54 protein-coding genes and 1 rRNA gene (1 of these 55 running past the window's edge) are annotated in these 57,671 nt (G+C 52.5%); 16 read left to right on the top strand and 39 right to left on the bottom strand.

Annotated elements, in window-relative coordinates:
- The 4 genes in view from HP566_RS08095 to HP566_RS08080 are tightly spaced (at most 7 nt apart) and all read left to right on the top strand, a layout consistent with a single transcriptional unit that may run on beyond the window.
- Positions 1-676, top strand: the 3' portion of a protein-coding gene (locus HP566_RS08095; RefSeq protein ID WP_249976754.1) for an MlaE family ABC transporter permease. Its footprint begins 440 nt before the window's first position; only the last 676 of its 1,116 coding nucleotides appear in the window; its start codon lies off the left edge, out of view; its stop codon occupies positions 674-676.
- Positions 670-1,500 (top strand): ABC transporter ATP-binding protein, encoded by an 831-nt coding sequence (locus tag HP566_RS08090; RefSeq protein ID WP_249976753.1) that lies wholly within the window; start codon positions 670-672, stop codon positions 1,498-1,500. The genes HP566_RS08095 and HP566_RS08090 overlap by 7 nt, the downstream gene beginning before the upstream one ends.
- 7 nt (positions 1,501-1,507) lie before the next feature.
- Positions 1,508-2,449 carry an MlaD family protein gene (locus HP566_RS08085; RefSeq protein WP_249976752.1) on the top strand — a complete coding sequence of 314 codons (942 nt, stop codon included), beginning with the start codon at positions 1,508-1,510 and terminating at the stop codon, positions 2,447-2,449.
- Positions 2,446-3,060, top strand: coding sequence for an ABC-type transport auxiliary lipoprotein family protein (locus HP566_RS08080; RefSeq protein ID WP_249976751.1), 615 nt, complete (start codon positions 2,446-2,448; stop codon positions 3,058-3,060). The genes HP566_RS08085 and HP566_RS08080 overlap by 4 nt, the downstream gene beginning before the upstream one ends.
- Positions 3,061-3,082: 22 nt before the next feature.
- On the opposite strand, the gene HP566_RS08075 is transcribed toward HP566_RS08080, so the two are convergent.
- From HP566_RS08075 to HP566_RS08030, 10 genes are all read right to left on the bottom strand, one after another.
- Positions 3,083-4,942, bottom strand: a complete 1,860-nt coding sequence (locus HP566_RS08075) for a protein kinase domain-containing protein (protein WP_249976750.1) — start codon at positions 4,940-4,942, stop codon at positions 3,083-3,085.
- Between the two features lie 5 nt (positions 4,943-4,947).
- Positions 4,948-6,207 carry a 2-oxo acid dehydrogenase subunit E2 gene (locus tag HP566_RS08070; protein WP_249976749.1) on the bottom strand — a complete coding sequence of 420 codons (1,260 nt, stop codon included), beginning with the start codon at positions 6,205-6,207 and terminating at the stop codon, positions 4,948-4,950.
- A gap of 17 nt (positions 6,208-6,224) precedes the next feature.
- Complete coding sequence (locus tag HP566_RS08065; protein ID WP_249976748.1) at positions 6,225-7,202, bottom strand: alpha-ketoacid dehydrogenase subunit beta; 978 nt, start codon at positions 7,200-7,202, stop codon at positions 6,225-6,227.
- Positions 7,203-7,204: 2 nt separating this feature from the next.
- Positions 7,205-8,407: a thiamine pyrophosphate-dependent dehydrogenase E1 component subunit alpha gene (locus tag HP566_RS08060; RefSeq protein ID WP_249976747.1), complete on the bottom strand. Its 1,203-nt coding sequence runs from the start codon at positions 8,405-8,407 to the stop codon at positions 7,205-7,207.
- A gap of 164 nt (positions 8,408-8,571) precedes the next feature.
- Entirely contained in the window at positions 8,572-9,342 is a 771-nt protein-coding gene (locus tag HP566_RS08055) for an ABC transporter permease (RefSeq protein ID WP_249976746.1), read from the bottom strand.
- A 7-nt stretch (positions 9,343-9,349) separates the two neighbouring features.
- Positions 9,350-10,300: an ABC transporter ATP-binding protein gene (locus HP566_RS08050; RefSeq protein ID WP_249976745.1), complete on the bottom strand. Its 951-nt coding sequence runs from the start codon at positions 10,298-10,300 to the stop codon at positions 9,350-9,352.
- Positions 10,297-11,496: an ABC transporter permease gene (locus HP566_RS08045; RefSeq protein WP_249976744.1), complete on the bottom strand. Its 1,200-nt coding sequence runs from the start codon at positions 11,494-11,496 to the stop codon at positions 10,297-10,299. The genes HP566_RS08050 and HP566_RS08045 overlap by 4 nt, the downstream gene beginning before the upstream one ends.
- A 3-nt stretch (positions 11,497-11,499) precedes the next feature.
- Positions 11,500-12,411: a glycine betaine ABC transporter substrate-binding protein OsmF gene (osmF, locus tag HP566_RS08040; RefSeq protein ID WP_249976743.1), complete on the bottom strand. Its 912-nt coding sequence runs from the start codon at positions 12,409-12,411 to the stop codon at positions 11,500-11,502.
- A 101-nt stretch (positions 12,412-12,512) separates the two neighbouring features.
- Entirely contained in the window at positions 12,513-13,910 is a 1,398-nt protein-coding gene (gene cysS / locus HP566_RS08035; RefSeq protein WP_249976742.1) for a cysteine--tRNA ligase, read from the bottom strand.
- Between the two features lie 11 nt (positions 13,911-13,921).
- A complete protein-coding gene (locus HP566_RS08030) occupies positions 13,922-15,601 on the bottom strand; it encodes a glutamine--tRNA ligase/YqeY domain fusion protein (RefSeq protein ID WP_249976741.1) in 1,680 nt (559 codons plus the stop codon).
- On the opposite strand from HP566_RS08030, the gene HP566_RS08025 reads away from it, so the two are divergent.
- The 3 genes from HP566_RS08025 to HP566_RS08015 are packed head-to-tail and all read left to right on the top strand — an operon-like array spanning position 15,600 to position 17,055.
- On the top strand, positions 15,600-15,776 hold the full coding sequence (locus tag HP566_RS08025; protein WP_249976740.1) for a hypothetical protein: 177 nt from the start codon (positions 15,600-15,602) through the stop codon (positions 15,774-15,776). The genes HP566_RS08030 and HP566_RS08025 overlap by 2 nt on opposite strands.
- On the top strand, positions 15,757-16,257 hold the full coding sequence (locus HP566_RS08020; RefSeq protein WP_249976739.1) for a peptidylprolyl isomerase: 501 nt from the start codon (positions 15,757-15,759) through the stop codon (positions 16,255-16,257). Before HP566_RS08025 ends, HP566_RS08020 begins: the two co-directional genes overlap by 20 nt.
- Positions 16,258-16,272: 15 nt before the next feature.
- Entirely contained in the window at positions 16,273-17,055 is a 783-nt protein-coding gene (locus HP566_RS08015) for a UDP-2,3-diacylglucosamine diphosphatase (RefSeq protein ID WP_249976738.1), read from the top strand.
- Between the two features lie 74 nt (positions 17,056-17,129).
- Here the strand turns inward: HP566_RS08015 and HP566_RS08010 are convergent, their stop codons facing one another.
- The 8 genes from HP566_RS08010 to HP566_RS07975 all read right to left on the bottom strand — a co-directional run bounded on the left by HP566_RS08010 (position 17,130) and on the right by HP566_RS07975 (position 26,641).
- On the bottom strand, positions 17,130-18,947 hold the full coding sequence (locus HP566_RS08010) for a SurA N-terminal domain-containing protein (RefSeq protein WP_249976737.1): 1,818 nt from the start codon (positions 18,945-18,947) through the stop codon (positions 17,130-17,132).
- 113 nt (positions 18,948-19,060) lie between these two features.
- The gene (gene hupB, locus HP566_RS08005; RefSeq protein ID WP_249976736.1) at positions 19,061-19,333 is read right to left on the bottom strand and encodes a nucleoid-associated protein HU-beta; all 273 of its coding nucleotides are present in this window, start codon (positions 19,331-19,333) and stop codon (positions 19,061-19,063) included.
- A gap of 192 nt (positions 19,334-19,525) precedes the next feature.
- Positions 19,526-21,955, bottom strand: coding sequence for an endopeptidase La (gene lon / locus HP566_RS08000; RefSeq protein ID WP_249976735.1), 2,430 nt, complete (start codon positions 21,953-21,955; stop codon positions 19,526-19,528).
- A 212-nt stretch (positions 21,956-22,167) separates the two neighbouring features.
- Positions 22,168-23,448 carry an ATP-dependent Clp protease ATP-binding subunit ClpX gene (gene clpX / locus HP566_RS07995; RefSeq protein ID WP_249976734.1) on the bottom strand — a complete coding sequence of 427 codons (1,281 nt, stop codon included), beginning with the start codon at positions 23,446-23,448 and terminating at the stop codon, positions 22,168-22,170.
- A gap of 74 nt (positions 23,449-23,522) precedes the next feature.
- Positions 23,523-24,140 carry an ATP-dependent Clp endopeptidase proteolytic subunit ClpP gene (clpP, locus tag HP566_RS07990; protein ID WP_249976733.1) on the bottom strand — a complete coding sequence of 206 codons (618 nt, stop codon included), beginning with the start codon at positions 24,138-24,140 and terminating at the stop codon, positions 23,523-23,525.
- 71 nt (positions 24,141-24,211) lie between these two features.
- Positions 24,212-25,564 carry a trigger factor gene (gene tig, locus HP566_RS07985; protein ID WP_249976732.1) on the bottom strand — a complete coding sequence of 451 codons (1,353 nt, stop codon included), beginning with the start codon at positions 25,562-25,564 and terminating at the stop codon, positions 24,212-24,214.
- 241 nt (positions 25,565-25,805) lie between these two features.
- Positions 25,806-26,177, bottom strand: a complete 372-nt coding sequence (locus HP566_RS07980) for a hypothetical protein (protein WP_249976731.1) — start codon at positions 26,175-26,177, stop codon at positions 25,806-25,808.
- A 2-nt stretch (positions 26,178-26,179) separates the two neighbouring features.
- Positions 26,180-26,641 (bottom strand): flavodoxin, encoded by a 462-nt coding sequence (locus tag HP566_RS07975; RefSeq protein ID WP_249976730.1) that lies wholly within the window; start codon positions 26,639-26,641, stop codon positions 26,180-26,182.
- A gap of 143 nt (positions 26,642-26,784) precedes the next feature.
- On the opposite strand from HP566_RS07975, the gene HP566_RS07970 reads away from it, so the two are divergent.
- On the top strand, positions 26,785-26,991 hold the full coding sequence (locus HP566_RS07970) for a DUF2788 domain-containing protein (RefSeq protein WP_249976729.1): 207 nt from the start codon (positions 26,785-26,787) through the stop codon (positions 26,989-26,991).
- A gap of 115 nt (positions 26,992-27,106) precedes the next feature.
- Here HP566_RS07970 and HP566_RS07965 read toward each other — a convergent pair whose 3' ends face one another.
- From HP566_RS07965 to HP566_RS07905, 13 genes are all read right to left on the bottom strand, one after another.
- Positions 27,107-27,406, bottom strand: a complete 300-nt coding sequence (locus HP566_RS07965) for an integration host factor subunit alpha (RefSeq protein ID WP_249976728.1) — start codon at positions 27,404-27,406, stop codon at positions 27,107-27,109.
- A 69-nt stretch (positions 27,407-27,475) separates the two neighbouring features.
- Positions 27,476-29,857: a phenylalanine--tRNA ligase subunit beta gene (pheT, locus tag HP566_RS07960; protein WP_249976727.1), complete on the bottom strand. Its 2,382-nt coding sequence runs from the start codon at positions 29,855-29,857 to the stop codon at positions 27,476-27,478.
- Between the two features lie 26 nt (positions 29,858-29,883).
- Positions 29,884-30,903, bottom strand: coding sequence for a phenylalanine--tRNA ligase subunit alpha (gene pheS, locus HP566_RS07955; RefSeq protein WP_249976726.1), 1,020 nt, complete (start codon positions 30,901-30,903; stop codon positions 29,884-29,886).
- A gap of 154 nt (positions 30,904-31,057) precedes the next feature.
- The gene (rplT, locus tag HP566_RS07950) at positions 31,058-31,411 is read right to left on the bottom strand and encodes a 50S ribosomal protein L20 (RefSeq protein ID WP_009097607.1); all 354 of its coding nucleotides are present in this window, start codon (positions 31,409-31,411) and stop codon (positions 31,058-31,060) included.
- A gap of 57 nt (positions 31,412-31,468) precedes the next feature.
- Complete coding sequence (gene rpmI, locus HP566_RS07945) at positions 31,469-31,663, bottom strand: 50S ribosomal protein L35 (RefSeq protein WP_009724291.1); 195 nt, start codon at positions 31,661-31,663, stop codon at positions 31,469-31,471.
- Between the two features lie 82 nt (positions 31,664-31,745).
- A complete protein-coding gene (gene infC, locus HP566_RS07940; RefSeq protein WP_340163069.1) occupies positions 31,746-32,285 on the bottom strand; it encodes a translation initiation factor IF-3 in 540 nt (179 codons plus the stop codon).
- Between the two features lie 12 nt (positions 32,286-32,297).
- The gene (gene thrS / locus HP566_RS07935; protein ID WP_249976725.1) at positions 32,298-34,220 is read right to left on the bottom strand and encodes a threonine--tRNA ligase; all 1,923 of its coding nucleotides are present in this window, start codon (positions 34,218-34,220) and stop codon (positions 32,298-32,300) included.
- Between the two features lie 218 nt (positions 34,221-34,438).
- On the bottom strand, positions 34,439-35,308 hold the full coding sequence (locus HP566_RS07930; RefSeq protein ID WP_249976724.1) for an OmpA family protein: 870 nt from the start codon (positions 35,306-35,308) through the stop codon (positions 34,439-34,441).
- Positions 35,309-35,600: 292 nt separating this feature from the next.
- Entirely contained in the window at positions 35,601-36,068 is a 468-nt protein-coding gene (locus tag HP566_RS07925) for a DUF2489 domain-containing protein (protein WP_249976723.1), read from the bottom strand.
- 105 nt (positions 36,069-36,173) lie between these two features.
- Positions 36,174-37,100, bottom strand: a complete 927-nt coding sequence (gene cyoE, locus HP566_RS07920; protein WP_249976722.1) for a heme o synthase — start codon at positions 37,098-37,100, stop codon at positions 36,174-36,176.
- Between the two features lie 101 nt (positions 37,101-37,201).
- Positions 37,202-38,215, bottom strand: coding sequence for a COX15/CtaA family protein (locus HP566_RS07915; protein ID WP_249976721.1), 1,014 nt, complete (start codon positions 38,213-38,215; stop codon positions 37,202-37,204).
- 35 nt (positions 38,216-38,250) lie between these two features.
- Positions 38,251-38,760 carry a hypothetical protein gene (locus HP566_RS07910; RefSeq protein WP_249976720.1) on the bottom strand — a complete coding sequence of 170 codons (510 nt, stop codon included), beginning with the start codon at positions 38,758-38,760 and terminating at the stop codon, positions 38,251-38,253.
- A gap of 3 nt (positions 38,761-38,763) precedes the next feature.
- The gene (locus tag HP566_RS07905) at positions 38,764-39,462 is read right to left on the bottom strand and encodes an SURF1 family protein (RefSeq protein ID WP_249976719.1); all 699 of its coding nucleotides are present in this window, start codon (positions 39,460-39,462) and stop codon (positions 38,764-38,766) included.
- Between HP566_RS07905 and HP566_RS07900 the strand changes: the two genes are divergently transcribed.
- Positions 39,461-39,652 carry a DUF2909 family protein gene (locus tag HP566_RS07900; RefSeq protein WP_249976718.1) on the top strand — a complete coding sequence of 64 codons (192 nt, stop codon included), beginning with the start codon at positions 39,461-39,463 and terminating at the stop codon, positions 39,650-39,652. The genes HP566_RS07905 and HP566_RS07900 overlap by 2 nt on opposite strands.
- 6 nt (positions 39,653-39,658) lie before the next feature.
- Here HP566_RS07900 and HP566_RS07895 read toward each other — a convergent pair whose 3' ends face one another.
- The 5 genes from HP566_RS07895 to HP566_RS07875 form a co-directional block, all read right to left on the bottom strand.
- Positions 39,659-40,519: a cytochrome c oxidase subunit 3 gene (locus HP566_RS07895; RefSeq protein WP_249976717.1), complete on the bottom strand. Its 861-nt coding sequence runs from the start codon at positions 40,517-40,519 to the stop codon at positions 39,659-39,661.
- A complete protein-coding gene (locus HP566_RS07890; protein ID WP_249976716.1) occupies positions 40,516-41,106 on the bottom strand; it encodes a cytochrome c oxidase assembly protein in 591 nt (196 codons plus the stop codon). Before HP566_RS07890 ends, HP566_RS07895 begins: the two co-directional genes overlap by 4 nt.
- Before the next feature lie 36 nt (positions 41,107-41,142).
- Positions 41,143-42,786, bottom strand: coding sequence for a cytochrome c oxidase subunit I (ctaD, locus tag HP566_RS07885; protein WP_249976715.1), 1,644 nt, complete (start codon positions 42,784-42,786; stop codon positions 41,143-41,145).
- 53 nt (positions 42,787-42,839) lie between these two features.
- Complete coding sequence (gene coxB, locus HP566_RS07880) at positions 42,840-43,955, bottom strand: cytochrome c oxidase subunit II (RefSeq protein WP_249976714.1); 1,116 nt, start codon at positions 43,953-43,955, stop codon at positions 42,840-42,842.
- A 128-nt stretch (positions 43,956-44,083) separates the two neighbouring features.
- Entirely contained in the window at positions 44,084-44,257 is a 174-nt protein-coding gene (locus tag HP566_RS07875; RefSeq protein ID WP_249976713.1) for a DUF2970 domain-containing protein, read from the bottom strand.
- 137 nt (positions 44,258-44,394) lie between these two features.
- Here HP566_RS07875 and HP566_RS07870 point away from each other — a divergent pair, with 137 nt between their 5' ends.
- The 3 genes from HP566_RS07870 (at position 44,395) to HP566_RS07860 (ending at position 47,970) form a co-directional block, all read left to right on the top strand.
- Positions 44,395-44,751 carry a hypothetical protein gene (locus tag HP566_RS07870; protein WP_249976712.1) on the top strand — a complete coding sequence of 119 codons (357 nt, stop codon included), beginning with the start codon at positions 44,395-44,397 and terminating at the stop codon, positions 44,749-44,751.
- 107 nt (positions 44,752-44,858) lie between these two features.
- Entirely contained in the window at positions 44,859-45,101 is a 243-nt protein-coding gene (locus HP566_RS07865; RefSeq protein WP_249976762.1) for a hypothetical protein, read from the top strand.
- Between the two features lie 145 nt (positions 45,102-45,246).
- Positions 45,247-47,970 carry a cation-transporting P-type ATPase gene (locus HP566_RS07860; RefSeq protein WP_249976711.1) on the top strand — a complete coding sequence of 908 codons (2,724 nt, stop codon included), beginning with the start codon at positions 45,247-45,249 and terminating at the stop codon, positions 47,968-47,970.
- A gap of 7 nt (positions 47,971-47,977) precedes the next feature.
- Here the strand turns inward: HP566_RS07860 and hrpB are convergent, their stop codons facing one another.
- A complete protein-coding gene (gene hrpB / locus HP566_RS07855; protein ID WP_249976710.1) occupies positions 47,978-50,428 on the bottom strand; it encodes an ATP-dependent helicase HrpB in 2,451 nt (816 codons plus the stop codon).
- 6 nt (positions 50,429-50,434) lie between these two features.
- Positions 50,435-51,094 (bottom strand): TetR family transcriptional regulator C-terminal domain-containing protein, encoded by a 660-nt coding sequence (locus tag HP566_RS07850; RefSeq protein ID WP_249976709.1) that lies wholly within the window; start codon positions 51,092-51,094, stop codon positions 50,435-50,437.
- 201 nt (positions 51,095-51,295) lie between these two features.
- Between HP566_RS07850 and xdhA the strand changes: the two genes are divergently transcribed.
- Genes xdhA through guaD form a run of 4 tightly spaced genes read left to right on the top strand, consistent with a single transcriptional unit; the run spans position 51,296 to position 57,341 of the window.
- A complete protein-coding gene (gene xdhA / locus HP566_RS07845) occupies positions 51,296-52,753 on the top strand; it encodes a xanthine dehydrogenase small subunit (RefSeq protein WP_249976708.1) in 1,458 nt (485 codons plus the stop codon).
- Complete coding sequence (gene xdhB, locus HP566_RS07840) at positions 52,737-55,160, top strand: xanthine dehydrogenase molybdopterin binding subunit (protein ID WP_249976707.1); 2,424 nt, start codon at positions 52,737-52,739, stop codon at positions 55,158-55,160. Before xdhA ends, xdhB begins: the two co-directional genes overlap by 17 nt.
- On the top strand, positions 55,157-56,026 hold the full coding sequence (gene xdhC, locus HP566_RS07835) for a xanthine dehydrogenase accessory protein XdhC (protein WP_249976706.1): 870 nt from the start codon (positions 55,157-55,159) through the stop codon (positions 56,024-56,026). The genes xdhB and xdhC overlap by 4 nt, the downstream gene beginning before the upstream one ends.
- A gap of 1 nt (position 56,027) precedes the next feature.
- A complete protein-coding gene (guaD, locus tag HP566_RS07830; protein WP_249976705.1) occupies positions 56,028-57,341 on the top strand; it encodes a guanine deaminase in 1,314 nt (437 codons plus the stop codon).
- Positions 57,342-57,550: 209 nt separating this feature from the next.
- On the opposite strand, the gene rrf is transcribed toward guaD, so the two are convergent.
- A 5S ribosomal RNA gene (gene rrf, locus HP566_RS07825) occupies positions 57,551-57,666 on the bottom strand.
- Positions 57,667-57,671 lie beyond the last annotated feature (5 nt).

Below are 57,671 nucleotides of genomic sequence, written 5' to 3'. Positions count from 1 at the left end.
TCGCTGGCGCTTCACCGCCACGGTTGCGCATATTCAGCAAAGCGGCCTGAATGCTGTGCCTATCGTTGCGCTGCTGACCTTTATGGTGGGCGCTGTGGTTGCGTTTCTGGGGGCAACGGTGCTCGCGGACTTCGGTGCGACGGTCTACACCATCGACCTGGTAGCCTTCTCATTTCTGCGCGAGTTTGGTGTATTGCTGGCCGCCATTTTGCTGGCAGGACGAACCGCCAGTGCTTTTACTGCTCAACTGGGCGCGATGAAGTCCAACGAAGAGATAGACGCCCTTCAGGCTCAGGGACTTGACCCCATTGAGTTACTGGTGCTGCCCCGCGTGATCGCAATGCTTATCAGTCTACCCCTGCTCGCTTTTGTAGGTATGATCAGCGGACTAGTGGGTGGCGCCATGGTGTCAACGTTATCGCTGGATATCTCTCTTACCCAATTTATGACCACACTACAAAAAGACGTCTCCGTCACTCACTTTTTGGTGGGCCTTAGCAAAGCTCCGGTATTTGCTTTTGTGATTGCGGTTATCGGTTGTCTTGAAGGTTTCAAGGTTAGCGGCAGCGCCCAATCTGTTGGCTCTCACACCACCTCAAGCGTGGTTCAGTCAATTTTCATGGTTATCCTTATTGACGCCCTGGCAGCGCTGTTTTTTATGGAGATGGGGTGGTGACCAAAACTCACGATCAATCTCAGCATGATGAACAGCCGGTCATTAGCGTGAAAGGCCTGGTAAATCGCTTTGGCGCCCATGTCGTTCATGAGGGGTTGGATTTAACTCTGCGGCGAGGAGAAATACTGGGTATTGTGGGCGGCTCAGGCACAGGTAAATCGGTTTTGCTGCGTAGTATCGTTGGGCTCAAGCGACCTAACGAAGGCACGATCGAGGTGCTGGGCACGCGCCTGAATGATCTAAGTGAAGAGGAAAGAAGCCAGGTGGAGCGCCGTTTTGGGGTGTTGTTTCAGCGGGGGGCTCTGTTTAGTTCATTAAACCTACAGGAGAACATTGCACTTCCCCTCATTGAACATGCCAAGCTGTCTCGCGAAGATGCCGAGTACATAGCGCGTATCAAACTGTCGCTTGTGGGGCTTCCCGCCAAGGCCGCCCTGCAGTTTCCCGAATCACTCTCCGGCGGTATGGTGAAGCGTGCCGCGCTGGCACGGGCGCTGGCCCTTGACCCTGATATTCTGTTTCTCGACGAACCCACTGCGGGACTCGACCCCATTGGAGCCGCGGCCTTTGACCACCTGCTGGTCACGCTGCGCGATGCCCTGGGCTTTAGCGTGTTTCTTGTCACCCACGATTTGGATACGCTTTATGCCGCCTGCGACCGGGTAGCGGTATTGTCTCAAAAACGCGTCCTGGTGACGGACACCATTGAAAAGGTCGCCAAAACCGATGATCAGTGGGTTCAGGACTATTTCAACGGTCCCCGGGGGCGTGCTGCCCAAACGGCTGCAACCTCCTCATCGACCACTGCTGACCTCAAGGAGTAATTTGCCCATGGAAACGCGCGCGCATCATGTTCTGATAGGTTTATTTACTCTGTTGACTGCGGTCGCAGCCCTGCTATTTGCGTTGTGGATGAGCCACGCCGCCGGGGACCGTAACTATCAACCTTACCGTATTTTATTTGAACGCAGCGTCAGTGGTTTATCGGTAGGCGGTACCGTTCAGTACAACGGTATTGAAGTGGGGGAGGTAACCGAATTAACCCTTAACCCTGACGATCCTCGCCAGGTTGTTGTCGATATTCGTGTCTATGAGGACACGCCTATAAAGATCGATACCCGTGCCAAGCTGGCGTTTGCCAGTATCACCGGCAGCATGTCGGTGCAGTTGTATGGGGGCACACCTGAGAGCCCGCGCCTGATTGATCAAACGGATGATGACATGCCGTTCATCCGCGCAGACCCCTCGCCGATCGCTACGCTATTTGAAGAGGGGGAGAATATGATTGAAAACATCAACACAATTTTGAAAAACGTTAACGAACTGTTCGACGATAACAATCGCGAGCAGGCCGGTAACATCCTTAATAATATTGCACAAATCACCGATATGATTGCCTCTCAGCAGGCAGCACTGGACGAGAACATGGCACTATTCGGTGATGTATCCCGCCAGGCAACATCAACCCTTGAAAGTATTGATACGCTTAGCCAGGAAGCCACCCAGCTGCTACGCCAGGAAGGGCAAATGGTAATGGAGAGTGCGGCCAATGCCAGCCGGGATGTAGCCAGTGCCGCCCAACGCATTGAGCAATTGGTCAACGACAATGCTGGAGCCGTTGAGAATACCCTGCAAGGAACACAGGATATTGCCCCTGCTCTTGCGGCATTGCGTTCCACCCTTACGACGCTGGACCGGATCACCCGCCAGCTTGAAGAGAGCCCAACGGATTTTTTCCTGGGCCGTGATCAGGTAGAGGAGTTCCGTCCATGAGCTTGCGCCCCACCCTTAGTATCCCCCTGTTAGCAATCCTGCTGGTGAGTGCTGGCTGCACAATACTCCCTGAAAGCGAACGATCAACCCTCTACAGACTCCCCACGTCCGACTCGGCATCTATCCGCTCCCCTTCCTCGACCACGGTTCCACTGCGCCTGGGGGTAGCCACCCCAGAGGCGGGGCACTTGCTTAGCAGCAATCGCATCGTGGTGTACCCTGAGCGCAATGTCGTCAATGTCTATGCAGGCACCCGCTGGCATGAAGATGCACCAGATATGCTACAGGCACGCTTAATATCCGGCCTGCAACAACGCCAGCTGTTTGCCAGTGTGGGCAGCGACCGTCTACCTAACGATGTATTGCTGCTAAGCGAGTTGCGTCACTTTCAAAGCGAGTACGACGCTACCCCCCCAAGCGCCCATATTCAGCTCGACGTACAGTTGGTCGGTGGGCAAAACCGTCAGCCGATAACGGCCAAAAGCTTTACTACCCGTGCCCAGGCCAGCAGTGTCGATATTCCTGATGTAGTGGATGCGTTTGGACGCGCCAGCGACGAGTTAACAGAACAGCTGGCCACTTGGTTGGCCGAGCAAGCACGTTTGCTTTAAGCAGGGCTGGCAACAATAGCGTTCAGGACTTGGCTATTTTGCTTGCATGCTTTCTCAGGTAATCACGTGGGTCCCTGGGGTAGTAACGCTCTGGCTGGCGCTCAAGATGGGTAAAAAAGCGCGTGTCCTTATAGGGCATTTTCATAAAACCGGACACGCCCAGCCCTTCTATCTGGCTGACGGACTGCAGCATCTCTGCCAATAAGGCACGAAACTCATGCTCTCGGCCAGGGTCCAGCAGTCGATAGTAGCTGTGAATTTTGAGGTGCTTTGGCAACGCCTCAAAGATGATCATGCCGGTATGATGAATATCATTCAGCCGCTGTAGAATCCCTATAATGGTGCCGGGTAGTACCAGCAACTCTTCCGGGTCGGGACCATCTTCAAAATAGCTGTGCTGACGGGTACGATCCTCCATTTCCGGTACCGCGCTCAGCTCATAGGCAATCGCCATATTCGGCCCGCAATCAAACGGCTCATCCACCCCTTCACGTTCCAGGTGAAGGGTTTGCCGGGCATTAAACAAGCAGCTTTTAAAAATCCCCTGGCGGTGAATGGCTCTGGCCAAATGGACCATATTATTTACGGCCCCAATAAATGCCGGCTTTAACGTTGGGTCATGTAGGTTGAGCGAGGAGTCGATATACACCCCCTCCCGTTCCCAACGCACCGCCAAACCACCCACTACCGGGTATTTGCCCAGTCGGCTCACAGAGGCCAAAAAGGCTTTCTCAGTCTCGCCCATGCCCTGCATAAACTGTTTGTAGTAGCGATCCAACTGCACATCATTGACATCATTTAAGGTTTCTTCGGCATCGACTTCGCGTAGAAATGCTTTACGTGAGCTATACACCACCGTGTCTATCTCTTGATGTGCAGCGCGTGCCCATACAGGCACCAGCGGCGTCTGGGGTTCCACTGGCAGATCAACCATCACCACCCTGGCCATACGCGGCATCGCGGTTATGAAGTAGTCACCCGCCCGGCGGCGCACAAGAGGGTCCGGGTCCAGCATACCATCCAGTGTACGGGCGAACTCCATAGGAAGCCCCAGTGAGCTTGCAGGAATAGCGCGGTGACCAAACCGGCAAGACTGGGCTGAGGCAAGCGCATACAGGGTCCCCGCCGCCCCCTGTTCGTCAAAACGTGGTGATGACAAGGCGCCGTTAAGCTGTTCTTCACCGATAAAGTAGACATCCCCCAGACGCGCATTGGTTTGTTGAAGGTTGTCAGACATCAGCTCCATTACATTGGCACCCACAAATTGCAACTGCGCGTCCAGTTGGGCAAAAACGGAAGACCCCCAGTCAATAAGCGCAATGGACTCCTTTTCGGAGTCAAACACCAGATTCGATGGTTTGATATCACCATGTACAACAGGCCGGGCACCGGGGCCGGTTTCTCGGCGCAACACGGACAGAATATCTGCCAGCTGTGACGCTATATGTATGATCAGGCGTGGCGAGAGTCTGCCTTCCTTGAGCGACACCTGTTCCAGATTCCAGCCTGGGGCACGCTCCATCACCAGAATCGACTGGCCCCGTGAACGCTGATAAGCCACCAGTTTTGGAATACGTGGGTGAGCAACCTGATCCAGCATGAACGCCTCTTCTTCAAGGCGCTCCTGCAGGTGGGTGGGTAAGGTGATGCGTGAAAATTTAAATACAAAGTGGGCAGGTATGCCGTGTTGTAGCGCACTGCCTGCAAACACAAAGCCATAGGCACCTTTGCCAATCAGTTCAATCCCGGTATAGCCCAACTGAGTCAGCTGCGCCTGGCACAGCGCCACCCAGTCTTTAAGCTTGCGGGCATCATGGTGGCTTAACAGGTATACCGACTGCTCTTCCGGTATATAGAACTGCTGAAGCGATGCCTGACTCATCTGCTTTAGCCCAGATGGAGCAGCATGGTTTCCGGCGCTTCCAAAAAGCCTTTCCAGGCGTTACAGAAGCGAGCAATGGTTCCGCCATCAATAAAGCGGTGATCCCCTGCCCAGGTAATGGTCATGACTGCCCGCCGCTGTACCTCACCCTCTTCATCAAAGCGTGGCAGCCACTGGGTTTTACCGATGGCGACAATCGCCGCTTCCGGTGCGTTGATAATCGGTGCGGCATACGTGCCTCCCAGTGCGCCAATATTGGAGATACTGATCGTGCCTCCCTTAAGATCCGCCTGATCTACCCGCCCTTCCCGAGCAGAAGTGGTGAGGCGCGCGACTTCCCTGGCAATCTCTAACAGTGTTAGCCGTTCAACACCTTTAACATTGGGTACCAGCAAGCCAGCCTTGCTATCCACCGCCATACCGATATTGCACTGGGTAAAATAGTGCAGCTCATCACCCGTTGCATTCAGCTGGGCATTGATAATCGGTGTTTCCGCCACGGCCAACGCCATGGCTTTCATAAAGAATGGCATCAGTGTCAATCGCTCACCCAGCGCCTCCACCTGTGGCTTCAAGCGTTCACGCAGTGCAAGGAGTTCAGTGACATCAATCTCTTCGCCGTAGTGGAAATGGGGAATGGTGCTCGCCGCCTCTACCATGCGTTTCGCCATAACGGCACGCACACCCCTAAGCGGTTCGACTCTGGGCGATTGAGAAGCCGATGAAGCAGTGGAAGGCTCAAACGACTCAGATACCGCTGTGGAGTGATTCAGGTGCGCCAGCACATCCTCCTTCAAGACGCGCCCATCCTTACCGCTGCCTGTAATGGCACTTAATTGAAGCTGATGCTCTCGCACCAAGCGACGTACCGCCGGACTGGCAGGCACTTTGCCACTCCTGGCACCATTCATGATGCAACTGGGCGCCTGTTCATTCGGCTCGGAGGGAGTTTTGGTAGTCTTCTCTACAACGGTCTTGGTCTTCTGCTGCTCAGTGGGTTCATCAGCGGGGCTGTCCTGCCCTGCTTCGTGCTCAGCCTGATAGGCATATAGGGGGGCATGTACCTTGGCAATTTGCCCCTGGGCAACATAAAGCTTGTTCACCACCCCGGCTTCTGGCGCGGTAATCTCCACCAGTGCCTTGTCGGTCATTACCTCGACAATTGGCTGGTCTTCTTCAATGTGATCACCTTCCGCGACATGCCACTCCACCACTTCACACTCGACGATACCTTCACCGATATCCGGTAGTAAAAAATCGCTCATTGTTACTCTCCTTGGCGCTAAAAGTTAACGCTTTCACGAATCGCTTCGAATATCTTCAGGTGATCGGGCAGATACTCTTTTTCCAATGTCAGCGGGAAAGGAGTATCCAGACCTGCCACTCGGGCAATGGGCGATTCAAGATAGAGAAAACAACGCTCCTGGATGGTGGCAGCTATCTCACCGGCAAATCCGCCGGTCAAGGGCGCTTCATGGCTGATTACCAAACGTCCGGTTTTCAGCACCGACTCGGCTACTGTATCTGCATCCCAGGGAAGCAGCGTACGCAGATCAATGACTTCACAGGCAATACCCTGCTCTTCAGCCAGCTCCACCGCTTTGCCAATCACTTCCATTTGGGCTCCCCACCCCACTAACGTGATATCAGAACCCTCTTTGATAATGTCAGCTTCGCCAATGGGAAGTTGGTAATCCTCATCGGGTACCTCACCCACCGCGGCCCGGTAGAGCCGCTTGGGCTCCAGAAACAGCACCGGATCAGGATCACGAATCGTGGCTAACAGCAGTCCCTTGGCCTGGTAAGGGTTACGGGGCACCACGACTTTCAACCCTGGCGTATGGGTAAAGTAAGCTTCTGGCGACTGAGAGTGGTAGAGGCCACCGGCAATACCACCGCCATAGGGAGTCCGGATGGTTAACCCACCTACATTGAACAGGTCTCCTGAGCGATAGCGAAACTTGGCGGTCTCGTTAACAATCTGGTCAAATGCGGGAAAGATATAATCCGCAAACTGAATCTCAGCAACCGGAACCACCCCTTGGGCAGCAAGTCCGTTGGCAAAGCCGATGATGCCTTGCTCCACCAGTGGTGTATTAAAGCAGCGCGCCTTGCCGTATTTTTCCTGTAGGTGACTGGTGGCCCGAAAAACACCGCCAAAAACGCCTACGTCCTCACCAAAACAGATGACTTTCTCATCTTCTGCCATGGCGGTATCAAGGGCATTATTAATTGCCTGTAGCATATTCATCGTCGACATTTTTACACCTCCCCCCCGGTATCAGTGGCCGCACCCACATCCAGGTCCAGCGACTGAGCGCCTTTCGGGTAGGCATCCGGATAACGACGAATATGGCGTTTAAGCTGATCCAGCTGACGCTGCAGTGCAGGTGTTACATCGGCATAGACATCACTGATCAAAGAGTCCAGAGGCGGCGGCGGACGTTTTTCAGCCCGTTTTAGGGTTTCAAGTACTTCGCGGCGCAGCGTTTCCTGCTGACTGGCTTCTTCTTCCTCACTCCACCAGCCTTTTTTCACCAGCCACTTCTGCATACGCAGCAGAGGATCTTTGAGCCGCCATGCCTCCTCTTCACTCTTGGCCCGGTAGCCAGACGGGTCGTCGGATGAGGAGTGGGCTGCAAGCCGATAAGACATCGCTTCAATCAACACCGGCTGGTTCTGCTCTACGGCTATTTTACGGGCCTGTAGCGTGGCTTCGAAAACCGCCAGTACATCGTTACCATCCACCCGAATCACGTGCATATGGTAGCCAAACGCTCTGGGTGCAATACCATCGGCAGCAAACTGCTCTGTTGCCGGTGTCGAGATGGCGTAGCCGTTATTGCGACAGAAGAAGATCACCGGCACCTGATGCACCGATGCCATATTAAGCGCCGCGTGAAAATCACCTTCGGATGCGGCGCCCTCACCAAAGAAGGTAAGGGTGCAATGCCCTTCTCCCGCCAGCTTTTGACCGTAAGCGTAGCCGGTTGCCTGGGGAATTTGTGTCGCCAGAGGGGAGGAAATGGTCATGTAGTGCAGCTTGCGCGATCCATAATGGATGGGCATCTGGCGGCCTTTACCATAATCCAGCTCATTGCCAAACAGCTGATTCATGAACTCATCGATGGAGAAACCGCGATACATCAAAGCGCCCTGTTCACGGTATTGCGCCATGATCATATCGGCATCATCCAGTGCAGCGGTGGCGCCCACAACAGCGGCCTCCTCCCCCGTACACTGCATGTAGAAACTGAGTCTTCCCTGGCGCTGTGCCGCCATCATGCGTTCATCAAGAATGCGGGTAGCCAGCATCGCCTGATATAGCCGCCTGGCATGGTCACGCTCAAGGGCAGGCTCGCTGGCGCCCTGGTACAGCTCACCCTCAGGACCGAGCAGACCAAAGGTCGCAATTGAGAACTCGTCGCCGGTCATAAAGAGCGGCTGGTGTACGTACTTCGTCATCATTTTTGTCCTTGTTTTACCCCTTTTGAGGGTATTGTTGTCGGTGTTGACCTTTTTATGCCAGTGGATTTATCCAGCATAGGTCAATGACATCAAGGTTCATGCAACCCAGATCAACGCAACATAAGGACAGTAACGCAGCACGCTACTTTTAGGGATACAACTTAAGACGCAGATAAGCGGGTTCGAAGCCGTTGTTGATACACATCAAAGGCACTGTCGACCGTTAAGGCCAGTAACGCAATCAGCAGCGCTCCTTGTAATACATAGGCCATATTGCCATTCACAATCCCGGCAATAATGGGATCGCCCAGGTTACTGGCGCCCACCGTGGCGCCCAACGCAGCGGTCGCAATATTGATAGTCACCGAGGTACGCACTCCTGCCAGTATCACCGGAGCCGCCAGGGGTAACTCAACACGGCGCAATATCTGCCAGGGGGTCATCCCCATGGCAAGCGCCGCCTGTTTAATATCTGCGTTTACATCCTGCAGCCCCACCAGTGTATTGCGCACAATAGGCAGCAGGCCGTACAGCATAAGCGCCACGATAATAGGCAGCGTTCCAAAGCCTAATACGGGCACTGCAAGGGCTAATACAGCTACCGGTGGGAATGTCTGGCCCAGGGAAGCCAGTTGTCCGACAAGGGGTAGAAAATCGCGCCCCCGCTGACGTGTTACCGCTATGCCAGCCAGCACACCGACCGAAATAGTAACCAATGCAGCCACGCCCACCACCAACAGATGCCTTGCCAGTAAGGTATAAAACTCAGCCCGGTTGTAAATAACCTGGCGCGCATCCGCCTCCATCCAACGGAAGACCCCTTCCATATAGGGCATCCCCAGCACACCAACCAGTAACAACGCTCCCCACACAAGCGGTAAGGCCCATCCTCTGCGGGTCAGGTGCTGCTCAACACTTTTATTGTTACGCATGATGCTGTTAGCCCTTATCCAGTTGGGCTTCTTTAACGATCTTTCGCAGTGAAAGCTCGCCAATGGGAACATCCTGTTGGTCAACTACCGTTAAGCGATCACTATGATCGCGCAACATCATGGAGAGTGCCTGGCGCAACGAAAAATCACCAGGGATACGCGACTGGGCAGGCAGGGTTGGCCCAAGAGAAGACATATGGTCTTTAATGCGGGTCAGCGCTGCCTGCTTAAGGCCTCTTTCCAGCCCTCCAAGGAGTGACTCCACAAAGGGGTCCGCCGGGTGCTGTAATAGCGCCAGTGGCGTTCCCTGCTGAACAATGCCCCCATCCCTCATCACTACTAAATGATCGGCAAGCTTAAGCGCTTCATCCATATCGTGAGTAACGAAGACGACTGTCTTGTGCATACGTGCTTGCAGCTTTGCCAGTTCATCCTGAAGCTTTTCGCGGGTAATGGGGTCCAGGGCACCAAAAGGCTCATCCATCAATAAAATATCAGGGTCAGCGGCCAATGCCCTGGCCACACCTACTCGTTGTGCCTGTCCCCCTGAAAGCTGATGAGGATATTTATGAGCAAACTCTGCCACTGGTAAGCCCAGCAGGTTCATCAGCTCTGATACCCGGCTGGTCACGTCTTCACCTGACCATTTTAGCAATCTGGGCACCAGCCCTATATTGCGTGCCACCGTCCAGTGGGGAAACAACCCGGTACTTTGAATCACATAGCCAATCCGCCGCCGTAGCTTAACCGGGTCATAGTTCTCAATCAGTTGGCCATCCAGGGTAATCTCGCCCGCACTGTGTTCAATGAGCCGGTTAATCATGCGCAAGGTGGTTGACTTGCCGCACCCGGATGTACCAACCAAAGCACAGAATTTTCCTTTCGCGATGCGCAGCGTTATATCATCAACAGCGGTTTCTTCACCAAAGTGTTTCGACACATGGGAAAGCTCTATCATGAACGTCCTCCAGGGCGCAGCGCTTCCGCCAGGGCCCCTAACCCGCTATCTACCAGCAGCGCCAGTAATAAAATAGGTAGCGCGCCCAACAGCACCATATCCATCGCTGCCTGGCCTAGCCCCTGAAAAATAAACGTCCCCAACCCTCCGGCGCCAATCAGTGCCGCCACGGCAGTCAAACCTATCGCTTGTACGGCAGTAATCCGAACGCCTTCGAGCAAAACGGGCAGCGCCAGCGGAAAGCGAACCTGCCAAAAGCGCTGGTAGCTGCGCATTCCCATTGCCTTGGCAGCATCAAGGGTTTCGATACTCACCTCATCCAAGGCGATATAGGTGTTGCGGACGATAGGTAGCAGGCTATAACCGATAAGCGCAATTAAGGCGGGGGTCGTACCAATGCCGCTAACCCCCGCCTGCGCGAGAAACGGTACGTTAGCGGCTAACCAGGCCAACGGAGCCAGCAGCAGCCCAAATAAGGCTAAACTGGGAATCGTCTGTAGAAAGTTGAGCGTGGCAAAAGCAGCTTTCTGGAGTTTGGCATAACGCCTCATCAGCATGGCCAGTATCAACCCCAGCACAATGCTGACACCCACGGCAATACTGACCAGACGGATGTGTTGCCACACGGCACGCCAAAACTGTTGATCTCTAGCTCGAAACTCCTGTATTAACGCCAGGTTTTCAAGCCACCATGTTGCACATAGCCACCAGACAATGCCCACCGCGCTTAGCAGTAAAGTGGTGGTCAAACGGTTTACGCCCAGCTTCAGCCGCAGCTCCACCAAACAGAGTAGGAGAATAAACAGCAGGGCCCAATAGGCAGGGCCGATACCCAATCTCGCTTGAGGGTGGTCGGGATCCATCAGCCAATGACCAGCCACCATCAAGCCGAAGGGCATTAGCAATAACACCACCAATACCAGCACCAGGATTGCCCGATAGTTAGTCCGTGTGGGCACCAGCGCCAAAAAGCACATTGCGCTGATCAGCAACGTAACAAGCAGTGCGCCTGGCCACCCTATCGCCTGCCACAGGCTATAGGAAGTCCCAGGAACAATTCGATTTGGGGCAACATGAACGGTGCTGAATAACCAAACAATGCCGAGCATCACAACGCCTAAACTCAACACTACCACATTTGGCTGCCACGCTTGACGGCTCAGCTTAGGCGTTGGGAGCGCATCTATAAGCGACATTCATCAGTCATCCAGTGTATCAAGATAGTCTCTCGCCACCTGGTCTGGGGATAGGCCATTCACGGCCACATCCGCATTTAAGGTTTGCAGGGTGATAAGATCCAGCGTGGCAAACACATCGCTTAGCAGGGTTTCAAGCTGCGGGTATGCCTCAAGAACACTGGCTCGTACTACCGGCGCTGGCTGATAAACCGGCTGAACGCCTTGCGAGTCTTCCAATACCACCAGGCCCAACGCACTTAAACCGCCATCAGTGCCGTAGGTCATCGCGGCGTTAACCCCACTTGTTTGTTGGGCCGCAGCGCGCATGGTGGCCGCCGTGTTACCACCAGAAAGCACCAGCAGTTGGTCGTCGCTCAGCTCAAAACCGTAAGCTTCCTGAAACGCGGGTAATGCCTGTGCAGACTCAACAAACTCGGCACTGGCTGCAAATTTAAACACTCCACCGTCGGCCAGGTAAGCTGCCAGATCGTCCAGGGTTTGCAACCCATGCTCCGCTGCAACATCTTCACGCACACTCATCGCCCAGGTATTGTTGGCACTGGCAGGCTGCAACCATACAAGTCCCTGTTCGGCATCACGCTCTTTCACGGTTTGATAAGCGTCATCCGGGTCATTCCACACCGGGCTGTCGGCCATATCAAAGAAAAATGCCCCGTTGCCGGTGTACTCTGGATAGAGATCTATTTCCCCGGCCTGAAGGGCACTACGTACTACGCTGGTACCGCCCAGCTGCAAACGGTCTTCGGTAGGAATATCGTTTCGCTCAAGGATTTGGATAATCAGCTCACCCAATACCGAGCCTTCAGTATCAATCTTGGATGAAACAACGATGGGTTCATCAGCATATACAAATGAAAAAGCCACAGCCGATAGAGCACAGGCAGCCAGCCCAGGGGTAATGACAGAGCGCATCTTAGTCGTCCTTTTTTAAGCGTCTTGTAGGCGTCACTTCAGTATAAGAGCCATCTGCACTAAAGTCAGACGCCGCTTTCGCGGCGTCTGCATAAGCGCTATTACTGAGGTGTTTCAATTACCCACGTCGTTCCTTCACGCGAGTCTTTCAAAATAATTCCCAACGCAGCCAGTTCATCCCGTATAGCGTCTGCCTGGGCAAAGTCTTTATTCGTTTTGGCCTCTTTACGTTGCGCAATCTTAGCCTCAATCTCCTCTTCGCTTAGCGCTACTCCCTGTTGCTGAGAGCCCTTCAGAAATATTTGAGGTGGCTGTTGAAGCAGGCCCAACACTCCTGCCAAACGCTTTAACTCTCCTGCCAGGCGTAGAGCATGTTCCGGCGCCTCACTCCTGGCACGGTTAAGGTCCCGTACTAAATCAAACAGCACAGCAAGCGCCTCAGGCGTATTGAAGTCGTCATCCATAGCTGCGGTAAAGCGCTCGGCATAGACACCAACACAACCTTGGTCGTCAACGGTTTCTGTAAGCCCATCCAGCGCAGTATAAAAGCGCGTCAACGACTTACGTGCTTCATACAACGAATCCACCGAGTAGTTAATTGCACTACGGTAGTGGCTCGCTACCAACAGATAGCGCACCACTTCTGGGTCGTGCTCAGCCAGTACATCACGGATGGTGAAGAAGTTACCTAGCGACTTCGACATCTTTTCCTGGTTTACCCGTACCGCCCCGGCGTGCATCCATGTGTTGACGTAGGTTTTTCCCGTCGCAGCTTCCGACTGGGCAATCTCGTTTTCATGGTGGGGAAAGGTAAGATCCGGCCCACCACCATGAATATCGAAGGTATCGCCCAGGCAGCAGGTCGACATCGCAGAGCATTCAATATGCCAACCTGGGCGACCATCGCCCCAGGGCGAAGGCCAATGAGCCTCCCCTGGTTTGGCAGACTTCCACAGTACAAAATCAAGAGGGTCCTCTTTATGCACATCCACGTCTACCCGCGCGCCAGAGCGCATATCGTCCAACCGGCGGTTATTCAGCTTACCGTAGTCGGTAAATTTGCGGACCCGATAGTACACATCACCGTTATCGGCGGGGTAAGCAAAGCCCTTGGCAATTAACGTTTCGATCATGGCGATAATATCGCCAATATGCCCCGTGGCACGTGGTTCATGGCTGGGCGGCAATACATTAAGACGCGTTTCATCTTCATGCATTGCATCAATCATGCGCTCAGTGAGCACGCTAATGGTTTCGCCATTCTCATCGGCACGTTTAAGAATTTTGTCATCTATGTCGGTAATGTTGCGAACATAGGTCACATCAAAACCGCGGTGACGCAGATAGCGGGTAATCACGTCAAACGCCACCATGACCCGCGCATGGCCAAGGTGACAGTAGTCATACACCGTCATGCCGCAGACATACATACTCACCTTACCCTCTACCAGCGGGATAAACGGCTCCTTGCGGCGTGTCAGCGTATTATAGATATGCATATGACGTTTCCTTAACCCTTCTGTTTGATTTTCGCCCAACTATCTTTTAATCCAACGGTACGGTTAAACACCAGTTGGCCCGGCTTAGACGCATGGCGATCTGCGCAGAAGTAACCCACCCGCTCAAACTGAAAACGATCTTCAGGAGCAGCGCTGGCCAAGCTTGGCTCACCAATGGCTTGGCAAATAACAAGAGAATCGGGGTTAAGATGTTCAAGGAAGTCGACATCCTTATCCCGGTCCGGCTGCTCTACCATAAACAGATTGTCGTATAGACGGACTTCCATCGGCACACCGTGGGCAGCGCTTACCCAATGGATGACCCCTTTCACTTTGCGGCCTTCCGGGTTTTTGCCCAGAGTGTCGAAATCTACCGAGCAGTAAAGCTCTACTACCTCGCCAGCCGCGTTTTTAATCACGTCGTCACAGCGGATCACGTAGCTATTGCGCAACCGAACCTCTTTGCCCGGTGCTAAGCGGAAGAATTTCTTCGGGGCATCTTCCATAAAGTCGTCTTGATCAATGTATAACTCGCGACTAAACGGCACTTTACGCATCGGCATATCGTCGCGGGCGGGGTGGCCCGGTACGTCATACACTTCCTGATGCTCCTCGGGTACGTTGGTCAGCACCACTTTTAAGGGATTAAGAACGCACATGGCACGAGGTGCATTATCTTCAAGATCTGAACGAATGGCATGGGTCAGCATGGCAATATCGACTAACCCGCCATCTGCTCGTGTCACACCGATCATTTCACAGAATTTACGAATTGAAGCAGCAGTGTAGCCACGGCGTCGCATTCCCGAAATGGTGGGCATACGCGGGTCATCCCAGCCGTCAACAATCTGCTCATCCACCAGCAGCTTCAGCTTGCGCTTGGAGGTCAGGGTGTAGTCGAGATTTAAGCGGGCAAATTCGATTTGACGCGGTTTTGCCGGTACCGGCAGGTTATTTAAAAACCATTCATACAGTGGCCGATGATCCTCAAACTCTAATGTACAGATTGAGTGCGTGATGCCTTCAATGGCATCGGATTGCCCATGGGTAAAATCATACGAGGGGTAGATTTTCCACTTATCACCTGTCTGATGATGGCTTGCATGACGAATACGATAAAGAATAGGGTCACGCAGATTGATATTGGGCGAGGCCATATCGATTTTTGCGCGTAGCACCTTTTCTCCCTCGCCAAACTCACCCTTGCGCATACGTTCAAGCAAATCGAGGTTTTCGTCAGCACTACGTTCACGGTAGGGGCTGGGTTTACCTGGCTCTGTCAGCGTGCCACGATATTCGCGAATTTCCTCCGGGGAAAGATCATCCACATAGGCTTTTCCTTCGCGGATAAGGTGCTGCGCCCAGGCGTAAAGCTGGTCGAAATAATCCGACGCAAAGCGCACCGGGCCTGCCCATTTGAAACCTAACCAGCTCACATCTTCCTTGATGGCATCAATATACGCCTGCTCTTCTTTTGCTGGGTTGGTGTCATCGAAGCGCAGATGACACTCACCACCCAGTTGTTCCGCCAGCCCAAAATTCAGACAGATCGACTTAGCATGGCCGATATGCAGGAATCCATTGGGTTCAGGAGGGAAGCGCGTCACAATTTTGGTGACCTGGCCGCCCTCTATTTCGTCGCGTACTTGGTTGCGAATGAAGTTCGGCGCTGGGGTGGTCTCGTTGGTCATGGTGGTGTTGATAACCTCTGGTGGATGGCGTGCCGGGCAACTGATGCCTACGCTTAAGGGTATTGCGCTTCGCGGTGCCGAGCAAAACCGCTATTATAACGTGACGCCGATGCACAGCGCCAAGGCGAACGCCTTTATTGAACAGGAATTTATCTATGATCGTATTACAGACTAACCACGGTGACATCACTATTGCACTTAATCACGAAAAAGCGCCGGTCAGCGCAGATAATTTTGAGCAATACGTGCGTGAAGGCTTTTACGATGGAACACTATTTCATCGCGTCATCGATGGGTTCATGATTCAAGGTGGTGGCTTCGATCAAGAATTCAATCAAAAAACAACACGTGACCCGATCGAAAACGAAGCCGACAATGGCTTACAAAATACCGTAGGCACCCTGGCCATGGCACGAACCCAGGACCCGCACTCTGCCACGGCGCAGTTTTTTATCAATGTAGGCGATAATAGCTTCTTGAACCACAGTGGCAAGAGCCTTCAGGGTTGGGGCTATGCTGTATTTGGTGAAGTCGTGGAAGGTATGGACGTAGTGAACGCCATTAAAGCCGTAAGCACTACGCGTCGTGGGATGCATGCTGACGTACCCAGTGAAGATGTGGTCATCGAGCGTGCGTATATAAAGGAAGTGGAATAACCTTCTGGGAGCCTTATGCGCACTCTGCTGATAGCTGACCTGCACTTGAGTAGTGATACCCCTGATATTAACCAGGGGTTCTACCGCTATTTGGAGCAAACCGCGAAGGGGGCGGATGCCCTCTATATCTTGGGCGATCTGTTTGATGCCTGGATTGGCGACGACCTATTGGACGTTCCTCAACATCCTCTCAACCTGATCGCAGGGGAAGTCATCCACCGGCTGCGCAAGCTGAGTGGCAATGGCACGGCGATTTACTTTATACACGGCAACCGGGATTTTCTACTGGGTGAACGCTTTATTGAAGCATGCAATGGCACCCTGCTACCTGAGATTCACCAGTCGGAACTGCAAGGCGTTCCCGTAGTGATTCTGCATGGCGACAGTTTATGTACTAAAGATGAAGCTTATATGGCTTTTCGCCAGCAGTCCCGCAACCCCGAGTGGCAGGCACAAATACTGGCTTTACCTTTGGAACAGCGCGTCGAACTTGCTAAAAGCCTGCGTACGCAGTCTGGAGACGCCAACGCCAATAAAGCCGAAGCCATTATGGATGTCACCCTTTCAGAAGTAGTGGCATTAATGGAGCACTGCGGTGTCACCACGATGATCCATGGCCATACACATCGGCCAAAAGTACACGACTTAACGGTAGAGGATGTCCCAGCTAAGCGCTTTGTACTCGGAGACTGGGATCATCAGCATGGTTGGGACATTGTGATTGAACAATCCAGAGACCGTCACGCTATTCCAATCCTTCGCCAGTTCCCGCTGAACTCACCTCCCCAGCCAGAATAGGCATCAATTAGCCAATAATAAAGCCGATCGGGAGATCGGCTTTATCGTTTCGCCTGACTTATCAGGTTGCCGGTTTAACGTTCGATATCCGCATCGCTATGTAGATCGTCAATTAAGCCTTGTATCACCGCTTGAGCCCGCAACTGCTCTGCCATTTGTGCCACAAATAAGGTTAGCTGCTCGTCAGACTCACCGGCAGAAACACTATCCAACGCCACAACGGCAACACTCTGTGGTAACACCACCGAACGGTACACGCTGCCACCTTCCTGCGGATGCGGCATACGGAACACCTCCTGCACCAACGTCTGGGGCAGGGTGCTTTCAGCCTGACGCGTAACATTCGTCGCCTCTAGCCAGTTCACATCAACGTTTTCACCTGCCTCTAATGCTGTGATGATACGCGCAGCTTCTTCCTGGAACGCTTCCTGGCGCTGGCGTGTAGCGACAGCGCCCTCTACCTCATCACGCACATCATCAAGAACCAACTGAGTGGTCTCACGGTGCTCAGCAACACGCAATACCAGGCGCCGATCGTCATCAAGCTCGATAACCTCGCTGTTATAGCCCTCTTCCAGTACATCGGCAACAAAGGCTTCATCCAGGACACCGGGCTCAGACAGAACCCCTTCCCCCTCCCCGCGCGCCAGCCAGCCAGTTTGGTGAAGCGTTAACTCCAGGTCATCGGCCACGCTTTGCAGATCATCAGCGGCGAAACTCTCGTCAATTAACCGCTGTACCAGCTGATTAAACTCATCGCTGACCTCACCTAATGCAACCTCTCGCTGAAGCGTTTCGCGCTGCTCTTCGAAAGAGGGCGCTAAAATATCGGTCACCAGTAAAATGTGGAAGGCACTATCCATTTCCACCAGCTGAGATGTCTCCCCTTCGTCCAGAGCAAAGGCTGCTTCGTCAAAGGCATCGCCAAAGAAACCACGGCTGATAACCCCAAGGTCACCCCCCTCTTCAGCGCTGGCGGTGTCGTCGGAGTAGCGTAGCGCTGTATCTGCAAAGGATTCACCGCTATTGAGTGCTTGCAGTGCCGCTTCCGCCCGCTCCTGGGCCTCTTCACGGCTACGCTCACTGCCAAAGGTCACCATAATATGGGACACTTGGCGGTCAGCACTTCGGTTCTGCTCACGCCACGCCGCTCGTAAAGTGTCCTCATCAACATCAAGGTCAGAGGCCATTTCCTGGCGATCAATCACGACATACTCAACGCGCACTTGCTCGGGGCGTACAAATCGCTCCTGGTTGGCGTCGTAGTAATCCTGCATCTGCTCTTCAGTCACCTCGATGTTAAGCTCAACATCCTCAGGATCTATCAGGATATAGCGAAAACTGCGTTGCTGGCTCTGAAGCTCAGCCAGCTTCTCCTGCTCGCTTTCTAAACTGAAATCGCTAAACGCCAGTCCTTGCTGCAAATGCTGGCGCTTAATATCAACGCGTAGTTCTTCCCGGAACGAGAGCGGCGTGTAACCTGCTCCCGCCAAGCGATTACGGAAAACGTCGGCAGAAAAACGACCATTCTGGTCATGAAACTCGGGTAGGCCAATGATCATCTGATCCAGCTGAGCATCTGAAACGTAAAAACCGCCATCTTCGGCATACTGGGTTAACAGCTTCTGGGTAATCAGCTGATCGAGCATGTCATTGCGTAAGGCGCGTTCCTGTTCCGGAGGCACCTGCCCTGAGCGTAAGGCGCGCTGAACCTCAAGTTCTACCTGCTGGCGCATGATCGGCTCGCCGTTAACGCTTGCCACTTCATTAGGATCACTGCCAAAGACGCTAAACAGCGACTCAATACCGAACAGTGCCATGGCAGCCACCATGACTCCGATAATTATTTTGGCACCCCAGCTTCTGGAGCCATCTCGAATACTTTGCAGCATGCTAGCCTCAGATCGTCACAGCCATATACATCGCCCTAAATATCGGGCTAGAAAAGAACATGGGCGCATCGCTGATGCGATGCGCCCATTAGATTACAGCAAACGCGGACCAATTAGTTGACGGCGTCTTTCAGCGCTTTACCGGCTTTAAAGCTGGGAACTTTTGCAGCGCTGATTTGAATCGGCTGACCCGTCTGCGGGTTGCGGCCCGTACGTGCAGCACGCTCTTTAATCGCGAAAGTACCAAAGCCTACCAGAGCAACACTCTCGCCTTTTTTGAGGCTATCGGTGACAGACTCCACCATGGCATCCAATGCGCGGGTTGCCGCTGCTTTCGGAATATCAGCAGATGCGGCAATAGCTTCAATCAGCTCGGACTTATTCACACTTCACCCCTTAACTGTTTCAAAAATGGCTCTGAACGGCACGGTCACCGGGCGCTACAACCTCAAAGCATAGCTGCGTTTTATAGCAATGCCTTGAAACACCTGTCAAGCAACCGAGCCGTGTAATGCCCTTTGCCATAGGCATCGGGTAATCTTATTAAGTGATATTACAGCCCTGGCGGGCTCTAACGCTTAATGAGTGCTTGCTACGATATTAGCATTAAATGACTTATCGGCACCTTTTAATGAGGCGCCTTCGTCGACACTATCATTGGTTAGTGCTACCGCTAATACATCATCTATCCATCGTACAGGACGAATATCAAGTACACCTTTGATATTTTCCGGTACTTCCTTGAGATCTCGACGATTTTCCTCAGGGATTAAGACTATCTTTATACCACCACGGCGGGCTGCCAGCAATTTCTCCTTTAACCCACCAATAGGCAAGACTTCCCCGCGCAGGTTAACTTCACCTGTCATGGCCACATCACATCGAACACGCCGTTGGGTATAGGCCGAGACAATCGCTGTCACCATGGCAATACCTGCACTTGGTCCATCTTTTGGCGTGGCGCCTTCCGGCACATGAATATGCAAATCCTCATTCTCAAACCGCTGGGGATCAATCCCATACTCATGGGCACGAGCCTTAACAACCGTTTGTGCAGCGCTCACTGACTCCTTCATGACATCTCCCAGCGAACCAGTCTTGTTAATACGCCCTTTACCTGGCGTTACCACAGACTCAATATTCAGCAGCTCGCCACCTACGGATGTCCATGCAAGCCCTGTCACGCGGCCCACCTGGTCTTCCTGCTCTGCCAAGCCATAGCTATAGCGCCTGACTCCGGCATACTCTTCAATCTGTTCAGCCGCCAGCACTTGTCCAGCCTGTAGTTTACTTCCCTTTTGATTGCTGGAAACCCGCTCGGCCTCCAAGCGTTCACGCAGGACTTTACGGCACACCTTGGCGATCTGACGCTCCAACTCGCGCACACCTGCTTCACGCGTGTAATAGCGTACCAACTCCAAAAGTGCATCATCCTGCAGCCCCAGCTCATTCTCTTTGAGGCCATTGGCCTTCAGCTGCTTGGGCAGTAGGTAACGCTTGGCAATCGCCAGCTTTTCATCTTCGGTATAACCCGGCAGACGAATAATTTCCATACGATCCAACAACGGGCCAGGAATATTCATCGAGTTCGCCGTGCAAATAAACAGCGTCTCGGATAAATCATAATCCAGCTCAAGATAGTGGTCGCTAAAGCTGTTGTTTTGTTCGGGGTCAAGCACTTCCAGTAAGGCAGACGCAGGATCACCACGGTGATCCATTCCCAGCTTATCTACTTCATCCAGCAAAAACAGCGGGTTTTTCACTCCAGCACGGCTCATACGCTGCATTAACTTACCCGGTAGCGAACCAATATAGGTACGGCGATGCCCCCGGATTTCAGATTCATCCCTAACGCCACCCAAGGCTAAACGAACGTACTTCCGATTAGTTGCCCGGGCAATGGACTGCCCCAGAGAGGTTTTGCCCACACCTGGCGGCCCTACCAGACACAGTACAGGGCCCTTCATTTTGCGCACACGCTTTTGTACCGCCAGATACTCAAGAATACGCGCTTTCACCTCTTCCAGGCCATAATGATCCTCATCAAGCACCTGCTGCGCTTTGATCAGATCATGTTTGACACGAGTGCGCTTTTTCCAGGGAACGGCAATCAGCCAATCCAGATAGGAGCGGACAACGGTGGCTTCCGCCGAGTTGGAAGACATCATCTTGAGCTTGTTAAGCTCTTGTGTCGCCTTGTCGGCTGCCTCTTTGGGCATACCTGACTCTTTGATCGCCTGCTCATATTTCTCTACCTCGTTGGGCACATTATCCAACTCACCCATTTCTTTTTGGATGGCCTTCATCTGCTCATTGAGGTAATACTCACGCTGAGTCTTTTCCATCTGCTCTTTCACTCGGGAGCGGATGCGTTTTTCGACTTGCAGCAGGTCGATTTCTGACTCAATCAGCGCCATCAAGTGTTCAATGCGGTCACGAACACGGTCCATTTCAAGCAATTCTTGCTTGTCACCGATTTTAAGCGACAAGTGAGCGCAAATCGTATCAACTAAACGACTGGGATCTTCAATCCCTGAAAGTGAGTTCAGTACTTCGTTGGGTACTTTTTTAGACAGTTTAACGTACTGTTCGAACTGATTGAGCAATACCCGAACCAACGCTTCCTGCTCACGACTGGTCAGTGGTTCACTCTCACGGGGCAGTAGATGCGCCTGGGTATAACCCGTTTCGCTTTCTTCAATATCGATAACATCAGCGCGAAAACTACCTTCAATCAGCACCTTGACAGTACCATCGGGTAATTTTAACAGCTGCATAATATCCGCAACGGTACCCATGGCGTATAAATCAGCGTTGTCAGGGTCATCCAGGGAGGCCTCACGCTGAGCCACCAGCAGTACACGCTTGTCAGCTTCCATCGCCGCTTCCAGGGCTTGGATAGACTTTTCACGGCCGACAAAAAGAGGGATAACCATTTGCGGGTAAACGACGACATCCCGCAAAGGCAATAAGGGTAGACATTGTGTCTGATCGGCGTTCTGCTGCATCGCAGACGTTCCTCAAAATCGGATGGGTACTTGAAAGGGTACTTAATCAAGTACCTCACAGTATGAATAGCACTGCATGGAGTGCATTACGCTAGCAGCGGCCTCTAATAAGCAACTTATGAACAACAAATTCATTAATAACAAGGGGTCGCCTAGGCGACCCCTTGTTCGGCGCAAGCGGTTAATGCCAGGCCGTGATGAAGGCCCTTTATCTAACCATCGGTACCATCAACCCTGGCCTCTTCCTGTTGCGAGTAAACCAGTAATGGCTCACTCTCGCCAGCAATGACCGAACCATCAATGACCACATTGCTAACACCTTCCAGCGACGGAATTTCATACATGGTGTCTAGTAATACGGATTCAAGGATGGAACGAAGGCCACGAGCCCCCGTTTTACGCTCCATTGCCTTAGCCGCTACGGCACGTAGCGCTTCTTCCCTGAATTCAAGAGAGACATCTTCCATTTCGAAGAGCTTGGCATACTGTTTGATCAGCGAGTTTTTGGGTTCAGTCAGAATCTGCACTAATGCATCTTCCGTCAGCTCAGTGAGCGTTGCAATAACCGGCAAGCGACCCACAAACTCAGGAATCAAACCAAATTTAACCAAATCCTCCGGCTCTACATCAGCCAGCAGCTCACCTACACCGCGCGAAGACTCTTTGCTTTTCACACTAGCGTTAAATCCAATACCGCCCTTTTCAGCACGGTCACGGATAACCTTGTCCAGCCCTGCAAAGGCACCACCCACGATGAACAGAATATTGCCCGTATTAACCTGAACAAACTCCTGCTGGGGGTGCTTACGCCCCCCCTGGGGCGGAACCGATGCGGTGGTGCCCTCAATTAGCTTAAGCAGTGCTTGCTGGACACCCTCGCCGGACACATCACGTGTGATAGAGGGATTGTCTGACTTGCGCGAAATCTTGTCGATCTCATCAATATAAACAATACCGCGCTCAGCTTTCTCGACGTCGTAATCACACTTCTGAAGCAGCTTCTGGATGATGTTTTCGACATCTTCACCCACATAGCCTGCTTCAGTCAGTGTCGTTGCATCAGCAATGGTGAAAGGCACATTCAGCAGCCGAGCCATGGTCTCCGCCAGCAGTGTTTTACCGCTACCGGTAGGGCCAATCAGCAGAATATTTGATTTACCCAGCTCCACATCGCCGTCGCGCACGTCTGTCTTTAGGCGTTTGTAGTGGTTATATACCGCTACAGACAACACCATTTTGGCGCGATCTTGCCCGATGACGTAGTCGTCCAATGTATGACGTATTTCGCGGGGCGTAGGCAACCGCTCCTCATCGCTCTCGGCATCGGCTTCGAGAACTTCCTCGCGAATGATGTCATTACATAAATCGACACACTCATCGCAGATATACACGGACGGGCCAGCAATTAGCTTACGTACTTCGTTCTGGTTTTTACCGCAGAACGAGCAATAGAGCAGTTTGCCACCTTCGTCCTTGCCTTTGCCGTCGGCCATTCGCGTACCTCTATCACTGCGGCGGCTTACGCCGCCGGAAAAGCTCGTTAGAAAAGCAGAATCCTATCACGCTATCAGGATGTAGGCCGCTTATCCAGTACTGCGTCAATTAAGCCATACTCTTTGGCTTTATGCGCACTCATGAAATTATCACGATCAGTATCACGGGCAACCGTCTCAAGATCCTGACCAGTATGATGCGCCAAAATTTGATTCAATTTCTCGCGAATGCCCAAAATTTCACGTGTATGAATTTCAATATCAGAGGCTTGCCCCTGATAGCCACCTAGCGGCTGGTGAATCATCACACGGGAATTAGGCAGACAGTAACGCTTATCTGCCGCACCTGCGGTCAGCAGTAGCGCACCCATGCTTGCCGCCTGACCGATACATACCGTGGAAACATCGGGCTTAATAAACTGCATGGTGTCATAAATTGACATGCCCGCCGTTACCGAACCACCAGGCGAGTTAATATAGAGGTGGATATCCTTATCGGGATTCTCCGACTCCAGAAACAGCAACTGCGCCACGACTAAATTTGCCATGTAATCTTCCACAGGACCTACCAGGAAGATGACACGCTCCTTTAATAGACGTGAGTATATATCGTAGGCTCTTTCCCCTTTGGCGCTCTGCTCAACCACCATGGGCACTAAACCGCCGGCGTTTTGAATATCAAACTCACTCATTCGGGTGATTCCTTGCGTCCGATAAGGGAAAGACGCACCACCACAAACAGGGGGTGCGCCACGCGATGAAATTAGGCGCTGGCCTGTTCGCCTTCTTCAATACCTTCATCCTGCTCAGCTTGTTGCTGAGCGGCAGCCAGTGCTTGCTGATAAGACATTTCAACGTCTTTGACGTTCGTCTGCTCAAGTAACTTTTCTACTGCTTTCTCTTCGAGAATGGCAGACTTTACCTGAGTTTTCAGTTGCTCGTTACTCATGTAATAGCTAACGACTTCAGAGGGGTCCTGGTACTGCTCGGCCAGCTCCTCAACTTTAGCCTTGATAGCATCGTCGTTGGCATCAATTTCGTTGGCTTTGATAACTTCCGCCAACAGCAGACCTACTTGCACACGACTTTTGGCTTGCTCAGCAAACAGTTCATTCGGCAGTTGGCTGACATCAAAATCCTCACCCAAGCCAAACTGTTGGGCTGCCTGACGCTTCATGCCATCTGTTTCCTGCTGAACCAAAGCATTCGGCACGGGAATTTCGTTAGCTTTTTTCAGTGCATCCAGAACCTGCTGCTTGACACGGTTATCAACCGCCTGAGAGGCCTCACGAGTCATGTTCTTTTTAATTTCAGCACGGAATTTGGTTTCATCACCACCTTCCACACCGAAGCGCTCAATAAACTCAGCGTCCACCTCAGGCAACTGCTGTGTGCTTACTTTATGGACGGTGACGTTGAACGTTGCTTCTTTACCCGCCAGATGCTCCGCTTGGTAATCGTCAGGGAAGGTAACATTAATGGTTTTTTCTTCGCCTGCCTTGGCACCGATCAACTGACCTTCAAAGCCTGGAATGAAGCTATTGGAGCCAATAACCAGTGCATGACCTTCAGCACTACCGCCTTCAAACGGCTCATCGCCCAGAAAGCCCTGGAAGTCGATAGTCACCTGGTCGCCATCGGCAGCAGCAGTATCGACGTCTTCCCATGTAGCGTTTTGCTTGCGCAGCGTATCGATCATTTCGTCAACATCTGTGTCGCTGACGCTCACCACGGGACGCTCGACTTCGGTGCCTTCGATAGAAGCCAGCTCAACCTGCGGATACACTTCCATGACCGCTACAAACTCAAGGTCTTTACCTGCCTGATTGACCTTGGGGTCAATTTGCGGGAAGCCTGCTGGATTAAGACCTTCGTCAGTGATGGCACGAACGTAACGCTCACGCATCACTTCGCCAACCACCTCATTGCGTACACTTTCGCCATAGCGCTGACGAACTACAGCCATCGGCACCCGGCCTTGGCGAAAACCATTCAAGCGAACGTTTTTCGCAGTGTCTTTCAAGCGAGCGCTGACGGCCTCGTCGATTTCGGCAGCCGGCACCTGAATTGTGATACGGCGTTCGATCTGGGAGGTCGTCTCGACGGAAACTTGCATGAATTGTCCTCTAGCGGCTGGGCGTTGTGTTGATTGCGAATAAAAGTTCAAGGGGGCAATTTTAAGAACCCTAGCGCATGGTGGCAAGCGCCATGCTCGCAAGATGGGGGCAGAACCATCAAATACAAGGGAATAACCAATGAAATCGACCGCTCATAATGCCTTTTTTTGAGCGGTGCTGCTTCCCCACCTGTTCTTCACCTTTTTTTCTGACCCAGTATATTTGCCTGCGTTCATGCTCTCACGTCTCACGTTTTTGCCATCCCAGACTCACTGCGTGTAGCAGTAAACCACAGGTTGCAGCGTGGGAGATAAATACCTGCCAGCTGATCCAGGCAGTAAATAGAGTATGCCACCCCCCCATTATCAGTACACCCAGCACCATCATCGCCAATAGCCGCTTTATAAGCGAAGGCAAGTATTGACGTGCGCTTACAGGTAACATTCGCCACTGTAACACGGCAGCGCCAGCGACGAAGGCCAGCGCAATCAAGAGAAGCGTTTGACGCGTTTCATGCCCACCCACCATATATCGCGGCAAGGCTGACACCATGACCACACACAGCCCAATAGCAATACTGATTCGCTCTGGCGAGTAAGTAGGTCGCTGCATATCTAAGCAACCTTCAGCTGCTGGGATTCAATCCACTGCTCAACCCATGGTACTGCAGCATCATCGGCCATGAAGGTTTCCATGGCATCCACCTCCAGTCGCTCACCTAAACGTACTGCGCCATGATCTTCCAATACACTATCCAGCGCCCTACCTGCTCCACAAAACGTATCTCCATAGGAGCTATCACCCAGCGCAATCAAACCGTAGCGCAGTTCTGCAAGCGAGGGGCTTTTATCGCGTAAACTGCGGACAAAAGGCACAAAATTACCAGGGAAATCACCACTGCCTGTGGTGGATACACAAAACAGCGTAATACCATCGCGGTCCGTCAAATCATTTAAGGTTGGTTGCTCCATAATCTCGACGCTGTACCCAGCCTTTTCAAAGAGCGGCTTCACCTGTTCGGCGACATCCAGAGCTCCCCCGTACATCGTACCAACTAAAATATTAAGCTTGGGCATCGACGCATTCCTCTGTAAAAGTGTCGCACTGACCTTCATTCAGTCGACAAATACCTGATGAATTTGCTCAAATATTAACATGACTCACAAAAACGACGCACACCTGACCCTAGCGGCTTCAGTCATCTCTATCAGGAGCTCCCATGCAGCAAGCATTTGAGACATGGATAACGCCAATAATGATCGGCGGTTTAATTATTTTTATGTGTTTCATTATTTGGGATCTGGCCAAAAAATCGAACGCAGGAAAATTTGGCACCATCATGTTGTTCGTCGTGCTGGGCGCTGGCATGATGGGTTATATCATTAAAGTCATTATCACCTGGCTGATCGAAGGACAGGGCATTTAGCACAGTAGATGGGTAAATGCCTCATAAAAAAAGGAGCCCCTGTAGGCGCTCCTTTTGTCAATCCAGCCAGTTAACAAACAGCACTCATCATCCCAACTGTCGTATTACAGGACGCTTACTGTGAACTGGTGCAGTGCTCTACTTGCTGCTTCAACTTTTGTCCTGGGCGGAAAGTAACCACTCGCCGAGCGGAAATAGGAATCTCTTCGCCCGTTTTAGGGTTACGCCCCGGTCGCTCACGCTTATCACGCAGATCAAAGTTACCAAATCCAGATAGTTTAACCTGCTCGTTCTCGCGTAAGCAGGCACGGATCTCTTCAAAAAAAGCTTCAACCATCGCTTTTGCTTCTCGCTTGGACAGGGCCAGCTCAGTATGCAAATGCTCTGCTAGCTCTGCTTTGGTCAACGCACCCATAAGGCCTCTCCTTGTAGCAAACGCATTGCCAAGAACGTGATAAGCGTCGTGTCATATGGCATGTTCAGGTTAGCCGCGCAGTTCAGCATCCAATTTAACACGCACCTGTGTCACGATCGAATCGACCAACTGATTGATTTCTCCATCGTTTAGCGTGCGTGATGGATGCTGCCAAGTCAAGCCCAGCGCAATACTCTTACACCCTTCGGCTACGCCTTTACCCGCATAGACATCAAATAGTTTAATGTCTTTCAAGTAGTTACCTGCTTCAACCCTAACACAGTCGAGCAGCACCTGGACTGAGATTTCCTGCTTTAGAATAAACGCCAGATCACGGCGAACTTCAGGGTAGCGCGATAGTGGCTCAAACGCAGGTATACGGCCTTCACTGAGGGCATCAAGACGGACTTCAAATAGCACTGCATCCACTTTAAGGCCAAGGGTCGCTCCAACCTGCGGATGCAAAGTGCCTATCCACCCAACAGGTTCGTCGTTATGCCGTAATTGAGCACTTTGCCCTGGATGAAGCGCAGGGTGCTCAGCCGGCTCAAAACGCCATGCATCCTGGTTCCCACCAAGTGCCAGCAGGCTTTCCAGATCCCCTTTAAGATCATAGAAATCAACCGACGTTTTCACACCGCTCCAGCCCTCTTCCTCCCGGGCTCCACATACCAGTGCCCCCATCATCGGTACCTGGACGAGGTTGTCTAAATGCCCATTAAACACCAACCCGGTTTCAAATAAACGAACCCGCGTTTGTTGGCGGTTGAGGTTATGTTCCAGCGCCCTCAGCAATCCAGGGAAGAGACTGGCGCGCATGACGGAAAGATCAGACGAAATTGGATTCGCTAATGCAGGAGAAACTGCATCCGGGAGTATCGCAGCCTGCAATTCTGGCGCAACGAAGCTGTAGGTAATCGCTTCCTGGAACCCACGCGCCACCATCTGATTGCGCAGCTGCCTTTGAGTGAGCGTCGCTTCATTGGCTGGTCGCAGTGCCAGGCGCGCCGCAGGTCGGCGTGTTGGCAGGTTATTGTAGCCATGAACCCGTGCTACCTCTTCGATGAGATCTTCCTCAATCGCCACATCGAAACGCCAGCTGGGCACTGTAACCGACCAGCCTTCCGCGAGACTCTCAGCCTCAAGACCCAAACGTAGAAGAATATCAGTCACATCATCACTGGCCAGCTTTTTGGAGAGCGCGCTCTCCAAGCGTGTTGTTCGCAGCACGATATTGCGGGGAGCTGGCATACTGGCATCATGCACACACTCAGTAACAGGTCCCGCCTGGCCACCGCAAATCTCAATCAACAAGCCCGTCGCCCGCTCAACAGCTACACTGGCAAGCTGAGGGTCTACCCCCCGCTCAAAACGGTGCGATGCATCCGTATGCAAACCATAAGAGCGCGCCTTCCCTGCAACCGCCAAGGGGGTAAAATAGGCCGACTCCAGGAAGATAGTCTGGGTGGTCTCACTTACTCCAGAGTTTTCCCCTCCCATAATGCCTGCCATAGCCAGGGAGCCATCATCATCAGCGATCACCAGTGTTTCAGATTTCAATGCAACGTCCTGACCATCCAGCAGCACCAGGCGCTCGCCCTCTTTGGCCAAACGCACAACAATGCCCCCTTTAAGGTTGTCACGATCAAAGGCATGCAGTGGCTGGCCAAGCTCCAACATCACATAGTTGGTTACATCAACCACTGGATCAATAGAGCGAACGCCGCTGCGCCGTAACCGTTCTACCATCCACAACGGGGTTGCTGCGCTGACATCCACCCCCCGGATGACTCTGCCAATATAGCGCGGACACTGTTCAGGGGCGTCGATACGCACGGGAAAGGTATCGTCGATAGTGGCAGGAACAGCCTGAATCTCTGGCCCACCGACAGGAAGCCGGTTCAGCACGCCGACTTCCCGCGCAAGCCCTTTAATGCTGAGACAATCGCCACGATTAGGGGTCAAATCGACCTCAATCGTCATATCATCAAGCTGCATATACTCACGAAAATTGCCGCCCACCGGCGCAGAGGAAGGCAACACCAGTATGCCCGGCGAGGTATCTTCTGCAAGCCCCAGCTCAGAAGCTGAGCAAATCATGCCCCGCGACTCCACACCACGCAGTTTGGCTTTTTTAATTTTAAAGTCGCCCGATAGCACACCACCCACCTGGGCAAAAGGAATTTTCTGGCCCACCTCAACATTCGGTGCCCCGCAAACCACCTGGACTGGCTCGCCGGAACCATCGTTTACGGTACAAACGCTCAGCTTATCAGCGTCTGGATGCCTCTCTTTGGAGAGCACCTCAGCCACCACAACACCGCTAAACGCTGACGCAACCGACTCAATGGCATCCACTTCGAGGCCCGCCATGGTTATCTGGTCAGCGATCGCTTGAGTATCAAGCTGCGGAGAAACCCATTCACGCAGCCACTGTTCTGAAAATTTCATGTTCGTTCCTGTCTCTGGCAGCGGGCTTAGGCGAATTGGCGCAAGAAGCGCAGGTCGTTTTCAAAGAACAAGCGCAAATCATTCACACCATAGCGCAGCATGGCTAAACGCTCCGCCCCCATGCCAAATGCGAAACCGGTATATCGCTCAGTATCAATCCCTGAGTGACGGAATACCTCAGGATGCACCATGCCGCAGCCCATGACTTCCAGCCAGCCGCTATGGGAACAGACCCGGCAACCTTTACCACTGCACATTACGCACTGAATATCGACTTCAGCTGAAGGTTCTGTAAACGGAAAATAAGAGGGACGAAAACGTATAGATAGATCATCACGCTCAAAAAATGCCTGCAGGAAGTCCTCTATCGTTCCCTTGAGATCGGCAAAGCTCACATCTTCATCCACCAGCAGCCCTTCTACCTGATGGAACATTGGCGTGTGCGTTAAATCAGAGTCGCTGCGGTAGACCCGGCCTGGGCACACAATACGAATGGGCGGCTCGCTGCTCTTCATCGTACGCACTTGTACCGGCGATGTATGCGTACGCAGCAGCCGTGTAGTATCAAAATAAAAAGTGTCCGCCATTCCCCGTGCAGGATGATGCGCGGGGATATTGAGTGCTTCAAAGTTGTGGTAATCGTCCTCAATTTCAGGCCCCACTGCCACATCGTAACCAATGCGGGTAAACAGCCCTTCAATACGCTCAAGGGTGCGTGTCACAGGATGCAGACCACCGTTGGACTGACCCCGTCCAGGCAGCGTTACATCGATACGCTCAGCCGCGAGGCGCGCGTTCAGCGCCTCATTTTCAAGCTGCTGTCGCCTTGTATCAATTTCCGCAGAAAGCGCCTGCTTAGCCTGATTAATGCGTTCGCCTGCCGCCGGGCGCTCTTCAGCAGATAGTTTACCCAGGCCTTTCAACAAGGCGGTAACCTCGCCTTTTTTACCCAAATAGCGTACTCGTAACTCATCTAACGCAGAGACACTCTGTGCCGCCTGAATGGCATCACGAGCCTCTGATACCAGAGTAGGAAGGTAGTCCATCCGTTTCACTCCGAATTAAGCGATTTCCATCGATAGATGGTATGGCATAGTGAGGGTGACAAAAAACAGGGGAAGAGCGGCTGCTCTTCCCCTGTATGGGTCACACTGAAATGACCTCGGACATTTCACACTACATCAATGCAGTATGAAAACCTTATTGGGCAGCCTTGGCTTTTTCCACGATAGCTGCAAACGCAGCCTTCTCGTGTACTGCCAGATCGGCCAATACCTTGCGGTCGATTTCAATACCGGCTTTTTTAAGGCCGCCAACAAAACGGCTGTAAGACATACCGTTGATGCGCGCGCCAGCGTTAATACGCTGAATCCACAACGCGCGGAACTGGCGCTTGCGGTTACGGCGGTCACGATAAGCATACTGACCAGCTTTGATAACAGCCTGCTTGGCTACGCGGAAAACACGCGAACGGGCACCGTAGTAACCTTTAGCCTGCTTCAATACTTTTTTATGGCGACGACGGGCAACTACGCCACGCTTAACACGGGTCATAACACACTCCTGACTTTATGGCTGAGGCAAAATGCACTCAGAAAAGAAAATTCGACCTTACAGATTCGGCAGCATGCGCTGAATAAGCGCTTTGTCAGAAGCATGAATCTGCTTCATACCACGCAGCTGACGCTTACGTTTGGTCGATTTCTTGGTCAAGATGTGGCTACGGAAAGACTGCTTGTGCTTGAAGCCGTTGGCAGTCTTTTTGAAGCGCTTGGCAGCGCCGCTGTTGCTTTTGATTTTCGGCATGAGAAAAACTCCGCTCGATGTTTTTTAGAAAACCCAGGGCCGACCAGTGCCTTCGCGCTGGCCCGTTGACTTCGCCGTTGGATCACTTCTTTTTCGGGGCAAGAATCATGATCATCTGGCGGCCTTCCATTTTCGGGAAAGACTCCACCGCTCCGATCTCTTCCAGGTCTGCCGCGATCCGCTCCATCAGTTTACGACCGATGTCCTGGTGCGCCATTTCACGACCACGGAAGCGCAATGTGACCTTACCCTTGTCACCACCTTCCAAAAAGCGGGTCAGGTTTTTAAGTTTAACCTGGTAATCGCCTTCGTCAGTGCCAGGGCGGAATTTAACTTCCTTCACCTGGATTTGCTTCTGCTTTTTCTTTTGAGCCGCTTTCTGCTTCTTCGTCTCAAAAACAAATTTGCCATAATCCATGATCTTACAAACGATTGGATCGGCATTCGAGATTTGCACAAGGTCTAAACCGGCAGCTTCTGCACGCTCAAGGGCTTCGGTGGTGGGTACAACACCCAACTGTTCACCTTCGGCATCAATTAGACGCACTTCTTCTTCGGTAATACGCTCGTTCATTGGTGGGCGTTTGTCTTGTGGACGCCCGCGCTGGTTGCTTCGCTTGATCGCTCCGTCTCCTTAGGCAATTGACGATGTCGCCAGGGCTGCTCGCTCTTCACTAAATCGCTCAATGAATTCATCGATCGTCATAGTGCCGAGGTTTTCGCCGCTGCGAGTTCGCACGGCCACTGAGTCAGCTTCGACTTCCTTATCTCCCACCACAAGGAGATAGGGAACTTTCTGTAACGTATGCTCACGGATTTTAAAGCCGATCTTCTCGTTCCTCAAGTCCGCCTTGACCCGTAAGCCATTTTTTTGCAGTCGCTGCTCTAATTTGAGCGCGTAATCACGCTGCGCATCAGTGATTGTCATCAGAACCGCCTGCTGCGGCGCCAGCCAAAGTGGCATAACCCCAGCATAATGCTCAATAAGGATACCCAAGAAACGCTCAAAAGACCCTAAAATAGCACGGTGGAGCATCACTGGGGTTTTCCGCGTGCCGTCTTCATCGACGTATTGCGCCCCCAAGCGCCCTGGCAAATTAAAATCTAGCTGAAGAGTACCACACTGCCACACACGATTCAGGCAATCACGCAGTGCAAATTCAATTTTTGGCCCATAAAAGGCGCCTTCGCCGGGTTGCAGCTCCCACTCAAGCCCCGTTGCATTGAGCGCAGCCTCAAGCCCCTGCTCAGCCCGATCCCACATTTCGGCTTCGCCAAGGAAGTCGTCAGGGCGGGTCGACAGTTTGAGCTCCACATCATCAAAGCCAAGTGTCTTATACACTTGCAATGTCAGCGCAATGAAAGCTTCTGCTTCCGCTTGAATCTGCCCTTCTGTACAGAATATGTGGGCATCATCCTGGGTGAAGCCGCGAACCCGCATCAGACCGTGCAGAGAACCGGAAGGTTCATTACGGTGACAGCTGCCGAACTCGGCAAGCCGGAGTGGCAAATCACGGTAGCTCTTTAGCCCCTGATTAAAAACCTGAACGTGGCAGGGGCAGTTCATCGGTTTGACCGCGTACTCACGTTTTTCCGATTCAGTCGTGAACATTAGTTCACTGTAGTGCCCCCAGTGGCCTGACTTTTTCCACAAAGAGAGGTCCACTACTTGCGGCGTTTTAATTTCCTGGTAACCATGCTCACGCTGAATTCTGCGCATATAATCTTCTAATGCCTGGTACATTGTCCAGCCATTGGGATGCCAGAAAACCATGCCTGGCGCCTCTTCCTGCAAATGGAATAAGTCCATCTTGCGGGCCAGTTTGCGATGATCACGCTTCTCAGCTTCTTCAAGTCGCTGCAAGTAGGCTTTTAGCTGCTTTTTATCGCCCCAGGCAGTGCCGTAAATACGCGTCAGCATGGGATTGGATGCATCCCCACGCCAATAAGCACCCGCCAGCTTTGTCAACTTAAACGCCTTCAGATGGCGCGTATTGGGTACATGAGGGCCACGGCACATATCCGTGTACTCCTCATGATGATAAAGGCGGATAGTGGCATCATCAGGAATATCACGGACAATTTCCTGCTTATACTCTTCACCACGCTGCACAAATGTTTGCATCGCCTTATCGCGATCAACATATTCGCGTACCACATCGTACTCGCTCTCAATGAGAGAACGCATGCGTTTTTCAATGGCTTCCATATCTTCGGGTGTGACTGAGCGCCCAAAGTCAATATCGTAATAAAAACCATCGTCGATCACGGGACCGATCGCCATTTTGGCATCGGGATACAGCTGCTTCACCGCATGGCCAATCAGGTGAGCACAAGAGTGGCGAATAATTTCCAGCCCTTCTGCATCACGGGCGGTAATAATCGCCACCTCAGCATCTTGCTCAATTAAGTCAGCGGCATCGACCAACACACCATCAATTTTGCCTGCCACACAGGCCTTGGCCAAACCAGGGCCAATGGATTCTGCAAGCTGCATAATAGAAAGCGGTGTATCGAACGTTCTTTGGCTGCCGTCAGGCAGTGTCACAATGGGCATTCAGGTATTCCTTGAGCGCAGTGGTGAGCCATACCAAGGATCACATTTCGCTATCAATGGTAGATAGATACAGGCCCGTTCAGGCCGGTCGCCAGCCTATCAGAATTTGGCGGATCATAAAATAAAACGGGAGGCACTCAGGCCTCCCGTTTCTGTAGTTAAGAAAGGAGCGTTACCGCAATCGTCGACTCCCCCTCAAACAGAGCGCATAAAGCAGATTAGTTCCACTCGTCCAGTTCAACGCGACGGTTTTGCGCGCGACCTTCATCAGTGTCGTTCGAGGCAACAGGGCGCTCTTCACCATAACCTACAGCGCGCATACGATTGGTTTCTACGCCACGCTGAGACAGGTAAGCGGCAACAGACTCTGCACGGCGCTGAGACAGGTTCTGGTTGTACTCAGCGGAACCGCGAGAATCAGTGTGGCCTTCGATGCTTACACGAACATCGGGGTTGTGAACCAGACGCTCAGCAATACCATCCAGCACTTGCTGAGCAGAAGAAGTCAGTTGAGCGGAGTCAAATTCAAAGTTGACATCACGCAGAACCAGGCTTTCCGGGCAGCCCAATGCGTTAACTTCTACACCTGCCGGGGTGTCCGGGCACTGGTCACGGTAGTCCGGCACGCCATCACCGTCAGAATCCAGCGGACAGCCAACAGCGTCAACTTCTACACCAGCAGGGGTACCCGGGCACTGGTCGCGGTAATCCGGCACACCGTCACCGTCGGAGTCCAGCGGGCAGCCTTCCGCATCAACGGCAACGCCAGCAGGCACTTCGCCGTAGCTCGGGCACTGAGGTGCAACAGGCTCAGGCGTATGGTCAGCACACAGAAGCCCCCCAATGGCCGCACCAGCAGCAGCGCCAGTAGCCGCACCAGCGTCTTCATCAGAACTGCCACTGGTAGCATAGCCAATGCTACCACCGATTAAGCCACCCGCCAGACCACATACGGCCGGGTGCTGATACCAGCTACGGTCACTGCTTGCACTAGCCTGCCCAGATGACTGAGAAGCAGAGCTGGCGCAGCCTGATAGACCCACTACCAGGGCAGAACCGACTAGCAAGCCAGTTGTTGATTTTTTCATGCAAGACTCCTTCTTGATCCAATGCTGAAATGGTCACACGACCAAATCTATCCAATGCTTCTTATTGCGAGAGCATCCATTTTTCGCCTGTTCTAATATCCGAAAGCAGTATCCCTTTCCTGATACAGAACGGTATGCCTATCATTAACGTTTGTGCGTAAGAAGGCAACAATGCCAAGATATCAACTTCTTGCTAATATCGACATGTTTAGCATAGCAAAACTGCTACCATCAGCGCCAAAAAAACATAGGCTGCTGCTAATTGAGTGTTTATTGTAGCGCTTACGCTGTATCAATGCAGTGCCGACGGCCCCTTGGCCCGCCATTTAATCACCTCAGCCGCCGCCGACAAAACCGCAGCACGCATTTTATCCTCAACGGCCAGACGCTCCTTATCCTCTTGCATACGCTCTCTCGGCGTAAGCTGCTTGCGGGCCGAGTGAGTCTTTAAGTGGCGTGTCTGATTATATACATCAGCAAATGCCTGAAACTCAGGCCGCTCGGTCAGGCTAGGGTCAACAATTTCAAGTAGCACTTTGCAACGCCAGGACCCTTCCGTTATATCCACCTGCTCTTGCACTAACGCACTGACAACATAATCCAGATTTTCAAGGCTGTTCTGCTGTGCGCGCCGCTCTTCATCCAACCGAAAAGCCTCACGACGCTTAACCTCCTTGCGCAGGGTTAGCGCATACGCACCCAAGCCAATAATGATCGCGCCCCCTAGCGCGAGTAAAACCAGTGCTACTGTGGAATTCATGGCACCCCTTGCAGCCAGCATGTACGAAATAGCTTAACGAGAATTGTACACCCTAACGCCATGATTAGACCAATATGACGCTTTTTTATCGGCCCCTTTACTCACTCAGCCAAAAAAATGATGGAACATCCCGGCATAATGATCCAGCAGCAGCGCCCCAAACAGTCCCAGAATATAGCGGATTGAAAACCAAAACGCCTGGATAGGTGCCTGATCGTCTGCCCCTTTCCACACTCTCCAATTCCAGTACATAAACCGGACATTAAGTAACCCTGCGGCAATAAGATACATCACACCACTCATGCCAATGACCACTGGCAGTAGAGAAGCCGCCACGGTGAGCCACCCATAGAGCCATATTTGTAAGCGTGTGAAAGCTAAACCATGGGTAACGGGTAACATCGGTATCTGGGCACGCGCATAATCATCACGCTTATGGATGGCCAATGCCCAAAAATGAGGGGGTGTCCAGGTAAAAACAATCAGCATTAACAGCAACGGTTCAGCGCTTACCTGCCCGGTAATGGAGACCCATCCCAGTAAAGGGGGTGCCGCACCAGCAATGCCTCCAATCACAATATTCTGTGGCGTGGCACGTTTAAGAAACGCTGTATAAATAAGTGCATAACCAATCAAGGAGGCAAACGTCAGCCAGGCGGTTATGTCATTAACCTGCCACGCTAATAACCCAAGCCCCAGGGTAGCGAGGAGCAATGCCCATGCCAGAGCCACAACGACAGGTAGCCGTTTGGCAGCCAAGGGACGCTTTGCGGTTCGAGACATCACGGCGTCTAAATGGCGGTCGATGACATGATTAAAAGCGGCGGCAGAACAGGCTGAGAGGCCAATGCCTATCAAACCAAATATGACCCTGTCCAGGGGCGGTACCCCTTGGGTGGAAAGTGCCATACCCACTCCCACGCACACCAACATCACCGCGACAACCTTTAGCTTGCATAGGCCAAGCAGCTCTTTCCACCCCCATATTGCCACGGGTAGCGTGGCAGGTAAGGACACAGCACCATATCTCATCGCCCTACTCCTTACTGTTCTTGTTATTTAAAGCTCAGTTTAAACGTGTCATCCATCTGAAATGCTGAATAGAAAAACCCTGGGCTGGCCGCAATATAGAGCTATATAGCACCACACCGGCCATAGCCCTGTCGCCAGCACCACCAGGCCGCAGCAATACTTAAGGTAAGCGCCACAGCACCTGCGGTATGCAGCAAGGCCAGCCAGAGTGGTAACCACAGCAAGACATTGGCAATCCCCAAAGCCACCTGCACAGTATAAACACCGACGGTGACTGCCAGTGCTCGCCCTACCACCTTAAGCCGACGATATCGCCACCAGAGTGCTAATAGCGCAATACCTAATAACAAGGCGCCAATCCGATGCATTACGTGTATGGCTGTACGTGCATCAGCATGGAGTTGTCCATGAAGATAGTTAGGGCCAACGGTTTGCGTCAGATGAAACCCTTCACTTAGATCCATCTCTGGCCACCACTGCGAGTTACACGTAGGAAAGCCCTGGCAGGCAATGCCTGCATAGTTACTGGTAACCCAGCCACCAAGCGCCAGTTGCAGTACCAGTAAGCAAGCCGCCAATCCCCACAGCAGGTTAATCGCCCGACGACGCTTTGCAGCCTCTTTCCATAAGAGACGAACACGCAGATGCAGCCAAAAAAACAGTATGAGAACGCTTAACCCTCCCAGCAGATGAAGAGTAACCACCTGCGGCCATAGCTTGAGCGTTACCGTAAAAGCACCAAATGCTCCCTGAATCAGGATGACAACCAATAACGCCAGGCTGACACGCCATGGATAATCGGGACGATCACGAAGTGGCCAGCCAAGAGCGACGGCGCTGAGCACCACAAGCCCCAAGAAGCTCGCGACATAGCGATGCGCCATTTCAACCCAGGCTTTAAAAGGCTCAAGGGGCACATCAGGATGACGTAATGCCGCATACTCACTATCGGGCACCAGCAACCGACCATAGCATCCGGGCCAATCCGGGCACCCCAGCCCTGCATCAACCAAACGTGTCCAAGCTCCTACCAGGATAACAACTGTGGTTAGTGCTGTTCCTGCCAGCGTGAGGTACGTTAACCAGCGCAAACGTCGCTCAATTGCATCTTGCATTTCCTTTCCTTACGGCTCTCGGTGCCGGCCAAACATTACAAAGGATTAACTTTGAACAAATGCCTTATATCGTCAAGAATAGCTGATGCACTGACCGCCTCATTGAAGGCCAGGGCGGGCCTGCCCATGGGATCTACCAACCAAACCATGTTTTCATGGCGCCAGATTGGCGTTTCATGCCACTGGCTGACATGCTCTCCGGGTAACGCTTGTGCACGCCCTCCAATGCGTAGCCTTTGTAAACGGGGCGCTTCACGCCCAAGTGCACGGTGTAGGCGCCATAACTCGTCCATCCGCTGGTTGCAGTTAGACGAACAGTCAAACGCCAGCAGCCATGTGTCCTGCTTGCTCATGGGTTCATCAACAAGCGGCCAAGTGCTTAAATTTGGCGCTTCAACCATTACCTCCCCATGAGCGGTATGCTGGCTGGGAATCCCCACTCTCCACTCCACCATTGCCCAGGCAACGACCATGGGCGCTGAAAATATAATAAAAACAAGTAGCAGGATGAGTCGCTGACGACGCGGTGACCGAGCAAGCTGCATACCTTACCCCTCCTCTCTCAGGCTGTCCTGGCGTAAGCGATACCCACCCACTAACATGACCGCAAAAGCAGCCAGTGCAAGCCCCCACCACTGCACAGCGTAGCCGATGTGACGGCTGGGCGGCATCACATTAGCTGTCCACCAGGGTGTAAAAACACCACTCCCACTATCTGCATGTAGCCAGCCTGCGTAATCAAAAGGCCCCAAAACATTTATCCAGGGCGCCTGACTCAATTGTTGAAGACGAAGCCCTTCTTGATTCTCCCCATACAATGGTCCACCAGAGTGCTCCATCTGCCACTCACCCGACACCTCCACATCGCCAGCCGGGGTTACCGCTTGTGGCGCGCTGCGGCTGGGGCCGGTTTCGACAAAACCACGCTGAATTAACCAGAGCTGCCCATGAACATCACGCAGCGGCGTCAACACCGCCACACCCAGGCGTCCATTGAGAATTCGATTATCCAGAAAGAGCGTATGCTCAGGTAAATATTGGCCTCTCAGCGTCACCTTAGCCCCCTCCTGTGGCATCTCAGTGGGAGAAACCATGGTCGGAGCCGCGTTACGCTCTGCCAGTAAAACGCGCTTGTCAGCAGCCCGCTCCCACTGCCATAGTCCTAACAGGATGCCCAGTGTGACTAACAACCCCCAAAAAACACACCAAACGTAAAAGCGCCCTGTCCCAGGAGAGGATTTCATCATGTGGTTACAGCTTCTTATTGCCTTAGTGTTTGTTGGAATGGCCGCTAGCCTTGCAGCAGGTGCGGGCTTTTTGCTGCGTGACAACGCTTCATCCAGACGACTACTTGTTTCATTGAAGTGGCGCATTGGGCTGGCCTGCCTTCTTATGGCACTACTGGTGTTTGGGTTCTGGTCCGGTGAGTTGGGGTAAGCCACCTCAAAGGACATAGACAAAGATGAATAACCCTATCCAAACCACATCAACAAAATGCCAGTACCAGCAGGATGCTTCGAAACCGAAATGGTGTTCGTTGTCAAAATGTCCCTTCCACACCCTCACTAATATGCAAGCCAGAATCAGTGTGCCAATGATGACGTGGACACCATGGAAACCCGTGAGGATAAAAAAAGTCGCGCCAAAAATGCCTGCCTCAAGAGTGATGCCGTAGTGGTTGTAGGCTTCGTAATACTCAACACCCTGGATAACAATAAAACAGCAGCCAAGTAGCACGGTCCCTGCCAGCCAGTTACGACAGGTTACGCGCTCACCCAGTTTAAAAGCTTCATGGGCAACCGTCAGGGTGATACTTGATGTGACTAGAATCAGCGTGTTTACCAGCGGTAACTGCCATGGGCTAAACATCTGCTCCGGGCCTGTTACCGCGCTATCAGGCGGGTTGAACAGCGGCCACTGCGCTATAAATTCAGGCCATAACAGTGCAGAGACGCCCTTCGCGCCCTCACCACCCAACCAGGGTATGGCGAATGTTCTGACGTAAAACAACGCACCAAAGAAAGCAGCAAAGAACATCACCTCAGAAAAAATGAACCACCCCATACCCCAGCGAAAAGAGCGATCCATCTGAGCATCGTACAGCCCTCCCATTGATTCATGGATGACATCCCTGAACCAAAGCCCCATGACTAACACAATGCCCACCACCCCAACTAACATAAGTGGTGTGCCTGTGTCGTAAACCAGTTTGATGCCGGTACCCACCATCATGACGCCCAGAGCTAAAGAGCCCAGTATGGGCCACCGGCTAGTCTCAGGAACGTAGTAACTACCGCTGCTCATATTTCATCCCCCAACGTATTGTTGTTATTCACTGAGGCACCCATCGCCATGTTATGTACCGGGTAGAGGGTATAAACCAGGGTGATGGTATTGATCTCTTCAGGAAGGTCCCTGGACAGTTGAAACACCAGAGGTACAGTTAATCGCTCATCGCCTTGTAATAACTGCTCCTGGAAACAAAAACAGCTGACTTTACGCACATGAGCAGTGGCATTGGACGGGGAAACGCTAGGCACGGCTCTTCCCCAGCTCTCTTGATGGCTATTATTGGTGAACGTAAATTCCACCTCTGCTGCCTGCCCTGGATGCACACGCATTTGCCGGGTAGCTACACTCATCTGCCATGGCAACCCAGCACTTCCCCTGGTAATAAACTGAACCGTTACATAGCGTGACTGGTCCACCTCCTCATGCACAATTGCCTGGGCAGTGGTGTCAACCTTGCCGTTCAGGCCGGTTATACGACAAAACACGTCATAAAGTGGCACCAGCGCAAACGCGAAAGCAAACATACCGATAAGCGCTGCAACTGACCGGATCACCGTACGCTGGACCCCCGCTTTTCTTACCATCTCATACTCTGTCATAACGCCCCCCTGCACCTTTTAACGACTGGATAAATATCACTCACTGGGGTGAGTACGGTGGAAAACAGGCGGTGTTTCAAAGGTATGTAATGGCGCAGGACTCGGTACACTCCACTCAAGATCCTCGGCTCCCTCCCACGCTTTAGCAGGCGCCTTTTTGCCCCCTTTGACACAAAGCACAACGACAAGAACAAAGATCAATTGCGATACGCCAAAGAAAAAGGCACCGATACTTGAAAGCATATTGAAGTCAGCAAACTGAAGCGCATAATCAGGAATGCGTCGCGGCATACCGGCCAGCCCGGCAAAGTGCATCGGGAAGAAGGTAAGGTTTACTCCCACCACCGAACACCAGAAATGGCACTGCGCCAAGCGCTCATGGGGATAATGCCCCGTCCATTTTGGTAACCAATAATAGACCCCCGCCATAATGGCAAAGATCGCCCCGGGTACTAATACATAGTGAAAATGGGCGACTACAAAATAGGTGTCATGATATTGGAAATCCGCTGGCGCAATCGCCAGCATCAAGCCGGAGAACCCTCCGATAGTGAACAAAACCACAAAGGCCAAAGCAAATAGCATCGGTGGCTCGAAACTTATGGAACCACGGAACAGGGTTGTTACCCAGTTGAACACTTTGACGCCCGTTGGCACGGCAATCAGCATGGTGGAGTACATGAAAAACAGCTCAGCGGTTAGCGGCAAACCAACAACGAACATATGATGCGCCCATACCAGGAATGACAGCAGTGCAATCGCCGCCGTGGCATAGACCATGGAGGCATATCCAAATAAGCGCTTGCGGGCGAACGTTGGAATAATGGCCGATACAATGCCGAAGGCAGGCAAAATCATGATGTACACTTCAGGGTGCCCGAAAAACCAGAACAGGTGCTGGAAAAGCACCGGGTCACCACCACCTGCGGCATCAAAAAAGCTGGTGCCGAAATTAATATCCATCAGCATCATGGTAATCACACCCGCCAACACAGGCATGACGGCAATCAGTAGAAAAGCGGTGATTAACCAGGTCCAGACAAACAGCGGCATATCCATCATGCGCATTCCGGGCGCGCGCATGTTAAGAATGGTCGCGATAATATTAATCGCCCCCAGAATCGAACTGATACCGGCAATATGTAAGGCAAGGATAAAGAACGTCGTGGAAGGTGGTGCATAGGTCGTGGACAGCGGCGCGTAGAATGTCCAGCCAAAATTAGGCCCGCCGCCGGGCATCAATAAAGTAGAGAGCAGAAGTATAAAGGCGACAGGCAGAAGCCAAAAACTGAAATTATTTAATCTTGGTAACGCCATATCCGGCGCACCAATCTGCAGCGGAATCATCCAATTGGCCAGGCCGGTAAACGCGGGCATGACAGCAGCAAACACCATAATCAAACCGTGCATGGTGGTCATCTGGTTGAAAAACTCCGGCTCAACCAATTGCAGCCCTGGCTGAAAGAGCTCGGCGCGTACCACGAGCGCAAAGATGCCGCCAATAAAAAACATGACCAGCGAAAAAATCAGGTACAAAGAGCCGATCTCTTTGTGATTAGTGGTGAGCAACCAACGCATAATCCCTTTAGGTTGTGCATGGTGCTCATGATGAGACTGGCCACCAGCGACTGCTGTAGAACTCTGTTGCAGCGAGTGCTGAGGAGGTAGTTTGGGCGCCATAAGTCTCTCCGCCTGCTTTATTGTTGTGATAGAGGATTAACCGTTTCTAACAACTATTGCGCAATCCAGCCTGATATTGTCGATGGCTGAACAGCATCACCGGTATCATTACCCCAGGAGTTACGCGTAAACGTGACTACCGCTGCTATTTCCACGGGGTTCAACGTACTACGAAATGCTGGCATGGCAGTTCCTGACACACCGTTGACAACAAGGTCTATATGCCAGTCCAAATCACTGATTAACTGTTCATTATTGGCTAGTGCCGGGAAAGCAGGCGGAGCCCCTTGCCCCTCTGGTTGATGGCATGACGAACAGATAGCCCGGTAAACGGCTTCACCTCTCTCCATCAACTCGGCCAGTTCCCACTCGCGGTCAATTCCCATGGCTTCCTGCTCTGCCGCCTCTTTACGCTCGGCAAGCCATACTTCGAACTCATCTTCCTCTACTGCGTGAACCACCACCGGCATAAAGGCATGGTTGACACCACAAAGCTCGGCACACTGACCGCGGTAGATGCCGGGCTCATTAATCTGTACCCAGTTTTCGTTAATAAACCCTGGAATGGTATCTTGCTTAACCGCTAATTCAGGTACCCACCAGGAGTGAATCACATCATCGGAGGTCATCAGAAAGCGTACTTTACGATTGATTGGCAGTACCAGAGGCTCATCCACATCCAGCAGGTAGTGCTCGCCGCGGGGTTCTTCACCCCGAATTTGTTCCCACGGGGTGCTCATGTTGGACGTGAAGGCGACATCTTCACCAAGGTATTCATAGCGCCAGCGCCATTGCTGGCCAGTAATCATGATGTCCAGGTCGGCTTGGGAGGTGTCGTACATGTTTTTCAGCGTAGCGGTAGCGGGCACAGCCATGCCGATCAGTATGACAACGGGAATAGCCGTCCACAGCACCTCTACCGACGTATGCTCATGAAAATGTGCAGCTTTCGCCCCCTTGGAATGACGATAGCGGAACAGCGAGTAAAACATTACACCAAATACAATCACGCCAATTACCACACACACCCAGAAAATGGTCATGTGCAGCCCATAGATATCGCGGCTTATATCAGTCACGCCCACAGGCATATTCCAGCCACTCGCCTGTGCTTGCGGAATGCTGGCAATAAAAGTAACAGACAGCAGCCATCGCCACGGTGAACGCATAGGAACCTCCTTTGTTATTGTTGTTATCACCTATCCTTTTATTAGGTCAGGATGAAGTGATATGAATTCAGTATAGAAAATATCCGCCATACGTCACGGCTTGAGGTTAGAAAAGCCATCAACGCATTTCATCTTGCCGCCATGCTGGCCAATGCAGCCAGCATAATCACAAAAATACATGCCACCCCTATGGCAACCACAATAAACACAACAGGTTTGCCACTTGAGAAATCCGTCCGCCGCTGCTGATCACTTTGAACGCCTATGAGCGCTGCAAGCACCGATTTGATGGCTGACCACATGACAGAACCCTCCTTCTTAACCGCGCGATAGCGAATGACACGATTCTTCTGCTGAGTCAGCATAGCTTGGCTATACTTTTAAAACACACCCTGGCGAAGATAACACGCAACCACATTTATAAGGTCAGGAGGTTTCCATGGGCACTTCCACTTCCCTCCCTCTCCCTTTCCTTGAGGCCAGCCAGCCCTTGCTTCATTGGTGGGGTGAACAGTGGCTGAAAAGTACCGTTCCCATTGCAAAGCTGCATCTGACATGGTTAGAAACTGTCACTGAAGCAATGCAGATAGAAGCCGCATTTTTTCAAGCGATGGCTGAAAGCGGTGAAAAATTGACCCAATGCTTTTCGTATAACGACGGTGATCACTCACCCGCTGCGTTGAATTCGTGTTATCACGAAATCATGCAGACCCTGACGGATGCCCATTTTCAACGCCTGGAGAAAGTGGCTGAGCTATCCCATGAGTTTCGCCGTTGCCTGTGGGAGGAAATCTAGGCCAACCAGATGTTTCCATTATGCGCAGAAGCATTTACAGGTGAATGTCCCTGACCCTACAGTCACGCTATACTCACGAGCTGCCCACTGAATGTTAGGAGCCTTTCATGCCTGTTGTTTCTGCGCCGCGTTTTTTTCTCAATCGACAAAAGCGCCGCTTCACACTCTGCACCCTGTCACTGTCTATGGCCCTGACCCTTGTCGGCTGTACCACCTATACATGGCCTGATGGCTCTCAGGAAACCGTACTGGGTGTCGCCGCAGAAGACGATAACCGTCGCTACGAAGAGCAACAGGCAGAAGGGGTACGCTACCGCATCCCTGGTGAACTCCCGCCAACTCGGGACTAACTCTTTATCTGCTTGCACTCACCTGACGCCTTCGCTTTTTCTCAACCTCTTTGAGCGTTGGTTGCCCAAACTTGCGCCCTGTCACTGCAGTGCAGCATAGTTTACTTGTATGCTTACCCGTAAGTTCACAGAACACGGAGGCTTGATGGATCAGCACCCTGTACCCCAACATACCCCCTGGCACGCGCTTGAACATGATGAGTCATTACGCAAACAGAACTCATCGCCAGACGGGTTAAGTAGCGCTGAAGCAAGCTCACGTCTAGAAAAACTCGGCCCCAATCGACTGCAACAGGAAACCGTTCGCCCCTGGTACAAGCGCCTGCTTGAGCAGTTCAATAATATTCTGATGTTAATTCTGCTGGTTGCAGCAGGGGCGAGTTTTCTGCTGGGACATTTACTTGATGCCGCAGCTATCGTCGGAGTCGTGGTCATTATTGCGCTTATTGGCTTTATCCAGGAAGGCAAGGCGGAACAGGCCCTGGATAGCATTCGTGACATGCTCTCCCCTAAAGCGAATGTATTGCGCGACGGCAAACGGACAAACATTCCCGCAGAAGAGCTGGTTCCTGGTGATGTAGTCTGGGTAGAGAGTGGCGACCGTATACCGGCAGATTTACGCTTAATTGAGGCACGGCGCTTGCGGACCGAAGAAGCCGCGCTTACGGGTGAATCAGAGCCGGTCAGCAAAAGCACTGCAGCGGTTGAGCGCGATACCGATCTCGCTGAACGTAGCAGCATGGCCTATGCCAGTACCATCGTCGTTCAAGGCAACGCTTGGGGCTTGGTGGTGGAAACCGGCAGTCGGACGGAGATTGGCAAAATTTCAGAGTTGCTTCGTGGTGTAGAGCAGCTCAAAACACCTCTACTGCAACAGCTTGACTGGGCTGGCCGGGTATTGGCGATTTTCATTCTCGGTGCCGCCAGCATCACTGCACTGCTGGGCACCCTTCTTCATAACCAGCCCGCATCAGAAATGTTTATGGCTGCGGTTGGATTAGCCGTTGCAGCCATTCCCGAGGGCTTGCCTGCGATTGTCACGATTGGCTTGGCATTAGGCGTGCAAAGCATGGCTAAGCGCAACGCGATTATCCGCCGCTTGCCCGCAGTTGAAACGCTTGGCTCTATTTCCACTATTTTTTCGGATAAAACCGGTACTCTCACTCGTAATGAGATGACCGCACAAGCAATCTGGCTACCCGATGGGCAGTACCATGTGGATGGGATAGGGTTTGCCCCCGAAGGCGCGATTCATCCAGTATCGGACCAAAATAACGTACAGGACACCAGCGTTAACCTTGGCGAGTCGCCCCGGCTTGCCCACTTTCTTCGGGCTGCCACCTTGTGTAACGATGCCGAGCTTGCTCTCGAAGAGGGCCGCTATCGTATTTACGGGGACCCTACCGAAGGAGCACTGGTTATCGCTTCGGCCAAAGCCGGTATCGACGCCCGACAATTACGTGAAGCCCACCCCCGTCAAGACGCCATTCCTTTTGAATCAGAACATAAGTACATGGCAACGCTAAACCAGCTCGATGATGCTGAGCGAATTCTGATTAAAGGCGCGCCTGATCGTCTGCTTGAGATGTGTTCAACGGAGCGCCACGAAGATAGCGACCAACCGCTAAACACCACACAATGGGAAGAGCGTATTGACGCACTCTCGTCTCGTGGCCTGCGTGTATTGGCAATTGCCGAAAAGCCCCAGGCAAAGGTGGAAACACTCGATCATCACCATATCCAGGAAGAGCTTTGCTTATTGGGTATTATTGGCCTGCTTGACCCTCCCCGTGACGAAGCTATTGAGGCCGTTTCCCATTGCCTCAGTGCCGGTATCCGTCCGGTCATGATTACCGGTGACCACGCTTCCACTGCACTCGCGATTGCCAAACAGTTGGGCTTTACCCATACCGATCGGGCCCTGACAGGGCGTGAAATTGAAACGATGTCAGATAAAGAGCTGGAAGACATCATCCTCGACATTGACGTTTATGCTCGCGCCTCTCCCGAGCATAAACTGCGCTTGGTTAAAGCAATGCAAGCCCGGGGCGGGGTATGCTCCATGACGGGTGACGGCGTTAATGATGGCCCTGCGCTGAAACGTGCCGATGTCGGTGTTGCCATGGGAATTCAGGGAACCGAGGCGGCCAAAGATGCTTCGGAAATGGTGCTGGCGGATGACAATTTCGCCACCATTGTTAATGCAGTGAAAGAAGGCCGGAAAGTCTACGATAATATTCGTAAAACAATTACGTTCATACTCCCAACCAACGGGGCTCAAGGGCTATCGATTATGTTGGCAGTCCTGGCTGGCTCCACACTTCCCGTTACGCCCCTGCAAGCGCTCTGGGTCAATATGGTAGTGGCCATCACGCTGGGGCTGGCACTGGCATTTGAGGAGGGTGAAGCCGACCTAATGCAGCGACAGCCCCGCAATCCGAAAGCCCCATTGCTCGATCTATTCCTGCTTTGGCGAGTAATTTTTGTCTCTGTTTTACTGCTGATCGGCGTCTTTGGGATTTTTGCATGGATTTTAGCCCAGGAAGGAAGCGAAGCCCTGGCGCGCGCGGGCGCGGTCAATATGCTGGTGACCGGCAGCGCAGCTTACTTAATCAATAGCCGCTTTCTGATTAACAGTACGCTGTCCATAAAGGGAATCTTTGGCAGTCGCCCTGTCTGGATAGCCATTGGCATTATTATGCTGCTCCAGTTAGCCTTTACGTATCTGCCGTTTATGCAGATGATTTTCGGAAGCGATGCACTCTCTTTAGCACATTGGCTGGTGATCCTTATGGTCAGTTTGGCTATTTATGGAGCCGTTGAGGCCGAAAAGTTATTTTGGCGAAAACGCAATAAAGCTTATGCCTAGGGGGATGTTACTTCACTCTTCCACGGCGGCGATGAGTGGCTGCCGTGGCTTCAGCACTCATCGGGTCCTCTGGCCAGGGATGCTTCGGATAACGTCCGCGCATCTCCTTACGCACCTCCGGATAACCATTCAGCCAAAAACTACGTAGGTCTTGCGTCACTTGCAGCGAGCGCCTGGCAGGTGAAAGAAGATGTACCATAACCGCAACAACACCATCTCCGATAGTGGGTGTCTCCTGCCAGCCAAAAGCCTCCTGCAACTTAAGCGCCAGTACCGGCGGGAGCCCCTGCAAACAGGGCGCATAATTGAGTGCTATTTGACTGCCACTAGGCACTGTTAAAGTGGCTGGTGCCAAGCGTTCATATAGTACCTGGGCCTCCCACTCCAACGACCCTAACAAATAGCGGTGAAAAGGCATTTTTTCAAACTGGTTAAATCGCGTAATACCTGCCATATAAGGAGCAAGCCATGCTTCCAGGGTGCCCAACAACGTTTCTTCAGACCAGTCTGGCCACTGACCTTCGAAGGTCTTATTCAATAGCGCCATGCGCCCCTGCAACTGTTTAACCTCTGCATTGAATATCACGTCCGGCCGCTGCTTTAGCGCCTTCAACAATGCATCCGACACCGCATCCGCTGGCAGATCATTCAATGTTTTGGAGGCAAGCACAAGTTCACCATGACACTGAACCGCCTCTCCGACGAGTTTGCCCAGTGCTTCTGCCCAATAAATCCGGTTAGACCACTGCCGGGTAGCTGGATAAAGGTCGGCAAATGTCGCTGAATGCATGGATTCAGCGATATAAATCGTCGCTTCACTGGCGGCACTTTCAACACTCACTGCAACGATATACGCATCACTGGCTAGTGGATGGCTAACCGGTAGTGTCGCCGTTTTGCCATTGGCGAGTTTGAACCGGCCGGGAGTGATGAGCTGACCAATACGATCAGGATAAGCCAGGGCCAGTAGAGCACCTAACGCCTCGCAAGTGACCTTGCAAGGCCACTTCATATTGGCAATATTCACCAATCGTTTCGCTTCGCGCTGCCAATGGGGAAACTGTGATGGCTGGTGAAAGCGCGCTGTTAATGTATCACATAGCGAGCCAGTCACTCGCTCCTGGCTCTCCAACAGAGCAGCCAAGCCACAGGCCAGCGCAGTGGCGTTAAGCTCGACGGATCTCACCAGCATCACTGCCAACCGGGGCTCCAGGGGCCAACGAGTACACTGCCTGCCTAACGAAGTAAGCCCACCCGCCGAATCGGTGATACCCAGTTCACGTAGCTGCGCCTTGGCACTTTGCCATGCGCCGTTGGGGGGAAGCGTCATCCATGTCAGGTCGCGAGGAGAGCGCACGCCCCAAATTGCCAACTCCAGTACCAACCTGGCTAAATCGGCCTGCTCTATTTCCGGTTCACCGTAAGGGACCAATGGCTGCTCCCGAGGCCATAAACGAAAGCATAAGCCAGGACTCTGCCGACCTGCCCGACCACGCCGCTGGTCAGCGCTGGCACGGTTGACTCGGCGTGTCGTTAAGCGGGTAAGGCCCGTCCGTGGTTGAAAAAGCGGCACTCGCTCCATACCGGCATCAATGACAACATTAACTCCCTCAACCGTTACGCTGGATTCCGTAATCGCAGTGGATACGATCACGCGCTGACATAAGAGATTTCGCTCAAGCGCCGCCTGCTGGGCTGCAATCTCCATTCTGCCGTGCAAAGCCCGAACATCGACATTCAAAGGCGCATGTTCCAACATGCCCACCAGTCGATTAATCTCTGCCACGCCAGGGAGTATCACCAGAATATCCTGGGTTTTCGGAGTGGCCAGCGCTTCGTTAATTACCCTGAAAGCGGCCACCTCAATCGTTTCATCGCCTACAACAGGACGATAAAAGGTTTCAACAGGAAACTGCCGCCCACTACTTTCAATCACCGGCGTTTCCTGCCCCAAAACTTTTAGCAAGGCAGGGAGATCCATTGTGGCGGACATAACGATCAGCTTCAGATCCTCACGGATGCTTTGTTGTATATCCAGTGCCAACGCCAGCCCCAGGTCACCCTCAATACTTCGCTCATGAAATTCATCAAAGATAATACCGCCCACCCCCTCTAATAGCGGATCATCCTGCAGCATGCGCGTTAATACCCCTTGGGTGACCACTTCCAGGCGAGTATGCGCACTCACCTGGCGATCCCCCCGCATGCAATAGCCTACTGTTTTACCCACCGGCTCATTAAGCTGCCGGGCCATGTAATGTGCGGCCAAGCGTGCCGCCACACGACGAGGCTCCAGCAGCAACAGCTTTTTTTCCTGAGCCCACGGACTCTTTAAAAGCTGGAGCGGCACCCGGGTGGTTTTACCGGCCCCTGGCTGGGCCAGCAGAATAAGACGGTTATGAGTCTCCAATGCATCCTGTAGAGGTGCCAAGTGTTCTTCAATGGGTAATGAACGCACTGCCACTCACTCATGCGGTATAGGAGGTATTTTGGGCATAGAGATACCGCAGCCTTTGAGTATTACCTGCTCAAGAAATTGGCAGATGGATTCAATATCTTCTTCACTAAGTACATCTCTGCCTAGAATCCCGCTGACTTGGGCACTATATTCAGTGTAATGCTGAGTGGCAGACCAGATGAGGAAAATGAGCCAGCGAGGATCTACATCGTCCATTTTTCCCTGTACTGCCCACTGGCGAATAATCGCGGCTCGGGAGGCTACCCAGTCACGTAACTCCCCTGCCAGATACTCATTTAGAAAGGGAGCACCCGCTAAAATTTCGGCTGCAAAAAGTTTTGAGCCTTCTGGATAACGCTGACCAAGCACCATTTTGGTGCGTATAAAATCACTAAGAACCCTCCCCGGATCACTTTCAGGGGTTATATCTTCAAGCACAGCATTCCAGCGGCTCATCATACGATCAAGTAGTCTGACATAGAGAGCTTGTTTGCTTCCCATGTAGTACAGAATATTGGCCTTAGGAAGACCTGCCTGATCAGCAATCGCTTGAAGGCTGGCGCCGCGGTATCCATGTTGAGAAAACACCTGCTCTGCAGCAGCCAATATGCTTTGCTCAATGCGATCCCGACCAGTGTTTTCCTGAGTTGCTATTACAGCCGTCATTAACGCAGTTCCTCTGGCAAGTGCCGGGCGGTTGAAAGTTTAAGCCGATGGTGACATATCCTGAGCGCTCCACAAGCAAGCATATCACTATCCGCCTGCACCATAAGAGAGCGCAAAACTAACTCTTGCAAGGTGCGCCATTTTGTCTCAAGCTCAGACCACATTGACCGATCGGTCAGAGCAATCATAACGGAGTTTGGCATGGCTACGATTGAGTTTCTGCTCAACGGCACCCCCAAGCAGTGTGATGTATCACCTGATACCAGCATTCTAACGCTGTTACGCGAGCATTTGGGGGCCACAGGCACTAAAGAGGGTTGCGCATCGGGTGATTGTGGTGCTTGCACGGTGTCAATCAGAGATCCTAATGATCCACAGGCTGGATTTTTAACTGCTAATGCCTGCATCACTCCCGCACATCAGCTAAATGGTCATCACTTAGCCACTATCGAAGGCCTGACAACCGAGGACCAGCTTCATCCGGCGCAGCAGGCCATGGTCGAGTGTCACGGCAGCCAATGCGGTTTTTGTACGCCAGGCATCGTTATGTCACTGTTTACGTTGCATGCCGCCCAGCAAAACCATCCAACACCTTTAACTCCAGAGCGGTTAGAAGCTGCACTGGGAGGGAATTTATGCCGCTGTACGGGTTACCGCCCCATTCGCGATGCGGCATTAACCATGCAGCAAATACCATGGGAGGCACCTCCGTGGTTTGATGCCGCATCAACCCGCGTGCCATCTTCCCCCCTATCTGCCCCGGCAGATAAACACGCATCGCTGTACATACAGCCAACTACATTAGCCGAGTTGACCGCTGCCCGCCAACGCTTCCCCGATGCCCGGCTAGTCGCCGGAGCGACGGATTTATGGCTTGAAAGCACCCAGCGCCTTGAGGAGCTACAGCAACTTATTGATGTGTCCCGGGTAAGCGAATTACAACGGATTGAAGAAACGCGATTTCAGGAGCAACCTGGCTGGTGGATAGGCGCAGGCGTTACCTATACCCAACTGGAACCGTTACTACAAACCCACTTCCCGGCTTTTGCCCACTTGCTCCACCGCTTGGGCTCGCAACAGGTGCGTAATAGAGGAACCCTGGGCGGCAATATTGCCAACGCATCCCCTATCGGCGATACACCGCCTGTTCTATTAGCTCTAAACGCATGGCTGGAACTGGCCACATACGAAGGTACCCGGCAAATACCCTTAAGCCATTTCTTTATGGACTATAAAAAAACAGCGCTGGCTGAGAATGAAGTTATCAGCCGCATCTTTCTGCCTCAATTGACTCAGCCAGCCATGCTCCGAGTATGGAAGCTTTCCAAACGTCGCGAAGATGACATCTCCGCCGTACTGGGCGCCTTTTGCTACCGACTCGAAGAGGGCGTTATGCGGGATGTACGCATTGCTTTCGGCGGTATGGCGGCTACTCCCAAACGTGCACCTGGTGTCGAGGTGGCACTTGAAGGCCAACCGCTCTCCAAAGCCAGTTTTCAGGCAGCACAACAGGCATTGACGAATGATTTCCAACCCATGAGTGATGTCAGGGGTAGCCAGCACTATCGTCAACAGGCAGCTCTGAATTTGCTCGAACGCTTATACCTGACGCTTTCTGCGCCTAACCAGGAGGTGATGCTCCATGCGTACGCTCACTAAGCTCGATGGCGATAGCAGCCGTGCCCGTCGTGAGTTACACGACCATATTCAAGGTGCTGGTCCATTGGCCCGCCATACGCTTGACAGCCATGGACACCGCCAGGCAGGAAGCTCAAGCTTTCATGAAAGCGCTGAAAAGCATGTCACTGGAAAAGCCACTTATATTGATGATTTGAAAACACCGGCAGATGCACTGCATGTAGCACTCGGCCTATCCCCTGTGGCCCATGGCATTTTGACCCAACTTGAACTTGAGGCGGTGAAAACAGCACCAGGTGTCATCGACGTTATTACCTTTAATGATGTGCCTGGACACACTGATATCGGCCCGGTATTTCCAGGTGATCCTATCTTTGTAGAGCAGGAGATCAGCTACGCAGGTCAGTGTATCTTTGCGGTAGCGGCCACATCATTGCTGGCTGCTCGTCGCGCAGTAAAGCTTGCCAAGCTTCATATTGAAGAACAGACGGCAAGCCTTGATCCTGTTGTCGCTGCCGAGCATAACCAGTTTGTGCGCCCTACCCATGTTCAAGAACGTGGCGACTGGCAGACCACCCTACATCAGGCGGAGCATCTCGTTGAAGGCGAGCTGTTTGTCGGCGGACAGGAGCATTTTTATCTTGAAGGGCAGGCGTGCGTCGTGCTGCCCACCGAAGATGAAGGTGTCATGGTCCATACCTCAAATCAGCACCCGAGTGAAACCCAAAAACTCGTTGCCGAAGTATTAGGCATTCCCTTTCATGCCGTTACTGTAGAAGTTCGCCGCATGGGTGGTGGTTTTGGCGGTAAAGAGACCCAAGCCTCCCCCTGGGCGTGTATCGCCGCTATTATTGCCCGCCGAACCGGAAGAGCAACCCGAATACGCCTGCCTCGCAGCGAGGATATGCGGGCAACCGGCAAACGCCACCCTTTCCATAACTACTACCGATTGGCGATTGATCAACAGGGCGTCATTCAAGGTGGTGACATCACGGTCATTGGCGACTGCGGTTACTCTCCCGATCTATCCGATGCCATCGTTGATCGCGCGATGTTTCATGCTGATAACGCCTACTCCCTAGGCAATGCCCGCGTTACTGGCCACCGCGCAAAGACCCATACAGCGTCTAATACCGCTTTCCGTGGCTTCGGCGGCCCACAAGGGATGATGATTATTGAAGCGGCCATGGACGATATCGCACGTAAAGTTGGTGAAGATCCGCTTACCATTCGCAAGCGGAATCTTTACCGTGACGAGCGAGACGTAACCCATTACGGGCAGCAGGTTGATCAAAAGCAACTGCTTCATACCCTTATAGAAACACTGGAGCACAACAGCGATTACTGGTCTCGGCGACAGGCTGTTAAAGATTTCAACGCCGCAAGCCCAGTGATTAAAAAGGGGCTTTCCCTCACACCGGTCAAGTTTGGTATTTCATTCACTGCCCAACACCTTAATCAGGCTGGTGCGCTGCTGCACGTCTATACTGATGGCAGCATTATGATTAACCATGGCGGTACCGAAATGGGCCAGGGGCTTCACACTAAAATCTGCCAGGTGGTGGCCCGTGAGCTGGGACTGGACTTGGACAGTGTGCGCATTAGCGCAACACGCACCGATAAAGTACCCAATACATCCCCTACTGCCGCATCAAGCGGTGCAGATTTAAATGGCATGGCCGCCAGGGATGCCGCCAGCAAACTACGGGAGCGTCTGTTTGATTTTGCCGCATCCCATTTCTATGGCGGTCTGGATAGGGAGGGCATGCGTCTCGAAAATGGCATGCTGATCGCCGGTATCGACGAGAGTGAACGCCGGATTCCGTGGGGAGAACTGGTACAAACAGCGTATCTGAACCGTATCTCACTTTCAGAAAAAGGGTTCTATGCGACCCCCTTAATTCACTACAACCGCGCCACCGGCCAGGGGCGGCCCTTCTATTATTTCGCCTTTGGGGCGGCTGTTGCCGAAGTTAGCGTGGATACACTTAGTGGCGAGTATCAGGTTGACCGTGTCGATATACTCCATGATGTCGGTGATTCACTAAATCCTGCTATCGATACTGGTCAAGTTGAAGGCGGCTTTATTCAGGGGATGGGGTGGCTCACCAGTGAAGAGCTTAAGTGGAATGAAAAAGGGCTACTGGTAAGCGATGGCCCTGCGACTTATAAGATTCCTACCTTCGGGGATATGCCCCCGGTCTTTAACGTTGATCTTTTGGAAGGCCATCCTAACTCCATGGCCAGCTTGTACCGCTCTAAAGCGGTTGGTGAGCCCCCATTCATGCTGGGCATCAGCGTTTGGTCAGCGCTACGCGACGCACTGTCGAGTTTGACCAATTATCAGCAGTCACCGCATTTGGATACGCCGGCAACGCCTGAGCGGGTCATGCTGGCAGCTAACGCCTTGAGGGAGAAAGCGTTGTGACGTTGTCCGCTCCAGACACATGGCATTCGGCACTTAACCGTTTGCAACGTAGCGGCATTCCCCACGTACTGGCAACCCAGGTTACCAGCGCAGGCTCAACACCTCGGGAGCCTGGGGCACGCATGGTGATTACTGCAGATGCGGTCTTCGATACGCTAGGCGGCGGTACTTTTGAGTGGCAAACCATTAGTGCCGCCCGGCAGTACCTGCTCCAGCAGCACTATGGGTTTCATCTGGAAGCTTTTTCACTGGGCGGCCGCAGCGGACAATGCTGTGGTGGTCTGGTGAATATACTACTTGAGGTTTTTCCCGGCTCGGCGGTACAGGTCGCCATATTTGGAGCGGGCCATGTCGGGCGGGAAATTGTTAAACTCAGTGCTCCTCTACCCTGGCATGTACACTGGTACGATAGCCGGTACGGCGCTTTTAATGAACACGATCAACAACAGCCGCGACTTACCTGCCGTCCTCTCAGCAATGCGACCCAAACCGTCGCAGAACTCCCCCCACATTGCCATACCCTGGTATTAACCCATAACCACGATGAAGATTACGCGCTCATTGCCGCATTGATTGAACGTGAAGACATGGCATCTATTGGGCTTATTGGCTCACACAGTAAATGGGAGAGCTTTCAAGGACGACTTAAACGCGCCAGCGTTGGAATTGAAAAAATTCAGCGCGTGCGCAGCCCTATTGGATGCGTTCACGGCACCAAGCTTAGTGACAAAACCCCGTATACCATTGCATTAACCGTGGTGACTGAACTGCTTTGGTTGTCGGACAACCCCCTACCTCAAGCAACCCGCGGCATTGAACCCCAGGTACTGCGGGCGCTCTTTGACGATACAACGACTCCGAGTTGATATGACGACCTCTACCGATACGCTTATTCGTACCGAGTTGATTAGTTTTGCACGCGATCCTGGTGATGGTGACCACCCCCAGCCAGGTAGCCTGGAACATTATGGCGATGGCCTGCTTTGGCTAAAGGGCCAGCACATTCATGCTATAGGCCACTTTTCAGAGTTGGCACCTCAATTACCCAAAAACAGTCATGTTTTAGATTATCGCAACAAGCTTGTGATGCCGGGCTTTATTGATACTCATGTTCACTATGTTCAACTGGACATCATGGCATCATACGGACGGCAGTTGCTGGATTGGCTTAACGACTACACGTTCCCCGAAGAGTGCCGTTTTGCAAACCATGCCCATGCAGAAGCATTATCGAATGCGTTTCTGGATGAAATGCTGCGCGCAGGCACTACCACAGCACAGGTATTTGGCTCCAGCCATCCAGGTTCCGTCGATGCATTTTTTAGCGCTTGTCAAAAACGGCAACTAAGGATGCTGGTCGGCAAAGTGCTGATGGATCGTAACGCACCGGATGCGCTTATGGATGGCACGGCAGGCATTGCAGATACTGAGCGTCTAATCGAAGACTGGCATGGTAAACAACGCCTTGGTTATAGTGTCACTCCCCGCTTTGCCCCTACCTCAACAAAAGCGCAAATGGATGCCGCCGGTGCACTACTACGTAATGACCCCACGCTATGGCTGCAAACCCACCTTGCTGAAAATAGTGGCGAACTTGACTGGGTGGCCGAGCTCTTCCCCGGTAGCCAGGACTACCTTTCCGTGTATGAAGAAGCAGGGTTAGTTGGCACTCGAAGCACCTTTGCCCATGGCATTCACCTTGACAACGGTATGCGCAAGCGACTGGCAGATCGAGGAGCCAATATTGCATTTTGCCCAAGTTCAAACCTGTTTTTAGGCAGTGGCTTATTTGACCGCCAGGCAGCCCAGGAAACAGGTATGGCGTTTACCTATGCCACTGATATTGGTGCTGGCACTGATCTTTCAGGATTTGGCACTCTCAAAAGCGCCTATCAGGTTGGTCAATTACGTGGCCAACCGTTGACCGCGTGGCAAGGCTTTTATGGGCTTACCCATGGCAATGCCAAAGCGCTCTCCCTGGATAACCATATTGGCCAGCTAGCCCCTTCCTATGAAGCTGACTTTGTTGTTATCGACCCTCAAGCCACAACACTTCTAGCGCGGCGGATACAGCACTGCACTACCCTGGGCGAGCGTTTATTTGCACTGATGATGCTTGCAGATGACCGTGCGATTTACGAAACCTGGGCGGGAGGGCTATGCCAACACCGTCGTGATTAAACCTATGAGTGCCTGATAATATGTTCGGATTAGCATCCCGGAAGTCCGGTATTCCGGGATGTTACTCGTCGTCTTATCCTGATACTCGCCCTCCGGGGCTTGCTAACACCGTCCACGCTTGTTCCCAACAATGGGTTCATGGGGATTTCCTTCTTTTCTTTAGCGCAACAAAAAACCCAGCCGATTGGCTGGGTTTTTGCAGTATAAGTGCCTGACGATGACCTACTCTCACATGGGGAGACCCCACACTACCATCGGCGCTAAGCGGTTTCACTGCTGAGTTCGGCATGGGATCAGGTGGTTCACGCTCGCTATGGTCGTCAGGCGTAA

This window comes from Vreelandella olivaria (assembly GCF_023507745.1).
In the GTDB taxonomy this organism is placed as follows: domain Bacteria; phylum Pseudomonadota; class Gammaproteobacteria; order Pseudomonadales; family Halomonadaceae; genus Vreelandella; species Vreelandella olivaria_A.
The sequence above is the reverse complement of the archived record's forward strand: the minus strand, read 5'-3'. Positions and strand labels throughout refer to the sequence as shown.

What these genes read in the sequence shown, in the direction of transcription:
- HP566_RS08085 (WP_249976752.1), top strand. Translation starts at nt 1,508, where the DNA reads ATGGAAACGCGCGCGCATCATGTTCTGATAGGTTTATTTACTCTGTTG.
- HP566_RS08080 (WP_249976751.1), top strand. Translation starts at nt 2,446, where the DNA reads ATGAGCTTGCGCCCCACCCTTAGTATCCCCCTGTTAGCAATCCTGCTG.
- HP566_RS08075 (WP_249976750.1), bottom strand. Translation starts at nt 4,942, where the DNA reads ATGAGTCAGGCATCGCTTCAGCAGTTCTATATACCGGAAGAGCAGTCG.
- HP566_RS08070 (WP_249976749.1), bottom strand. Translation starts at nt 6,207, where the DNA reads ATGAGCGATTTTTTACTACCGGATATCGGTGAAGGTATCGTCGAGTGT.
- HP566_RS08065 (WP_249976748.1), bottom strand. Translation starts at nt 7,202, where the DNA reads ATGTCGACGATGAATATGCTACAGGCAATTAATAATGCCCTTGATACC.
- HP566_RS08060 (WP_249976747.1), bottom strand. Translation starts at nt 8,407, where the DNA reads ATGACGAAGTACGTACACCAGCCGCTCTTTATGACCGGCGACGAGTTC.
- HP566_RS08055 (WP_249976746.1), bottom strand. Translation starts at nt 9,342, where the DNA reads ATGCGTAACAATAAAAGTGTTGAGCAGCACCTGACCCGCAGAGGATGG.
- HP566_RS08050 (WP_249976745.1), bottom strand. Translation starts at nt 10,300, where the DNA reads ATGATAGAGCTTTCCCATGTGTCGAAACACTTTGGTGAAGAAACCGCT.
- HP566_RS08045 (WP_249976744.1), bottom strand. Translation starts at nt 11,496, where the DNA reads ATGTCGCTTATAGATGCGCTCCCAACGCCTAAGCTGAGCCGTCAAGCG.
- osmF (WP_249976743.1), bottom strand. Translation starts at nt 12,411, where the DNA reads ATGCGCTCTGTCATTACCCCTGGGCTGGCTGCCTGTGCTCTATCGGCT.
- cysS (WP_249976742.1), bottom strand. Translation starts at nt 13,910, where the DNA reads ATGCATATCTATAATACGCTGACACGCCGCAAGGAGCCGTTTATCCCG.
- HP566_RS08025 (WP_249976740.1), top strand. Translation starts at nt 15,600, where the DNA reads ATGGTGGTGTTGATAACCTCTGGTGGATGGCGTGCCGGGCAACTGATG.
- HP566_RS08030 (WP_249976741.1), bottom strand. Translation starts at nt 15,601, where the DNA reads ATGACCAACGAGACCACCCCAGCGCCGAACTTCATTCGCAACCAAGTA.
- HP566_RS08020 (WP_249976739.1), top strand. Translation starts at nt 15,757, where the DNA reads ATGATCGTATTACAGACTAACCACGGTGACATCACTATTGCACTTAAT.
- HP566_RS08015 (WP_249976738.1), top strand. Translation starts at nt 16,273, where the DNA reads ATGCGCACTCTGCTGATAGCTGACCTGCACTTGAGTAGTGATACCCCT.
- HP566_RS08010 (WP_249976737.1), bottom strand. Translation starts at nt 18,947, where the DNA reads ATGCTGCAAAGTATTCGAGATGGCTCCAGAAGCTGGGGTGCCAAAATA.
- lon (WP_249976735.1), bottom strand. Translation starts at nt 21,955, where the DNA reads ATGCAGCAGAACGCCGATCAGACACAATGTCTACCCTTATTGCCTTTG.
- clpX (WP_249976734.1), bottom strand. Translation starts at nt 23,448, where the DNA reads ATGGCCGACGGCAAAGGCAAGGACGAAGGTGGCAAACTGCTCTATTGC.
- clpP (WP_249976733.1), bottom strand. Translation starts at nt 24,140, where the DNA reads ATGAGTGAGTTTGATATTCAAAACGCCGGCGGTTTAGTGCCCATGGTG.
- tig (WP_249976732.1), bottom strand. Translation starts at nt 25,564, where the DNA reads ATGCAAGTTTCCGTCGAGACGACCTCCCAGATCGAACGCCGTATCACA.
- HP566_RS07980 (WP_249976731.1), bottom strand. Translation starts at nt 26,177, where the DNA reads ATGCAGCGACCTACTTACTCGCCAGAGCGAATCAGTATTGCTATTGGG.
- HP566_RS07975 (WP_249976730.1), bottom strand. Translation starts at nt 26,641, where the DNA reads ATGCCCAAGCTTAATATTTTAGTTGGTACGATGTACGGGGGAGCTCTG.
- HP566_RS07970 (WP_249976729.1), top strand. Translation starts at nt 26,785, where the DNA reads ATGCAGCAAGCATTTGAGACATGGATAACGCCAATAATGATCGGCGGT.
- HP566_RS07965 (WP_249976728.1), bottom strand. Translation starts at nt 27,406, where the DNA reads ATGGGTGCGTTGACCAAAGCAGAGCTAGCAGAGCATTTGCATACTGAG.
- pheT (WP_249976727.1), bottom strand. Translation starts at nt 29,857, where the DNA reads ATGAAATTTTCAGAACAGTGGCTGCGTGAATGGGTTTCTCCGCAGCTT.
- pheS (WP_249976726.1), bottom strand. Translation starts at nt 30,903, where the DNA reads ATGGACTACCTTCCTACTCTGGTATCAGAGGCTCGTGATGCCATTCAG.
- rplT (WP_009097607.1), bottom strand. Translation starts at nt 31,411, where the DNA reads ATGACCCGTGTTAAGCGTGGCGTAGTTGCCCGTCGTCGCCATAAAAAA.
- rpmI (WP_009724291.1), bottom strand. Translation starts at nt 31,663, where the DNA reads ATGCCGAAAATCAAAAGCAACAGCGGCGCTGCCAAGCGCTTCAAAAAG.
- thrS (WP_249976725.1), bottom strand. Translation starts at nt 34,220, where the DNA reads ATGCCCATTGTGACACTGCCTGACGGCAGCCAAAGAACGTTCGATACA.
- HP566_RS07930 (WP_249976724.1), bottom strand. Translation starts at nt 35,308, where the DNA reads ATGAAAAAATCAACAACTGGCTTGCTAGTCGGTTCTGCCCTGGTAGTG.
- HP566_RS07925 (WP_249976723.1), bottom strand. Translation starts at nt 36,068, where the DNA reads ATGAATTCCACAGTAGCACTGGTTTTACTCGCGCTAGGGGGCGCGATC.
- cyoE (WP_249976722.1), bottom strand. Translation starts at nt 37,100, where the DNA reads ATGAGATATGGTGCTGTGTCCTTACCTGCCACGCTACCCGTGGCAATA.
- HP566_RS07915 (WP_249976721.1), bottom strand. Translation starts at nt 38,215, where the DNA reads ATGCAAGATGCAATTGAGCGACGTTTGCGCTGGTTAACGTACCTCACG.
- HP566_RS07910 (WP_249976720.1), bottom strand. Translation starts at nt 38,760, where the DNA reads ATGCAGCTTGCTCGGTCACCGCGTCGTCAGCGACTCATCCTGCTACTT.
- HP566_RS07900 (WP_249976718.1), top strand. Translation starts at nt 39,461, where the DNA reads ATGTGGTTACAGCTTCTTATTGCCTTAGTGTTTGTTGGAATGGCCGCT.
- HP566_RS07905 (WP_249976719.1), bottom strand. Translation starts at nt 39,462, where the DNA reads ATGATGAAATCCTCTCCTGGGACAGGGCGCTTTTACGTTTGGTGTGTT.
- HP566_RS07895 (WP_249976717.1), bottom strand. Translation starts at nt 40,519, where the DNA reads ATGAGCAGCGGTAGTTACTACGTTCCTGAGACTAGCCGGTGGCCCATA.
- HP566_RS07890 (WP_249976716.1), bottom strand. Translation starts at nt 41,106, where the DNA reads ATGACAGAGTATGAGATGGTAAGAAAAGCGGGGGTCCAGCGTACGGTG.
- ctaD (WP_249976715.1), bottom strand. Translation starts at nt 42,786, where the DNA reads ATGGCGCCCAAACTACCTCCTCAGCACTCGCTGCAACAGAGTTCTACA.
- coxB (WP_249976714.1), bottom strand. Translation starts at nt 43,955, where the DNA reads ATGCGTTCACCGTGGCGATGGCTGCTGTCTGTTACTTTTATTGCCAGC.
- HP566_RS07875 (WP_249976713.1), bottom strand. Translation starts at nt 44,257, where the DNA reads ATGTGGTCAGCCATCAAATCGGTGCTTGCAGCGCTCATAGGCGTTCAA.
- HP566_RS07870 (WP_249976712.1), top strand. Translation starts at nt 44,395, where the DNA reads ATGGGCACTTCCACTTCCCTCCCTCTCCCTTTCCTTGAGGCCAGCCAG.
- HP566_RS07865 (WP_249976762.1), top strand. Translation starts at nt 44,859, where the DNA reads ATGCCTGTTGTTTCTGCGCCGCGTTTTTTTCTCAATCGACAAAAGCGC.
- HP566_RS07860 (WP_249976711.1), top strand. Translation starts at nt 45,247, where the DNA reads ATGGATCAGCACCCTGTACCCCAACATACCCCCTGGCACGCGCTTGAA.
- HP566_RS07850 (WP_249976709.1), bottom strand. Translation starts at nt 51,094, where the DNA reads ATGACGGCTGTAATAGCAACTCAGGAAAACACTGGTCGGGATCGCATT.
- xdhA (WP_249976708.1), top strand. Translation starts at nt 51,296, where the DNA reads ATGGCTACGATTGAGTTTCTGCTCAACGGCACCCCCAAGCAGTGTGAT.
- xdhB (WP_249976707.1), top strand. Translation starts at nt 52,737, where the DNA reads ATGCGTACGCTCACTAAGCTCGATGGCGATAGCAGCCGTGCCCGTCGT.
- guaD (WP_249976705.1), top strand. Translation starts at nt 56,028, where the DNA reads ATGACGACCTCTACCGATACGCTTATTCGTACCGAGTTGATTAGTTTT.